General features: G+C 74.5%; 44 protein-coding genes and 1 pseudogene. 15 read left to right on the forward strand and 30 right to left on the reverse strand.

Annotation, left to right across the window (positions count from 1 at the left end):
• Window positions 1-157: 157 nt before the first annotated feature.
• Together DT057_RS00395 and DT057_RS37415 are read right to left on the reverse strand one after the other, a co-directional pair.
• Window positions 158-1,624 carry a carbohydrate porin gene (locus DT057_RS00395; RefSeq protein WP_238313832.1) on the reverse strand — a complete coding sequence of 489 codons (1,467 nt, stop codon included), beginning with the start codon at window positions 1,622-1,624 and terminating at the stop codon, window positions 158-160.
• A 207-nt stretch (window positions 1,625-1,831) separates the two neighbouring features.
• Window positions 1,832-2,814 (reverse strand): annotated as a pseudogene (locus DT057_RS37415) (SGNH/GDSL hydrolase family protein); the annotation flags it as partial.
• A gap of 199 nt (window positions 2,815-3,013) precedes the next feature.
• Between DT057_RS37415 and DT057_RS00405 the strand changes: the two are divergent.
• Complete coding sequence (locus DT057_RS00405; RefSeq protein WP_128560152.1) at window positions 3,014-3,502, forward strand: cupredoxin domain-containing protein; 489 nt, start codon at window positions 3,014-3,016, stop codon at window positions 3,500-3,502.
• Between the two features lie 196 nt (window positions 3,503-3,698).
• On the opposite strand, the gene DT057_RS00410 is transcribed toward DT057_RS00405, so the two are convergent.
• Complete coding sequence (locus DT057_RS00410; RefSeq protein ID WP_128560153.1) at window positions 3,699-4,232, reverse strand: hypothetical protein; 534 nt, start codon at window positions 4,230-4,232, stop codon at window positions 3,699-3,701.
• 992 nt (window positions 4,233-5,224) lie between these two features.
• Here DT057_RS00410 and DT057_RS37420 point away from each other — a divergent pair.
• The 4 genes from DT057_RS37420 (at window position 5,225) to DT057_RS00425 (ending at window position 7,898) form a co-directional block, all read left to right on the forward strand.
• The gene (locus tag DT057_RS37420) at window positions 5,225-5,806 is read left to right on the forward strand and encodes a hypothetical protein (RefSeq protein WP_407068123.1); all 582 of its coding nucleotides are present in this window, start codon (window positions 5,225-5,227) and stop codon (window positions 5,804-5,806) included.
• A gap of 150 nt (window positions 5,807-5,956) precedes the next feature.
• On the forward strand, window positions 5,957-6,124 hold the full coding sequence (locus DT057_RS35920) for a hypothetical protein (protein WP_203236145.1): 168 nt from the start codon (window positions 5,957-5,959) through the stop codon (window positions 6,122-6,124).
• A 962-nt stretch (window positions 6,125-7,086) separates the two neighbouring features.
• Window positions 7,087-7,377: a hypothetical protein gene (locus DT057_RS00420; protein ID WP_238313836.1), complete on the forward strand. Its 291-nt coding sequence runs from the start codon at window positions 7,087-7,089 to the stop codon at window positions 7,375-7,377.
• Between the two features lie 110 nt (window positions 7,378-7,487).
• Complete coding sequence (locus DT057_RS00425; RefSeq protein ID WP_128560154.1) at window positions 7,488-7,898, forward strand: hypothetical protein; 411 nt, start codon at window positions 7,488-7,490, stop codon at window positions 7,896-7,898.
• Between the two features lie 20 nt (window positions 7,899-7,918).
• Here the strand turns inward: DT057_RS00425 and DT057_RS37150 are convergent, their stop codons facing one another.
• Together DT057_RS37150 and DT057_RS00435 are read right to left on the reverse strand one after the other, a co-directional pair.
• Window positions 7,919-9,640 carry a sensor histidine kinase gene (locus DT057_RS37150; protein ID WP_128560155.1) on the reverse strand — a complete coding sequence of 574 codons (1,722 nt, stop codon included), beginning with the start codon at window positions 9,638-9,640 and terminating at the stop codon, window positions 7,919-7,921.
• Between the two features lie 101 nt (window positions 9,641-9,741).
• Entirely contained in the window at window positions 9,742-12,324 is a 2,583-nt protein-coding gene (locus tag DT057_RS00435) for a PAS domain-containing protein (RefSeq protein ID WP_128560156.1), read from the reverse strand.
• Between the two features lie 372 nt (window positions 12,325-12,696).
• Here DT057_RS00435 and DT057_RS00440 point away from each other — a divergent pair, with 372 nt between their 5' ends.
• Window positions 12,697-12,951 carry a (2Fe-2S)-binding protein gene (locus DT057_RS00440; protein ID WP_128560157.1) on the forward strand — a complete coding sequence of 85 codons (255 nt, stop codon included), beginning with the start codon at window positions 12,697-12,699 and terminating at the stop codon, window positions 12,949-12,951.
• 149 nt (window positions 12,952-13,100) lie between these two features.
• On the opposite strand, the gene bfr is transcribed toward DT057_RS00440, so the two are convergent.
• The 5 genes from bfr to DT057_RS00465 all read right to left on the reverse strand — a co-directional run bounded on the left by bfr (window position 13,101) and on the right by DT057_RS00465 (window position 19,657).
• On the reverse strand, window positions 13,101-13,598 hold the full coding sequence (bfr, locus tag DT057_RS00445; protein WP_128560158.1) for a bacterioferritin: 498 nt from the start codon (window positions 13,596-13,598) through the stop codon (window positions 13,101-13,103).
• A gap of 120 nt (window positions 13,599-13,718) precedes the next feature.
• Window positions 13,719-16,832 carry an efflux RND transporter permease subunit gene (locus DT057_RS00450; RefSeq protein WP_128560159.1) on the reverse strand — a complete coding sequence of 1,038 codons (3,114 nt, stop codon included), beginning with the start codon at window positions 16,830-16,832 and terminating at the stop codon, window positions 13,719-13,721.
• Between the two features lie 148 nt (window positions 16,833-16,980).
• Window positions 16,981-18,057, reverse strand: a complete 1,077-nt coding sequence (locus tag DT057_RS00455) for an efflux RND transporter periplasmic adaptor subunit (protein WP_128560160.1) — start codon at window positions 18,055-18,057, stop codon at window positions 16,981-16,983.
• A complete protein-coding gene (locus DT057_RS00460) occupies window positions 18,054-19,100 on the reverse strand; it encodes an efflux RND transporter periplasmic adaptor subunit (protein ID WP_238313852.1) in 1,047 nt (348 codons plus the stop codon). Before DT057_RS00460 ends, DT057_RS00455 begins: the two co-directional genes overlap by 4 nt.
• Window positions 19,101-19,393: 293 nt before the next feature.
• Entirely contained in the window at window positions 19,394-19,657 is a 264-nt protein-coding gene (locus tag DT057_RS00465) for a hypothetical protein (protein WP_128560162.1), read from the reverse strand.
• Window positions 19,658-19,742: 85 nt separating this feature from the next.
• On the opposite strand from DT057_RS00465, the gene DT057_RS00470 reads away from it, so the two are divergent.
• On the forward strand, window positions 19,743-20,378 hold the full coding sequence (locus DT057_RS00470; protein ID WP_244937324.1) for a TetR/AcrR family transcriptional regulator: 636 nt from the start codon (window positions 19,743-19,745) through the stop codon (window positions 20,376-20,378).
• 36 nt (window positions 20,379-20,414) lie between these two features.
• On the opposite strand, the gene DT057_RS00475 is transcribed toward DT057_RS00470, so the two are convergent.
• Complete coding sequence (locus tag DT057_RS00475; RefSeq protein WP_128560164.1) at window positions 20,415-21,641, reverse strand: AI-2E family transporter; 1,227 nt, start codon at window positions 21,639-21,641, stop codon at window positions 20,415-20,417.
• Window positions 21,642-21,770: 129 nt separating this feature from the next.
• Window positions 21,771-22,226, reverse strand: coding sequence for a molybdenum cofactor biosynthesis protein MoaE (locus DT057_RS00480; protein ID WP_128560165.1), 456 nt, complete (start codon window positions 22,224-22,226; stop codon window positions 21,771-21,773).
• 164 nt (window positions 22,227-22,390) lie between these two features.
• Between DT057_RS00480 and DT057_RS00485 the strand changes: the two genes are divergently transcribed.
• Window positions 22,391-23,401: a gamma carbonic anhydrase family protein gene (locus DT057_RS00485; RefSeq protein WP_128560166.1), complete on the forward strand. Its 1,011-nt coding sequence runs from the start codon at window positions 22,391-22,393 to the stop codon at window positions 23,399-23,401.
• A gap of 61 nt (window positions 23,402-23,462) precedes the next feature.
• Here DT057_RS00485 and DT057_RS00490 read toward each other — a convergent pair whose 3' ends face one another.
• Window positions 23,463-24,044, reverse strand: a complete 582-nt coding sequence (locus DT057_RS00490; protein WP_128560167.1) for an NAD(P)H-dependent oxidoreductase — start codon at window positions 24,042-24,044, stop codon at window positions 23,463-23,465.
• Between the two features lie 190 nt (window positions 24,045-24,234).
• Entirely contained in the window at window positions 24,235-24,921 is a 687-nt protein-coding gene (locus tag DT057_RS00495; RefSeq protein WP_128560168.1) for an HAD family hydrolase, read from the reverse strand.
• A gap of 188 nt (window positions 24,922-25,109) precedes the next feature.
• Here DT057_RS00495 and DT057_RS00500 point away from each other — a divergent pair, with 188 nt between their 5' ends.
• On the forward strand, window positions 25,110-25,430 hold the full coding sequence (locus tag DT057_RS00500; RefSeq protein ID WP_128560169.1) for a PetM family of cytochrome b6f complex subunit 7: 321 nt from the start codon (window positions 25,110-25,112) through the stop codon (window positions 25,428-25,430).
• 121 nt (window positions 25,431-25,551) lie between these two features.
• Here the strand turns inward: DT057_RS00500 and mepA are convergent, their stop codons facing one another.
• Window positions 25,552-26,475 carry a penicillin-insensitive murein endopeptidase gene (gene mepA / locus DT057_RS00505; RefSeq protein WP_128560170.1) on the reverse strand — a complete coding sequence of 308 codons (924 nt, stop codon included), beginning with the start codon at window positions 26,473-26,475 and terminating at the stop codon, window positions 25,552-25,554.
• A 198-nt stretch (window positions 26,476-26,673) separates the two neighbouring features.
• Here mepA and DT057_RS00510 point away from each other — a divergent pair, with 198 nt between their 5' ends.
• Entirely contained in the window at window positions 26,674-27,048 is a 375-nt protein-coding gene (locus tag DT057_RS00510; protein WP_238313853.1) for a PRC-barrel domain-containing protein, read from the forward strand.
• Window positions 27,049-27,114: 66 nt separating this feature from the next.
• On the opposite strand, the gene DT057_RS00515 is transcribed toward DT057_RS00510, so the two are convergent.
• Window positions 27,115-27,501: a hypothetical protein gene (locus tag DT057_RS00515; protein ID WP_128560172.1), complete on the reverse strand. Its 387-nt coding sequence runs from the start codon at window positions 27,499-27,501 to the stop codon at window positions 27,115-27,117.
• On the reverse strand, window positions 27,498-27,911 hold the full coding sequence (locus tag DT057_RS00520) for an EVE domain-containing protein (protein WP_128560173.1): 414 nt from the start codon (window positions 27,909-27,911) through the stop codon (window positions 27,498-27,500). Before DT057_RS00520 ends, DT057_RS00515 begins: the two co-directional genes overlap by 4 nt.
• Before the next feature lie 382 nt (window positions 27,912-28,293).
• On the opposite strand from DT057_RS00520, the gene DT057_RS35320 reads away from it, so the two are divergent.
• From DT057_RS35320 to DT057_RS00530, 3 genes are all read left to right on the forward strand, one after another.
• Window positions 28,294-28,458, forward strand: a complete 165-nt coding sequence (locus tag DT057_RS35320; RefSeq protein ID WP_162501281.1) for a hypothetical protein — start codon at window positions 28,294-28,296, stop codon at window positions 28,456-28,458.
• A gap of 136 nt (window positions 28,459-28,594) precedes the next feature.
• Window positions 28,595-29,338 carry a carbonic anhydrase gene (locus DT057_RS00525; RefSeq protein WP_128560174.1) on the forward strand — a complete coding sequence of 248 codons (744 nt, stop codon included), beginning with the start codon at window positions 28,595-28,597 and terminating at the stop codon, window positions 29,336-29,338.
• 171 nt (window positions 29,339-29,509) lie between these two features.
• Window positions 29,510-30,925, forward strand: coding sequence for a DHA2 family efflux MFS transporter permease subunit (locus DT057_RS00530; RefSeq protein ID WP_128560175.1), 1,416 nt, complete (start codon window positions 29,510-29,512; stop codon window positions 30,923-30,925).
• Window positions 30,926-30,952: 27 nt separating this feature from the next.
• On the opposite strand, the gene DT057_RS00535 is transcribed toward DT057_RS00530, so the two are convergent.
• The 10 genes from DT057_RS00535 to DT057_RS00580 all read right to left on the reverse strand — a co-directional run bounded on the left by DT057_RS00535 (window position 30,953) and on the right by DT057_RS00580 (window position 43,912).
• Window positions 30,953-32,527, reverse strand: coding sequence for a gamma-glutamyltransferase family protein (locus DT057_RS00535; RefSeq protein ID WP_128560176.1), 1,575 nt, complete (start codon window positions 32,525-32,527; stop codon window positions 30,953-30,955).
• On the reverse strand, window positions 32,524-33,456 hold the full coding sequence (locus tag DT057_RS00540) for an ATP-binding cassette domain-containing protein (protein ID WP_128560177.1): 933 nt from the start codon (window positions 33,454-33,456) through the stop codon (window positions 32,524-32,526). The genes DT057_RS00535 and DT057_RS00540 overlap by 4 nt, the downstream gene beginning before the upstream one ends.
• Window positions 33,456-34,496 carry an ABC transporter ATP-binding protein gene (locus tag DT057_RS00545; RefSeq protein WP_128560178.1) on the reverse strand — a complete coding sequence of 347 codons (1,041 nt, stop codon included), beginning with the start codon at window positions 34,494-34,496 and terminating at the stop codon, window positions 33,456-33,458. Before DT057_RS00545 ends, DT057_RS00540 begins: the two co-directional genes overlap by 1 nt.
• A complete protein-coding gene (locus tag DT057_RS00550) occupies window positions 34,493-35,401 on the reverse strand; it encodes an ABC transporter permease (RefSeq protein WP_128560179.1) in 909 nt (302 codons plus the stop codon). Before DT057_RS00550 ends, DT057_RS00545 begins: the two co-directional genes overlap by 4 nt.
• Entirely contained in the window at window positions 35,398-36,342 is a 945-nt protein-coding gene (locus DT057_RS00555) for an ABC transporter permease (protein WP_128560180.1), read from the reverse strand. The genes DT057_RS00550 and DT057_RS00555 overlap by 4 nt, the downstream gene beginning before the upstream one ends.
• Before the next feature lie 213 nt (window positions 36,343-36,555).
• Window positions 36,556-38,058: an ABC transporter substrate-binding protein gene (locus DT057_RS00560; protein WP_128560181.1), complete on the reverse strand. Its 1,503-nt coding sequence runs from the start codon at window positions 38,056-38,058 to the stop codon at window positions 36,556-36,558.
• Between the two features lie 165 nt (window positions 38,059-38,223).
• Window positions 38,224-39,324, reverse strand: coding sequence for a microcin C ABC transporter permease YejB (locus tag DT057_RS00565; RefSeq protein WP_128560182.1), 1,101 nt, complete (start codon window positions 39,322-39,324; stop codon window positions 38,224-38,226).
• A 2-nt stretch (window positions 39,325-39,326) separates the two neighbouring features.
• Window positions 39,327-41,189 carry an extracellular solute-binding protein gene (locus DT057_RS00570; RefSeq protein WP_128560183.1) on the reverse strand — a complete coding sequence of 621 codons (1,863 nt, stop codon included), beginning with the start codon at window positions 41,187-41,189 and terminating at the stop codon, window positions 39,327-39,329.
• Window positions 41,186-43,039: an extracellular solute-binding protein gene (locus DT057_RS00575; RefSeq protein WP_128560184.1), complete on the reverse strand. Its 1,854-nt coding sequence runs from the start codon at window positions 43,037-43,039 to the stop codon at window positions 41,186-41,188. The genes DT057_RS00570 and DT057_RS00575 overlap by 4 nt, the downstream gene beginning before the upstream one ends.
• A gap of 330 nt (window positions 43,040-43,369) precedes the next feature.
• Window positions 43,370-43,912: a c-type cytochrome gene (locus DT057_RS00580; protein ID WP_128560185.1), complete on the reverse strand. Its 543-nt coding sequence runs from the start codon at window positions 43,910-43,912 to the stop codon at window positions 43,370-43,372.
• A 320-nt stretch (window positions 43,913-44,232) separates the two neighbouring features.
• On the opposite strand from DT057_RS00580, the gene DT057_RS00585 reads away from it, so the two are divergent.
• Together DT057_RS00585 and DT057_RS00590 are read left to right on the forward strand one after the other, a co-directional pair.
• Window positions 44,233-44,976, forward strand: coding sequence for a 3-deoxy-manno-octulosonate cytidylyltransferase (locus DT057_RS00585; RefSeq protein ID WP_128560186.1), 744 nt, complete (start codon window positions 44,233-44,235; stop codon window positions 44,974-44,976).
• Window positions 44,977-45,001: 25 nt separating this feature from the next.
• The gene (locus tag DT057_RS00590; RefSeq protein ID WP_128560187.1) at window positions 45,002-45,856 is read left to right on the forward strand and encodes a prephenate dehydratase; all 855 of its coding nucleotides are present in this window, start codon (window positions 45,002-45,004) and stop codon (window positions 45,854-45,856) included.
• 54 nt (window positions 45,857-45,910) lie between these two features.
• Here the strand turns inward: DT057_RS00590 and DT057_RS00595 are convergent, their stop codons facing one another.
• The 3 genes from DT057_RS00595 to bla form a co-directional block, all read right to left on the reverse strand.
• On the reverse strand, window positions 45,911-46,234 hold the full coding sequence (locus DT057_RS00595; RefSeq protein WP_128560188.1) for a hypothetical protein: 324 nt from the start codon (window positions 46,232-46,234) through the stop codon (window positions 45,911-45,913).
• 88 nt (window positions 46,235-46,322) lie between these two features.
• Window positions 46,323-46,793, reverse strand: coding sequence for a Cys-tRNA(Pro) deacylase (ybaK, locus tag DT057_RS00600; protein WP_128560189.1), 471 nt, complete (start codon window positions 46,791-46,793; stop codon window positions 46,323-46,325).
• Between the two features lie 15 nt (window positions 46,794-46,808).
• On the reverse strand, window positions 46,809-47,699 hold the full coding sequence (gene bla, locus DT057_RS00605; RefSeq protein ID WP_128560190.1) for a class A beta-lactamase: 891 nt from the start codon (window positions 47,697-47,699) through the stop codon (window positions 46,809-46,811).
• Between the last annotated feature and the right edge of the window lie 261 nt (window positions 47,700-47,960).

Consider the following 47,960-nt stretch of genomic DNA (forward strand, 5'->3'; position numbering starts at 1 on the left):
GCGCGGCCGGCCGGGGGCGGGACGAGGGGAGGGAGGGGCGCGGGGCGGTCGATCATGCGCGCCATCACGGGCCGCCGCGGCCTCGCCGTCAAGCGGGCGCCTCGCTTGCGCGGGCGCGCGAGTGGGCCGCCCCCGCGGCGCCGGGGCGTCCCGGCGCTCAGTACTGGATGGTGGCCCGGGCGCCGAACACCGCGGCGTTCCGGATCCGGCGGCCGCCCGCGTCGCGCGGGTTGGCGACGCCGCCGCCCGGGTGGAGCACGTACTGGATGTCCGGCTGCACGGTGAAGCCCGGCACGACGAGGGCCTGGTAGGTCGCCTCGATGACCGTCTCGGCGCTGCGGACCGGCGTGGCGACCCCGCCGTACAGGATTGCCTCCCGGTCGGCGCGGCGAGCCCGGCCGGCGATGCGCGCGTGGGCGACGCCGAGGCCCACCGTGTCGTCGGGGCGGCTCCCGAACAGGCCCTTGTAGGCGAGGCCGCCGTCGGCGTAGAGGTCGACGAGGCTGCTGCGGCTCGGCGACATGGCCAGGCGCGCGAAGGCGCTCAGGCCCTCGTCGTCCTGGCCTGGCTCGCGGTAGAGCGTCTGGTCGACGATGCCGTAGACGCCCGCATTGCCGCGCAGGCGGCGCGCGACGCCGTTCGACGAGGGATCGGCCAGGGACAGGCCCGCCGTGTCGCGCAGGGTGTCGTCGAAGCGGCCGAAATGCTGCCAGCCGCCGAGCGTGACGGTCCCGGGCAGCCCCCGGGAGCCCGGCTCGGTGTTGTAGGTGTAGGCGGCCTCCGCCACGACGAGGGCGGGGTCGCGGGTGCGGAAGTTCGTGCCGGTCCGGTCGAGCCGCTGCGGATCGACGGCGTTGCCGGGCCGCGCGGCGCCGGCCGGGTCCCCGTCGAAGAGGCCGATCTGGAGCGAGACATCCTTGTCCGGCACGTACTTCGCCCGCACCGCCGGGGTCGCGAGCGGGTAGGCCGGGCCGCCGCTCGGCAGGTCGAGGCCCGTGATGGCCGGCCAGCCGAAGGTCGAGTTCACGAACAGCGTCGCGGTCTGGCTCACGATGAACTCGGTGTCGGCGGCGAGCTGCCCGGCCCGGAGCGCCAGCGTGCCGTCGAGGAGCTTCTGGTCGAACCAGAGCACGTAGAGCCGGGTCGAGGGCAGCGCCTCGATGACGCTCGTCGCCAGGAGGTTGCCGACCGCGTAGCGCGACAGGCCGGTGCCGTGGATGAAGTAGGCGTTGGCGTGGAGCGTCGCGCCCTGCCAGCCGGCGATCGTCGCGAGGTCGAGGTTGAGCCTGAGGTTCAGGCGGTCCTCGACGATCGCGGTCCGGCGGAGGCCGCCCACCGGGTTGCCGAGCACGTCGGCAATGTAGGTCAGGCTGTACTCGACGCCGCGGGGCTTCAGGGCGGCGCGCAGGCCGAACGGGTCGGCCAGCGGCCCGAGAGAGGGCTCGACGGAGCGGACGTAGCCGCCGGAGGCCTGGCTCGTGGTCTCGGGCTGGGCGACGGCGGTGCGGATGTCGCCGCCGGCTCCCTCCAGCACGGGGACCCGGGCCTGCTGGGCCGGCGCGGGCGTCCCGAGCACGCCGAGGACGACGAGGACGAGCCCCGGCAGGTTACGCAACCCCTTCACGCCATCCCCTTGCAGCCGCGCGACGCACCGGGGCGCGATTATCACGCCGCGGCGCGGGCGGGGTAAGCCCCAGGCCGTCGGCCCGGGGCGGGGGACCGGCGCAACGCCGCGCGAGCGTGGCCTCGCGGCCACAACCCGGTCCGCCGGGCGGGCTCCCGCGGACCGGGCCCCGGGGGCCCGGGGCCGCCGCCGGGCCCCGCTCACCCNGGGGCGCCGGGCTCCGCCTGGGGCCGCGCCCGCGCCACGGCGCCGGCCGCGCCCGGGGCCGGCGCCGCGGCCCGGACGATGCCCTGGCCGAGGGCCTGCGCCAGGCAGTCGTAGCCGCGGTCGCCCATGTGGAAGCCGTCCTGCGCCAGCATCCCGGACAGGACCGTCGGGTCCTGCCGCCCCCATTCCCGCATCAGCGCGTAGCGCGAGAAGACCGGGACCCGGGCCGCCGCCGCCACGCTCGCCACGAGCCCGACGTAGCGCTCGTAGCGGGCGCGGTCCGGGATCGCCGGGTAGAACTGCTGATCGAGCAGGATGAGATCGATCCCGGCCCCGCGGACGAGCGCGACGCCGTGCTCCAGGAGGCCCCGGAACCGCGCCTCGTCGCCGCCCGTGACCGCGTCGTTGGTGCCGACCTGCCAGATGACGAGGTCGGGCTTGTCCGCCTGCCGGAGCGCCGCCTCCAGGCGCAGCAGGGTCTGGTCGGCGGTCTCGCCGCCGATGCCCGCGTTGACGACGCTCACCGGCGCGTCGCGCCAGGCCCGGGCGAGGGTGCCTTCGAGCTGGCGCGGATAGGCCCGGGCCGGGGAGGAGGCGCCAACACCCTCGGTGGAGGACGAGCCGATGGCCAGCACGCGCACCGGCCGGCCCCGCGCGACGTGCTGGCCGACGACGGGCAGGAGCATCCCGTCCGGGAGGGGCGCGGCGGCGGCGCATTCGGGGCCCGCGCCCGCGGGACCCGCGGGCGCCCGGCCGGCGCTCAGGAGAAATGCCGCGGCGAGGAGCGCGGCACCGCAGGGCCCGAGGCGGCCCGGGCGACGGGCCGCCCGGCCGGGACCAAACCGGAACATCATCGGAAGTACCGCACGAAGAGAGAGCGGGCAGGTCGCCCATGTCCGTTGGGTAACATGGCGATTTGTGCTGATCCAGCGGAAGTCGCCGCGGGCCGTCTGCCTGGCCCGACGCGTTGCGACTGTGGTCATCAGAAGCCTGCGGCCTCCGTCGCATTGTCTCGCGCGGACTCAGACTCGCTTAGGCTTGATCGTTTCTGCACGGAGGCGGCCGCTCCGGCGCGCGCCCGGACTGCCCCGGGGCGCCCGGCGGTCATGAGGTCGCGCCGGGCAACGATGGGACCGACCTCGCGTTCTCGCCTCACCCGCCCTGCCCGAGAGGCCGAACACCATGCCGTACCCGCCCAAGGCCGTTCCGTCGCGTCGCTCCGGCCTCGCGGCCTGCGCGGTCCTGCTGGCCGCGCTCCTGCCGAGCCTGCCCGCGTCCGCCGCCAACGACCTCCCGCCGCCCAAGGCGGGCGGCGAGGCCATGCCGCCCGTGGAGGTCACGATCACGGCGCAGAACGAGACGCCGCAATGCGCGCCCGCCGAGCTCCGGCTGCCGGCGCAGAGCAACGTCGACCTGCACGTGATCAACCAGTCCAACCTCCAGGTCTCGATCACGGCGCCGCAGATTTTTCAGAACAAGAACGTGCTGCACCACGACGGCGACGTCGTGCACGTGGCGAGCAACGACGCCTACCTGATCAAGGCGAACGGCAAGGGCGAGATTCGCCTGCGCACCATCGCGGCCGGTGAGTACACCTACGGCTGCACGAGCACGAACAGGCGGGATGCGACCTTCACGGGCAAGCTCACCCTGGTCGACCCGACGCGGTAGGGCCCGCGAGGCGCGTTCCGCGGCCCCCGGACGGGCGCGGGGCGCGGGGCGCGGGCCGGACCGCCGGGCCGCGGGCATGACCGGGCCGGCCGCGCCCGCGACGTCCCGGCCGCCGGCCCGGGAGTCCCCGGCCACCAGGACGGCCGTGGGCGGCGCATCGAGCGCGCTGTCGCGCCCGTTGGAACATCCCCGGCGGTCAGCAGCCGCAGCCGTACCCGTAGCCGTAGGTGGCCGCCGGCACGTAGGCCCCGCCGTACTCCACGCCGTAGGCGGCCGGCGCGTAGCCGCCGCTCGCCGGCGCGTACCCGCCATAACCGTCGATTGCCGGGGCGTAGCCGTAGGCGGCCGGCGCGTACCCGCCGCCATAGGCACCGTAGAGGCTGCCGGCCGCCACCCCGAGCCCGAGGCCGAGGCCGGCTGCGGCGAGCCCGTAGCCGCGGCGATGGCCGTAACCCCGCCCAGCGTAGACCCCGCCCCGGCCGCCGTAGCCGCCGGCGTGATACGCGCGCCCGTAACCGCCGTACCCACCCCGGATGCCGACGCCGCGATACCCGCCTGCGCCGCCCCGGTAGCCGCCGGCGCCGCCGTGGAAGCCGCCGCCATGGATCCCGCCTCCATGGATCCCGCCTCCATGGAATCCGCTGCCGCGGAAGCCGCCCGCCTCGGCCGCCCCGGGGGCGAAGGCGAGGGCGGCGAGGCAGGTGATTGACGTAAGGATGATGCGCTTCATGGAGTCCCCCGGGTTCCGGCCACCAAGTGATACTGAGATGAACCTTGGTTGATCCGGACCGCGGCCGAAACGAGTCAAAGTACGTACGGTCCCGCGTCCCGACGCTCGCCCGGGATCGATTCGGCCCGCCGCTCCCCACGACCGAGACGACGCGGAGCCGGAAGCGGCGGGCCGATCGCCGCCGCGTGACGCGGCAGCGCGGCCCGCCGCGGGAGGCCTGCCGGCAGGCCGGGGTGCGGTGGCGCGCGCTCCGGGGGGCTCAGGCCCGGACATCCCCCGTGCGGCGGGAGAGCGGGCCGACGGCGCGGCGCCTCGGGCCCGGCAGGGTGCCGACGGGTCGCGGCTGGTGTGCGCGGGAACCTTCGGTCCGGCAGCCGTCGGGCGCCGGCGATCATTGGCGGAGCCCCGGCGAGGCCCGCGGCCCGGCCTTCGCCGGGGCCGGCGCGACGGACGTCGCGCCGCTCAGGGCAGGGGGCGGGGGCGCTGGCGGTCCGGGCTCGACGCCTGGCGCCATGCACCCTCGAAGCCCTTGAGTTCACGCAGGGCGTGTGTTGCCAAGTACGGCTCTCCCAAGCGGACCGCCATCCTGAAGCACAGCTGTGCCAGCTTGATCCGGAAACTCGTGAACATCCTCCCGCCCCTTCATCGATCAGACGTGGAGTACGTTGATGCCTGACCTGTTCATCACCTCGATGCGCCTACTACGCTGAAGCGGCCCGGCACACAATCTGTCATCCTGACGTTACATCTCGACTGTAACCTCGCCCGGCCCGGGCACGCGGCCCGCGGGTCGCCCCCGGCCGATCGCGGGGCGGGCAGGGCCGCGGCATCGGGCCGACCCGCGCTTGCCGGGACGGGACGAACCGCTACATCCGGGGCGACAGGCCCCCAATGCCGCTCGGGCCGCCCGCCGGCCTGACGGGCGATCGGCCGCACCTGAGCCGCGGCCGTCCGGGCGGCCCGCGCCGACGGGCGCCACGAGGTGTTCGACCATGCCATCGACCTCCGCGCCGAGCGCCCGCGATCCGGGTCCGCGGCCCGCCCCGGGACGCCGTGCCGACCCGCACGCAGGCCCCGCCGCCCCGCCCCGCCGTCCCGCCGCCTCCCCGGTCCCGGAGGAGGGCCGGCCGCCGCGCCCGCGCGGCACCCGCGGAGGACTGGGCGTCCTGACGCTCGGGCGGAACCTGGTCGCGGCGGCCCTGCTCGCCGCCTCGGTCGGCCCCGCGCCGGCGCAGTCGCCGGCCCCCGCCGCGGAGAGCGAGACCATGCTGATGACCGTGTTCCTCAAGCACGATCAGGCCAAGAACCTCAAGGAGATCAACGCACAGCTCCAGAAGAACGGCTACTACGACCAGTTCCCGCCGCCCGGGACCGAGGTGGTGTCGTGGTACGTGGTGATGAACATCGGGCAGGTGGTCACGCTGAGGTTCCCGCCCTCGAAGCTGCGGGAGATCAACGTGGTGCTGGAGAACACCGCGTGGGGGCCCTACCGGACCGAGTTCTTCCCGACCTACGACTACAAGGCCCTGGCCGAGCAGCAGAAGCGCACGATGCAGAGCCCCCCGAGGCCGTGAGGCCGCGCCCCGGCGCCCCCGGCGCCCCCGGCGCGGCGGCCGGGAGCCCGCACCCCGCGCGGGCCGGGGGCCGGTGCCGTCAGAACCCGCGGGCACGCCCGCGGGTTGTACACCCGGCGGGCGGCCGACGCCCCGCATCGGGAGAGCGCCATGACGAGTACCGGCCCCGACAAACCGGGGGACAAGGCCGCGCCGGGAACCCCCGGGACCGGCGAGAACCTCTGCCCGCGCTGCCGCGGCAGCGGCCGGATCGAGTCCGGTCCCTGCCCGGACTGCGCCGGGACCGGCAAGGTGACGGAGCCGATCGGCGGGGCGTGAGGCCGCGGGCCCGCTCCATCTCGTCCATCACGATGGCGGCGAGGTCCGGCAGGCACGCGGATCGCTCGCCGCATCGGTGAGCACCCGGGTGCCCGGGCTGAGGATCGCCGAGGCGCGCAAGGCCCGGGCCGCGCGGGACCTCGGTCACGTCCGGGCCGTGGTGCGACTCGAACCAGATCCGGTCGTCGTCGACGATGCCGAGGACGGCGACCGGCACCCCGGACAGGCGCGCCGCGACCCGGGTGACGCGGTCGAACCCCCCGCCCGGCGGCGTGTCGAGGATCGCGTGAGGCGCACCGCGAGGCGCGCCGCCTCCTCGCGGCCCGGCGATGTCTCTCCGTGTCCGCCGTCGGATCCGTTCATGGCCGAGTATTCGCCCTGTGCAGTCGCCGTCCGATCGCGGCCAGACTGCCTCTCCGGCCGGTTGCAGGCCATCCCCGACACCCGCTTGACTGGTGTGTTCGCGCCTGGATTGCGAATACGTCGGGCCTAACACTCGCGGGGCGCCGGCCGCGTCTTGCCGAGCGGCCGGATCGCGCGGTCGCGATCAGTCGAAGACCGCCAAGGTCGGGCAGGAGAGCGCGCCGGACCGGCACGCGGCGCTCCGGCGCGGACCACGGGTTGCGCCGGTGTGGCAAACTGCTAAGCTTCGTTCACGAACGGGTCAGGATGGCACGGCCCGTCGGATGTGACGAGGGCTCTGCGCCCTCCCACGAGCCCGCCGCCGCGGCCGGCGGGCGTCCCGCACCGCGAGCGACGCGGTGCCCGCACCGCGAGCGACGCGGTGCCCGCACCGCGAGCGACGCGGTGCCCGACCCCCGCGCCCCCGGAGGGCGAGGGAGGGCTTGTCTCACCCGGGCGCGTCGTCGGGCCTGCCGGCCCGCCCAGCGCCGTCATCCCTGCCTGGCGGCAGGCTGCGCGGCCCGCGGCCCGGGCTCCCCTGCGCGAGAGGAATTTTGCCGATGATCGACCATGAGCGACGCCTGCTGAGCAAGGCCGCGACGGCCACCGAGGGCATGATCTCGGTCAAGCGCGAGCCGACCCGTGCCTGGCCGGGCGACCACAGCCGGCTCTGCGCCCTCGAGAACGACGGCCACCTGGACTTCCTGGGCGAGCAGGCCGGCCCGCACCTCGGCGGCACCTTCGCGATCTGGCGCATCACCGAGCAGGGCCGGGCCACGCTCACCGCCAAGGATCCGGGCCCCTCGCGCCGCGACGGCGTGCCGTCTGGGTCCCTCGGCGCCCTGCGCTAGAATGGAGGCTGACCCGAGGGCCTGAGCCGAGGTCCCGGTCCTGCCGGCGCCTCGCCGGCGGCCGGGCCCCTCGCCCCGGCCGCGCCCGGTCGGGCGGTCGAGGAGTGGCGATGGAGTACGTCTGCGACGTTCCCGGTGGGAAGACCTGGTTCCGCATCGAGACCGAATCCGAGGCGATCCAGGAATCCGCCCTGATGGGGCATGCCGTCGAGAAGCATTTCCGGCAGGCGCTGGCCCGCGCCGAGGCCGCCTACGTGCCGCCGCCCGGACCCTGGATCGAGCAGCAGATCGGCCTCAAGGCGCACCTGCGCCGGACCATGCCGATGTTCCTGACCCTGCGCGACCCGGAGGGCAACGGGCTCGCCACCGCCATGGTGCCGGCAGGGGCGGGCTGCCCGATCATCGTGGGGGTCGGCAACCGCGATCCCTACGCGGCCCATGCCGAGGCGATCCGCAGGCTCGGCGCGCATCTCGGCCTCTCGCTCGAGCGCGCGCGCTGCTACCCCTACGGGCGCGACTGAGCTCGGGCCGGGGTGCCCCCTCAGGCGGCCTCGCGGGCCGCGAGCGGCACCGCGAGCGTGCAGAGGAGGCCGCCCGGCGCGAAGTCGAGGCCGACGCGGCCGCCGAGCTCGCGCTCGATGCTCGCGTGGATCAGGCGGGTGCCGAAGCCGCGGCGGGCCGGCGGGGCCACCGCCGGGCCGTCGCTCTCCCGCCAGCGCAGGTGCAGGGCGTCGTCCCGGACCTCCCACGCCACCACCACCCGCCCGTCCTCGGCCGAGAGCGCGCCGTACTTCGCCGCGTTGGTGGCAAGCTCGTGCACCGCCATGCCGAGCGGAACCGCGACGTGGGGGCTGAGGGCGACGGCCGGGCCGTCGAGGGTGATGCGGTCGCGCCGCCCGCCCGCGTAGGGCTCGAGCTCCGCCGCCAGGATGCCCCGCAGGCCCGCGCTCTCCCAGTGGTTGGCGGTGAGCACGTTGTGGGTCTGCGACATCGCCAGCAGGCGGGCCTCGAAGCTGTGGGTGAAGCCCTCCAGGGAGGCCGCGTTGCGGGCGGTCTGGCGCGCCATGGACTGGACGGTCGCGAGGGTGTTCTTGACCCTGTGGTTCAGCTCGTGGATCAGGAGCTGCCGGCGCGCATCGGCGGCCTGGCGCTCCGCCGCCTCCTGGCGCAGCATCCGCGCGGCGGCGCCGAGCGCGTGGCCGATCGCGTGCGCCTCCCGCACGGCCGTCGCCGGCACCTGCATCGGCTCGCCCCGGCCGAGGGCCGCGGCGGCGACGGCGAGCCGGCGCAGGGGCCGCGCCAGGAGCCCGGCCGCGAACCAGCCGGCGCCGGCCGCCACCGTGGCCACCACGAGGCCCCAGAGCAGGATCTGGCGCCGCAGCTCGGCGACCGGCGCGAAGGCCTCGGACGCGTCCTGGCGCACCAGCACCGCCCAGCCGAGGCCCGGATAGTCCCGGTGGCCCCGGGTCGCCCGGTAGCCGGTCAGGTAGGTGTGCCCGTCCGGCCAGCGTTCCGCCGCGGTGCTGTCGCGGCCCGCCTGCACCTGCGCGACGCTCGGCAGGTGGCCCGCCAGCGTGCGACCGGCCAGGTCCTCGGGCCCGAGCAGCACCCGTCCGTCCCGCGAGAGCACCAGCGCGGCGACGCCGCGCCGCCCGTGCGAGGCCTCGCGCAGGCTCGCCTCCATGCCCCGGGCCCAGGCCCAGTCGAGGTGGCCCAGGACCACGCCCGCCAGGGTTCCGTCCTCGGCGTGGACGGGTGCCGCGATGTCGAGCACCCGCGGCGGGTCGGCCGGGTCGCGCCCCGGCCGCAGGGTGGCGAGCAGGAGCGCGTCGTGCACGTCGCCGACGTAGGGCCGCCGGCTGCCCTGCACGAAGTAGTCCCGGTGGCCGACGTCGAGTCCCTCGAGCGTGCCGGTGCTGGTCGCCTCGATCCGGCCCGCGGGCCCGACGAGCCCGATGATGGCGTAGTCCGGATAGGTGTCCTGCGCCCGGCGCAGCACCCGGCGCTTGCGGGCGAGGTCCGCGCCCGGGTCCCGGATCGTGTCGTCCTGCGCCAGGATCAGCATGTCGCGCCAGCGCTCGAACATGCTGCGGTCGAGCTGGCCCGCCATGTGGTAGGCGAGGTCGCTGAGCTCGGTCTCGATGCGCTGTTCCAGCCGGTCGCTCGCCACCCGGGAGGCCACGAGGGCGAGCACCAGGGTCGCCACCAGGCCCGCGGCCCCGAGACCGAGGGCCAGGAAGACGCGAAGCGGCGGCTGCGGCACGGCGGTCCTTCCGATGGCGGACCGCAGGGCCGCCCGCGCGGCCGAGGCGCGCGGCGGCCGCGCCGGCCCGGACCGGCGCGCCTCGGGTGCGGCCGGGGGCGTCAGGCCCGTGCCTCGATCATCGACCGCACCTTAGCGGTGAACGCCTCGATGGCGAAGGGCTTGGTGATCATCTGCATGCCCGGGGCGAGGTGGCCGTTGCCGAAGGCGGCGTTCTCGGCGTAGCCGGTGATGAACAGCACCCGCAGGGACGGCCGGGCCGCCAGCGCCTGGTCGACCATCTGGCGGCCGTTCAGCCCGGGCAGCCCGACATCCGTGATCACGAGGTCGACGCGGGCCCGGGCGTCCCCGAGGATGCCCAGGCCCGCCTGGCCGTCGGCCGCCTCCAGCACCTGGTAGCCGAGCTCCCCCAGGGTCTCGCCGATCAGCGCCCGCACGGTGGCGTCGTCCTCCACCACCAGCACCGTCTCGCCGCGCTCCGCCCGCGGCGGCGGCAGGCTCGGGGCCGGGGCGTGCGCGAGGGCCGCCTCGCCCCGGTGGCGCGGAAGGTAGAGCTTCACGCTGGTGCCCTGGCCGACCTCGGAGTAGATCCGGACGTGGCCGTCCGACTGCTTGGCGAAGCCGTAGATCATCGACAGGCCGAGCCCCGTGCCCTCGCCGAGGGGCTTCGTGGTGAAGAACGGGTCGAAGGCCCGGGCGATCACATCCGGGGCCATGCCGGCCCCGGTGTCGCTGACGCTGACGCAGACGTACTGCCCGGCCCTGACCCCGATCTCGCCGGCCACGTAGGCGTCGTCGAGATGCGCGTTGGCGGTCTCGATGGTGAGGTGGCCGCCCCCCGGCATGGCGTCGCGGGCGTTGATGGCGAGGTTGAGGAGCGCGTTCTCGAGCTGGTTGGGATCGCACAGGGTCGGCCAGAGGCCGCCCGCGACCACGAGCTCGAGCCGGACCCGCTCGCCGAGGGTGCGGCGCAGGAGGTCGTCCATCGAGGCGACGAGGCGGTTGGCGTCCACCGCCTGGGCCATCAGCGGCTGGCGCCGGGCGAAGGCGAGCAGCCGGTGGGTCAGGGCGGCGGCGCGCTGGGCCGACGTCGTGGCGAGGCTCGCGTAGCGCTCGAGGTTGTCGTGGCGGCCCTCGGACAGGCGCCGGCGCAGCAGGTCGAGCGCCCCCGTGATGCCGGTGAGGAGGTTGTTGAAGTCGTGCGCGATGCCGCCCGTGAGCTGGCCCACCGCCTCCATCTTCTGGGCCTGGCGGAGCGCCGCCTCGACCCGGGCGCGCTCCTCCATCTCGGCCGTCAGTCGGGCGTTGGCGGCCTCGAGGGCGGCGGTGCGCTCGCGCACCAGCGCCTCCAGCTCCTCGCGGCCGCGGGCCAGGGTCTCGCGCGCCCGCACCTGGTCGTCGATGTCGGTGCAGGTGCCGAACCAGCGCTGGATCGCGCCGGTCTCCGGGTCGCGGATCGGCATCGCCCGGCCGAGCACCCAGCGGTAGACCCCGTCGTGCCGGCGCAGGCGGTACTCGATCTCGTAGAGGTCGCCGGTGGCGAGCGAGTGGCGCCAGCGCCGCCACGCCTCGGGCTGCTCGTCGGCGTGGAAGATCGCGTTCCAGCCCTCCCCGTCGGTCGAGCCCGCCGGCATCCCGGTGAACTCGTACCAGCGGGCATTGTAGTAGTCGTGGTAGCCGTCCGGCCGCGTCGACCAGACCATCTGGGGCATCGACTCGGCGATGGCCCGGAACTTCAGGGCGGTGTCGCCGAGGGCCGATTGCGCGGCCTTCTCGGCCGTGATGTCGACGCCGAGCAGGTGCAGGCCGTGCACCGCCCCGTCCGGGCCGCGCTGGGGCACGTAGCGCACCAGGGCGTGGCGCTCGGCCTCCCCGGAGGCCCTCGCCTCGAAGGTGACGGTCTCGCCCGCGAAGGCCCGCTCGAGGTAGGGCGCCCGCTCGGCGTAGCGCGCCTCGCCCAGCACCGCCCGCATCGGGCACCCGACGATCCCGTCCCGGTCGAGCCCGAACCAGGCCGCGAAGTTCCCGTTGGCGAAGCGGTAGACCCGCCCGGCATCGATGGTCGCGATCAGCGCGGGGGCGGCCTCCGTGATCAGGTGGAGGTCGTCGCGGCTCGCCCGCGCGTCGCTCAGGGCGCGGTCGCGCTCGCGGAGCGCCCGGCGCAGCTCGAGCTGGGCCATCACCTGCCGGGCCAGCCCCGCGAGGGCCGCGGCCTGGCGCGGCGTCACCCCGTCGGGCCGCGGCCGCGTGTCGAGCACGCACAAGGCCCCGAGGGGCAGGCCCTCGGGGGTGAGGAGCGGGTGGCCGGCGTAGAAGCGCAGGGCCGGCGGGCCGGCAACCAGCGGGTTGCGGGCCGTGCGGGGATCCCGCGTCAGGTCGGCGATGACGAGGAGGCCCGGCTCCCGGAAGGTGTGGACGCAGACCGAGGCGTCGCGCCCGGTCTCCCGCAGGCCCAGCCCGGCCTCGGCCTTGAACCATTGCCGCTCCGCGGCGACGAGGCTGACGAGGGCAATCGGGGCGGCGCAGACCTCGCGGGCGAGCTGGGCCACGTCGTCGAACGCGGCCTCGGGCGTGGTGTCGAGGATCGCGTAGCCGTCGAGGGCCTCGAGGCGCTCGGCCTCGGTCCAGCCCGGCCGCGGGGCGTTCCTCGGTCCGGCGGTCCTGCGGTCGCGCGAGCTGCTCATCGAACTGATCCAGGCGGCCCGTTCGCGCGACGGGTTGACGCGGATCACAGCCGATAGACGGGCCGTGACCCATAGGCAACCGGCGAGTCGCGCAAGGGTTCATCCCCGGCCCGAGGGAGCCGGCCCCCGGCCCCCGGGCGGGCCGGCGCCCTCGGGCCGGGCGGGCGCCCGGTCCGGGCCGGGACCGTGCCGCCTGCCCGGCCGGAGGGCGTGCCTGCGTCCTCGTGTCCGCCCCGGGCGCGGCGGCTTGCCGAATCGCCGGGGGCAGGGTAACTTCTTGATTATGTTACAGTTTTCAATCGTTCTAATCTGAGGGAGCCGAGCCGGAGCGGGTCCGGCGGCTCTCCGCGAACCGGGTGTCACAGCCTCAGCATGATCGTCTGTTCCTGCAACGTCGTCTCCGACGGACAAGTGCGCGCGTGCCTCAGCCCCGGGCCCGCCTGCCCGCGCACGCCCGCCCAGGTCTACGCCTGCCTGGGCTGCAGCCCGAAATGCGGGCGCTGCGCACGCACGATCCGTGGCATCCTCGACCGTGCGCTGAGCGAGGCGCACGCCGCCTGCGCGACCACCTGCGGCGCCGCCTGCACGCTCAAGGCGGCGCCGGCGCTGCCCGCCGAGGCCGCCTGAGCCCTCAGGGCGCGTGAGCCCTCAGGGCGCGTGAGCCTTCAGGGCGCCTGAGCCCTCAGGGCGCCGCGCCGGCGCGCGTCGCGGCCGGGCGCGGCTCTCCGCAGGTCGCGGGCTGCCCGCGCGCCGACCCGGTTCGGCGGGGCGCGCCCTCACTCCGTCTCGGGCTCGATCTTCTCCAGGCCGCCGATGTGGCGCTGGGCGTAGAGCGGCAGGCCGACCTGCCGGATCAGCTCGATCTGGGTCTCCAGGAAGTCGATGTGGCCTTCCTCGTCGGCGGCCAGGTCCTCGAACAGCTGCTTGGACACCCGGTCGTTGATCGAGTCGCAGTACTTCGCGGCCTCGAGGTAGAGGCTGCGGGCCTCGTTCTCGGCCGCGAGATCGCACTCGATGATCTCCTGGACGTTCTGGCCGATCCGCAGCGGATCCAGCTCCTGGAGGTTCGGGAAGCCCTCGAGAAACAGGATGCGATCGACGAACCTGTCGGCGTGGTTCATTTCCTCGATGGATTCCTTGCGCCAGAACTTCGCAAGGTCAATGTAGCCCCAATCATTCAGCATCCGAAAATGCAGCCAGTACTGGCTGACCGCGGTGAGCTCGCTGCGCAAGCCGCGGTTCAGATACTCGACGACCTTTGCGTCACCCTTCATGCCCTGTCCTCCAGCGGCGCGCGGACGACCGGCCCGCTCCTTCGGAGTGCCTAGCTAGCAGCGATCCGGCGCCGGTTCCACCGGCATGAGCGATTCCAATCTGCCGGGGCCGCGGCGGCGTCACGCCTCCGCGCCGGCCAGGGGCGCCGGCCGGCGCCCGTCCGGCGCCGGCGCCGCGGCCGGCGCCGCGCTCCCGCCCGGGGGCGCCTTGATCCGGTACCAGCCGACGTAGAGGGCCGGCAGGAAGAACAGCGTCAGGAAGGTCGCCGCGATGATGCCGCCGATCATCGCGTAGGCCATCGGCCCCCAGAAGACCTCGCGGGCGATCGGGACCATGCCCAGGCTGGCGGCGGCGGCGGTGAGCAGGATCGGGCGCATGCGGTGGCAGGTCGCCTCCACGACGGCGTCCCAGGGGGCCATGCCCTCGGCCTCGAACTCCTCGATCTGCGACACCAGGATCACGGCGTTGCGGATGATGATGCCGACGAGGGCCAGCACGCCCAGGATCGCCACGAAGCCCATGGGCGCGCCGAAGGGCAGCAGGGCCGCCACCACGCCGATCAGCCCGAGCGGCGCGACGCTCGCCACCAGGAAGAGCTTCTGGAGGCTCTGGAGCTGGACCATCAGGAAGAACGCCATCACGAGCAGCATCACCGGCACCACGGCGGCGATCGGCCCCTGGCCCTTGGCGCTCTCCTCCACGGCGCCGCCGACCGCGAGGTCGTAGCCGGGCGGCAGTTCGGCCCGGAACCGCGCCATCGCGGGCTCAAGGGCCGCCACCACGGTCGGCGGCTGGGTGGCGTCCGTGATGGCGGCCCGCACCGTGATGGTCGGCATCCGGTCGCGGCGCCAGACGATCGGCTGCTCGAGGTCGTAGTGGAGCTTGGCGAAGGCGACGAGCGGCACCGTGGCGCCGCCCGCGGTCGGCACCTGCAGGCTCTGGAGCGTGTCGACCGAGCGGCGCTCCGGCCCCGAGGCCCGGCCCATCACGTCGACGAGGTAGATCGCGTCCCGCACCTGGGTGATCGAGGTGCCGCCGACGACGCCGTTCAGGATGCCGGCGATGTCCTGCGAGGTCACGCCGAGCTGGCGCGCCTTGTCCTGGAGGATCTCGACCCGCAGCACCTTGCCGGGCTCGTTCCAGTCGAAGGTCGGCAGGCCGATGTGCGGGTTCTGCGCCATCGCGCTGGCGAGCCTGAGCGCCTGGTCGCGCACGACCTGGAGGTCGGGGCCGCTGATCCGGTACTGGATCGGGCGGCCGACCGGGGGGCCGAGGTCGAGGGGATGCACGAACACGTCCGTTCCGACGAAGTCCCGGCGCGCGAGGTCGTCGAGGCGCGCGATGGTGCGCTCGCGCGCCTCGAGGGACACCGTCTCGATCACGATCTGGCCGAAGAACGCGTTGCCGAGCTGCTGGTCGAGCGGCAGGTAGAAGCGGATCGCCCCCTGGCCGACGTAGGAGCTCCAGCGCCGGATCAGGGGATCGTCCCGGAGAGCGGCCTCGAACCGATCCATCTGGACCCTGGTCTCGCCGATGCTGGCGTTCTGCGGCAGGGTCATGTCGACCAGCACCTCGGGCCGGTCGGAGGAGGGGAAGAACTGCTGCTGCACGTGGCCCATGCCGACGATCGCGAGCCCGAGCAGCCCGATGCAGGCCGCGACCGTGATCCAGCGCCAGCGCATCGCCGGCAGCAGCATCGCCCGGAACGCGGCGAGCAGCCGGCTCGGCTTCTCGTGGTGGCCCCGCATGGTCTTCGGCAGGATCTTGACCCCGATGAGCGGCGCGAACAGCACCGCCACCACCCAGGAGACCAGGAGCGCGGCCGCGATCACCACGAACAGCGAGTAGGTGTACTCGCCCGCCGCCGAGCCGTTGAAGCCGATGGGCAGGAAGCCCGCCACGGTGACGAGCGTGCCGGTGAGCATCGGGAAGGCCGTCGAGGTGTACGCGAAGGTCGCGGCCTTGTGCAGGCTGTCGCCGGCCTCCAGGCGCGCCACCATCATCTCGACGGTGATCATGGCGTCGTCGACGAGGAGGCCGAGGGCGATGATCAGGGCGCCGAGGGAGATGCGCTGGAGCGTCACCCCCATCACGTCCATGACCACGAACACGATCGCCAGGACCAGCGGGATCGAGAACGAGACCACGAGGCCCGCGCGCAGGCCGAGGCTCAGGAACGACACCACCAGCACGATCACCACGGCCTCGACCAGGGCCTTGGTGAAGCCGCCGACCGCCTCCTCGACGATGCGGGGCTGGTCCGAGACGAGGTGGATGCCCACCCCCACCGGCAGCTCGGCCTCGACCTGGCGCATGCGCGCCTTCAGGTCCTCGCCGAACTGGAGCAGGTTGCCGCTCTGCTGCATGGCGACGGCGAGCCCGATCGCCGGCTGGCCGTTGTAGCGGAACAGCGCCTGGGGCGGGTCGGTGTAGCCCCGGTGGATCTCCGCCACGTCCGAGAGCCGGAAGAAGCGGTCGTTGATGCGCAGGTTGATGGCCTTGAGGCTGCTCTCGTCGGCGAACTGGCCGCCGACCCGCACCGAGACCCGCTCCGGCCCGGCCTGGATCACGCCCGAGGGGGCCACCGCGTTCTGGGCCTGGAGGGTCTTGATCACCGCCTGCGAGTCGATGCCGAGGCCGGCGAGCTTGCGGGTCGAGAAGTCGAGGTAGATGACCTCGTCCTGGGCCCCGAGCAGCTGGGTCTTGCCGATGTTCTTGACCTTGATGATCCCGGTGCGCACCCGCTCGACGTAGTCGCGCAGCTGGCGCATCGAGAGCCCGTCCGCCGTGAAGGCGTAGACGTTGCCGAAGACGTCGCCGAACTCGTCGTTGAAGAACGGGCCCTGCATGCCCGACGGGAACGTGCCCTTGATGTCGCCGAGCCGCTTGCGGACCTGGTAGAACAGCCACGGGATGGTCTTGGGCGGGGTCGTCTCGCGCAGGTTCACGAACACCGTCGCCTGGCCGGGCGTCGTGTAGCTGCGCGTGTAGTCCACCGCGTTGATCTGCTGGAGCTCCTTCTCGATGCGGTCGGTGACCTGCTCGAGGGTGTCGCCGATGGTGGCGCCGGGCCAGCTCGCCTGCACCACCATGGTCTTGATGGCGAAGGCGGGATCCTCCTCGCGGCCGAGGTTGCGGTACGACATCGCGCCGGCGACGACCGAGACCGCCATCAGGAACCAGATGAAGGAGCGGTGCGCGAGCGCCCATTCGGAGAGGTTGAGGTGCTTCATGGGCTCGATCGCATCGTCTCCCTCCCGGCCGGGAGGGCGCCCCCACGGGCGGGGGGCGGACAGGGGGGACCGGCGCGCGGCCGGGGCGCCGGGTCGGGCGGGGTCTGGGCCCCGCCGGGCGGAACCGGTGGCGGCCCGCCGGGCGGCGTCAGAGCCCGGACGCGGCCAGGCGCACGGCCTGGCCCTCCGCGAGGCTGTGGACGCCCGCCACCGCCACCCGCTCGCCGTCCGCGAGGCCGCTGCCGACCGTCACGGCGTCGCCCTCCCGGGCGACCACCGCGACGTCGCGGCGCGTGACCGACTTGCCGTCGGGCGCGACGACCCAGACGCTGGTGCGGCCGTCCGCCTCCAGGAGGGCCGCCGCCGGCAGGGTGATGCGGGGCGGGGTGCTCTGCGCGAGCGCCACCGTGACGGTGGTGCCCAGGCGGAACGCCTCCGGCGGGTCGACCAGGGTCATGCGCACCCGCCGGGTGCGGGTGGCCGGGTCGGCGAGGGGGCCGACCTCGCGCACGCGCCCCTTCGCGGTGATCGCCGGGGCCGCCTGGAGGGTGACCGTGAACACCGTGCCGGCCTTGGCGTCCGCCATCAGGGCGTCCGGGATGTCGACCACCGCCTCGCGGATGTCGGGCCGGGCCACCGTCACCACCGCCTGCCCGGCGCTCACGACCTGGCCGACCTCGGCGCTCCAGGCCGTGACCACGCCGTCGACGTCGGACCGCAGGGTCGCGTAGCCCAGCTCGTCCTCGACCTTCTGGAGCGCCGCCTTGGCCTGGGCCAGGCGGGCCGCGGTGGTGTCGCGGCTCGCGACCGCGCCGTCGAGCTGGGCCTGGGTGACGTTGCCGCCCTCGAACAGGGTGCGCTGGCGGTCCCGCGTGGCGCTGGCGTTGGCGAGCTGCGCCTCGGCGTCCGCGACGTCGGCCCGGCCGCGGGTCACGGCGAATTGCAGCACGGTCGGGTCGAGGGCGGCGAGCCGGGTGCCCCTGGGCACGAGGTCGCCGACGTAGACGTCGCGGGCGACCATCCGGCCGGCGATGCGGAAGCCCGCCTGCGTCTGGTAGCGCGGCTCCACCGTGCCGGCGAAGGGCCCGAAGGTCTCGACGGTCCGGGGGGTCACCCGGGTGGTGAGGACCGGGCGCACGGGCGGCGGCGCCTCGGCCGTCTCGGGCCCGCAGCCCGCGAGAGCGAGGGCGAGGACCCCGAGGAGGGGGGCGGGCCGGCGCCTCACGGCGTGCCCTCGCCCGCCACCGCCACGGCCTGGCCGGGGCGCAGGAGCTGGATGCCCGCCGTGACCACCTGCTCGCCCGGGGCGACGCCGCCGGAGAGCACGATGGCCGAGCCGGCGTAGCGCGCGATGCCGACGGTCTTGGGCGTCACGGTGCGGCTCTCCGGGTCCAGCACCCAGACGGCCGGGCGGTCGCGCCAGCGGAAGAGGGCGCTCCAGGGCAGGGTCACGGCCTCCTGCGGGCGGAACCGGCCGCGGCCGATCACCACGGCGCCGAGGCTCATCGCGGCCGGGGCCGGGTCGAGCCCGATCTTCACCCGGACGCCGCCCGAGGACGGGTCGACGGCGGGCGAGATCTCCCGCACCGTGCCGACGGCGCGCACCCGCGGGTCGGATTGCAGCAGGATCTCGACCTCCCGGCTCTCGGGCGGTTCGGCGAGCAGGGTCTCGGAGACGATGAACACCGCGTCCCGCGTGCCGTCCTGCGCCAGGGTGAACACGGTCTGGCCCGACTGCACGACCTGCCCGGCCTCGGCGTTGCGGGCCGTGATGATGCCGGCGACCCCGGCCTTGAGGTCCGTGTAGGAGAACTGCTCCCGCGCGGTGGCGAGGGCCGCCTTCGCGGAATCGACGGAGGCCTGGGTGGTGCGCAGGGTCTGCTCGGCCTGATCGTAGGTGGTGCGGGTGGTGTAGCCGCTGCGCATCAGCGATTGCTGGCGCTCGAACGTGACCTTGGCCTGCGTGGCGAGCGCCTCGGCCGAGGCCAGGGCGGCCTGGGCGGTGTCGACGTTCACCTGCTGCTCCTGCTGCTCGAGGCGCGCCAGGACCTGGTCGGCCTCCACGTGCTCGCCGACCTCCACGAGGCGCGCGCGGATCTTGCCGCTGACCCGGAAGGCGACGTTGCTCAGGAACTTGGCCTGGATGTCGCCGGTCAGCACGACCTCGGCCGAGACCGGCGCCCGCGCGGCCGTGACGACCTTGACCTGCGCCAGGGCGCGGTTCCCGGTCCGGGCGGCCTCGTCCGCCGCCGCCCCGGCCGCCGGCATCGCGGCGCCGGCCGAGGGAGCGGCCGGCGCCGTCTCGGCCCGCGCCGGCAGGGCCGCGCAGGCGGCGAGCAGCCCGAACTGGAGGATGGCCCCGTGTCGCATGGTCGGTGTGATCGTCTCTCTCCGGCGTGGCCGGCGGCCGTGCCGCCGCGGGTCGCGGGGGTGCGGGTTCTGGGTGAAGGAGCGGCCGCGAGGGGGCGTCAGCGGCCGCTCCTTCCAGGCGTCCGGTGGGCGTGACCGCCCGCCGGGCGCCTGTTCGGTACGCCCCGGCGCGCCGGGGCGAGGCGGATGGGTCAGAGCCCCTCGGCCGCGCACGCCGCCGGCGCGGCGCAGCCCGGCGCGGCCGGGTCGGTCCGGGTCCAGGCGAGCAGGCCGGTCCAGCCCGCGAGAGCGAGCAGCAGCAGGGCGACCGTGCCGGGCGAGAAGAAGCGCCGGGGCAGGAGCCGCTGTCCCGCCGCGACGGGCGGCGCGTGCAGGTCGAGGCCGTTCGGCAGGCGCGTGATCCCGGCGCCGCGGGATGCGTTGTCGTGGAGGGCGCCGGCCAGCGAACGGGTCATCGCACGAACTCCTTGAGGGCGATGGCGATGATGTACTAATAACTGACTGGTTGGTCAATAAGGGATCGCGATGACATCCGCGCGAGTGAGCCCGCGGCAGCGGCGCAAGGAGGAGCGGCCCGGGGAGATCCTCGAGGCCGCGTTCGAGGAATTCGCCCGCTCGGGCTTCGCCGGCACCAAGCTCGACGACGTGGCGGCCCGGGCCGGGATCACCAAGGGGACGATCTACCTCTACTTCGCGAGCAAGGAGGAGCTGTTCATCGCCACCGTGAAGGAGCTGAACCGCCCGATCCGGGAGAACCTCGCGGCGCTGACGGCCGCCGCGCAGGGGCCCGCGATGACGATCCTGCGCCGCCACTTCGCCTTCGTGTACGACCACATGGTGGAGGACCGCCGCGCCCGCGAGGTGATGCGGATGCTGCTCGCCGAGGTCAGCCGCTTCCCCGACCTCGCGGCGCGCTGGCACGCGGAGGTGATCGGGCCGGCGGTCGAGACCCTGCGGGGCGTGGTGCGCTACGGCATCGCCCGGGGCGAGTTCCGCCCCTCGGCCGCCGAGGAGTTCCCCCACCTGCTGTTCGCCCCGGTGATGATGGCCTGCACCTGGCGCCTGATGTTCGGCGACGCCCACGCCCTCGACGGCGCGGAGTACCGGGAGGCCCATCTCGACCTCATGGAGAAGAGCCTCCTGCGGACCCCCGACCGGGGGGCGGCCGCGGTCTGAGGGCGCTCCCCGCGCCGCGCGCGCCGCCGGCGCCGCTCAGGCGGGCCCGGCCTTCTCCCCCAGCGTGTCCTCGATGTAGAGCCGGTCGAGCAGCACCTTCCCGACCGCCATCAGGGGCAGGGCCAGGGCGATGCCCCAGATGCCGAACAGCACGCCGAGCAGGATCTGGCCGGCGAACAGGGTGGCGGGCGGGATGTCCAGGGCCTTCTTCTGGATGAAGGGCGTGAGCACGTAGCTCTCCAGCGTCTGCACCAGGAGGTAGACCGCGAGCCCGCCGAGGGCGCCCTTCATGCCCGAGGCGAGGCCGGCCAGCACGATCACGATGCCGGCGACGAGCGCCCCGATGGTCGGGATGAAGCAGAGGAGGCCGGCCTGGAGGCCGAGGATCAGGGCCCCGTCGAGGCCGAGCAGGGTCAGGCCGAGCCAGACGCAGACGAAGACCGCCGCCATGATGACGAGCTGGCCGAACAGCCAGTGGCGCAGGGTCGCGGCGATGTCGTCGGCCACCGAGGCCGCGTGGGCCCGGTGGCGCCCCGGCACGAACCGCAGCAGGCCGTCGCGGTAGAGCCGGGGCTGGGCCGCCACGAACAGGCCGAGCACCACCACCACGAACACGTTGCCGATGGCGCCGAACACCGCCAGCACGATGGTCGAGGCCTGCCCGAGCACGCTGCCGGCATCCGACAGGAGCGTGCCCGGGCTCGGCAGGCCGCCCGCGCCCGGGGAAGCGGCCTCGCCCCGCGGGGGGGCCTTCTCCTGCGACGGGGCCTGGCCCGGGGAGGGGGGCTGGTCCTGGGAGGGAGCTTGGCCCTGGGAGGGGGCCTGGCCCTGCGGCGGGGAGCCCCGCTCGCCGGCCTGCGGGCCGGGCAGCGGGAGCTTGCCGGTGTCGAGGAACCGGGTGTCGACGCCGTGCGCCTCGAGCCAGGACCGCACCGTGCCGGTCTGCTGCTTCAGGGTCTGGCCGAGGCGCTCGGCCTGGCCCGCCAGCGTGGCGCCGCCGAGGCCCACCATCCCGAGCACGAGCGCCGTCAGCAGCACGCTGACGCATGCGAGCCGCAGGCCGTGGCCGAGGGGCAGCACGCGGCCGAGGTAGTGCGTCAGGCCGTCGAGGAAGACCGCGCACAGGATGCCGGCGAAGATCAGCAGCAGCGTGTCGACCGCCCGCCAGGCCAGCATCAGGAGCGCCGTGAACAGCACCACCCCGATCCCGGCGAGGAAGAGCGACCGGGCGCCGGCCCGTGGTGCGTGCGTGGTGTCCTGCATGGGCCTGGTGCCTCCGCCGCGCGAGCGCGCGTCCCGGCCAGGGCAGATAGCCGGATTCGCGCCCCGGGGCGATGGCTGCGCCGCGCGCAACGCCCGAAATCCCGGGCCCGGGCGCCGGCGCCCGCCCTCTCACCAGCGCGCCGCGGCGGCCGCGTCGTGCTCCATCGCCTCGACCCAGCCGCCCACCGTGCCGTCCGCCCGGTGCTCGCGCTTCCAGAACGGGGCGCGGGTCTTGAGGTAGTCCATCAGGAAGCTCGCGGCCTCGAAGGCGGCGACGCGGTGGGACGAGGCGGTGAGCACCAGGACGATGCCCTCCCCGGGACGGATCAGGCCGTGGCGGTGGATCGCCACCGCGGCCTGGAGCGGCCAGCGCGCGGCCGCCTCGGCCAGCACCCGCCCGACCTCGGCCTCGGCCATGCCGGGGTAGTGCTCCAGCTCGAGGGCGGCGAGCCGGCCGTCCTCGTCGCGGCAGAGGCCCGTGAAGCTCACCACGGCGCCGGCCCGCCCGCCGAGATCCGCCGTCAGGGCGGCGATCTCGGCCGCGACGTCGAAGGGCTCGGGCTGGATCGAGAGGCGCGGGGTCATGGCGGGTCCGGGGCGGGTCCGTGGCGGGGCGGGTCCCGCCTCCCTACCACGACGGCGGGCCGCGCGCCGATTCGGCGGCGGGGCTGGCGGATGACCGGCCAACCGGTGCATGAACGAACGGAGCGACCGGGCGCCCCGCGGCCGGCCAGCCGGAGGGCCGACCCGTGACGCCAGACCTGCTCCTCCCCTTCGCCGAGACCGAGCCGGCCTTCGCGGCCCGGCCGGTCTGGTGCGGGCGCGGCAGCGCCGTGATCGGGCGCGCCAGCCTCGGCGCGCAGGCCTGGCTCGGCGACGACAGCGTGATCCGCGCCGACGGGCACGACGTCGTGGTGGGCGACCGGTTCTGGCTCGGCGCCCGCTCGACCCTGCACATCGCGGCGGACGTCTATCCCTGCATCGTCGGCGACCGGGTCACGGTCGGGCGCAACGCCGTGGTGCACGCCTGCACGGTCGGGGACGACGGCGTGATCGAGGACGAGTGCGTGGTGCTCGACGGCTCGGTGATCGAGGACGGGGTGCTGCTCGAGGCCGGCAGCACGGTGTTCCCGCGCTCGACCCTGCCGTCGGGCTTCGCCTACGCGGGCAGCCCCGCCCGGCCCCTGCGCCGGCTGGCGCCCGGCGAGCTCGCCGAGCGGGCCGAGCGCCTGCGCGAGGCCGCCGCCGAGGACGCTGCCACGCCCCCCGGCGACGCCCTCGCCCTCGACCCCACGGTGTTCGTGGCCCGTACCGCGCGCCTGCGCGGCCGGGTCGGGCTCGCGCCGGGGGCGAGCGTGTTCTTCTCCAGCACCCTCGAGGCGGAGGTCGGCCCCATCGTGATCGGGCCGAACGTGAACGTGCAGGACAATTGCGTGCTCCACACCCGGGCCGAGGGCCTCGTGATCGAGCGCGACACGACGCTCGGCCACAACGTGCGCGCCTCGGACGGGCGCATCGGCCCGCGCTGCCTGATCGGCATGGGCGCCACCCTCAGCCCCGGCACGATCGTGGCCGAGGACGTGCTGCTGGCGGCCGGCGCCGCCACCGATCCGGGGCAGGTGCTGGACGCGGGCTGGCTCTGGGGCGGCCGCCCGGCCCGGGCGATCGCCCGGCTCGACGAGGACAAGCGCGCGATGATGCGCCGCACGGTGGCGAGCTACGGCGCCTACGCCCGCGCCTACCGCAGGCTCCAGCCCTGAGGCGCGGGACGGCCGCCGCCGGCGGGGCCGGGGATCGTTCCCGCTCCGGCCCGGGCTCCGCTCAGAGCGCGGCGGCGGCCGGCGGGGCCGCCCGGGCCAGGCGGGCGGCCTCGGCGACGTCGATGAGGTGGGCCAGCTCGCCCGCGGCGGCCGCGACCCGGGCGGCGACGCCCGCGTCGATCACCACGCCGTCCCGGATCTCGGATTCCCCGGCGTAGATCGCCGTCGGAGCGATGTGGGCGGTGAAGAAGCCGAACAGGGGCCGCATCTGGTGCTCGACCATCAGGGCGTGGCGGGGCCCGCCGCCCGTGGCCGTGATCGCCACCGGCTTGCCGGCGAGCGCCGCGGGCGCCAGGAAGTCGATGACGTGCTTGAACAGGCCCGAGTAGGAGCCGTTGTGCACCGGCGAGCCGACGATGAGCGCGTCGGCCCCCTCCATCGCCTCGATCAGGTGGGCGACCGGCAGCGGCAGGGCGTCGCGGGTGGTGACGCCGAGGCCCGCCCCCGCCTCGGCGAGGTCGTGGACCCTGAGGTCGATCCGGCGCTGGCGGGCGAGCTCAGCCCCGACGGCCTCCACCAGGGCGCGGGTGCGCGAGGGGCGGCTCGTGTTGCCGGAGAAGGCGACGATGCGGGCAGGTCTCACGGCAGGCTCCGGTGAGCGGAGGAGGGACGCAGGCACGCGGCGAAGCCCGGTCGCCGGCTGAACCGGCGCCGCCGCGGAGGAGTCCCGGGTCCGACGGCGACGGGTCTCGATGCGAGATGTTGTCCGACCCGGGCTAAGTCAATCCGACGGGGGGCCGGGGATGTTCCGCGCGCCCCGGGGTCGGGCGGCCTCACGCGCCGAGGAGGTGCGGCAGGCGGTGGAAATCGTCGAAGACCAGGGCGGCGCCGGCGGCCAGGAGGGCGGCCGCGGCCCGGTCGTGCCCCCAGTGGCCGCCGCCGGAGAAGCCCAGGACCGGGATGCCGGCCGACCGCGCCGCCGTCACGCCCGGCACGCTGTCCTCGATGACGACGCAGCGCTCGGGCGCCGCGCCCATCCGCTCGGCGGCGTACAGGAAGAGGTCCGGGAACGGCTTGCCCCGCGCCACCATGGTGGCGCTGAAGACGTGGTCGCCGAACAGCCGCAGGAGGCCCGTCAGGGAGAGGGCGTGGCGCAGGCGCGCCGGATCGCTGCTCGATGCGACGCAGCGCCGCTGCGGCAGGCGCTCCAGCACCTCGGCGACGCCCGCGACGGCCCGCAGCTCGGCGTCGAACGCCGCCAGGGTGTCGGCCCGGACCGCGTCGGTGAAGCCCGCGGGCTCGGCGATGCCGTAGTCGCGGGCGATGTGCCCCATGATCGACGCCATGCTGGTGCCGGTGAAGCGCTCCGCCACCGTGGCGAGGTCGATCGGCACGCCGATGCGGTTGAGGTTCCGCGTCAGGCGCGCGAGGCTGATCGGCTCGCTGTCGACCAGCACCCCGTCGCAGTCGAAGATCACCAGCTCCGGCCGCAAGCCGGTGCCCCCCGCAACCCCGTCCATCCCGGCTCCCTCGTCGCCCCGAGGCCCTGGCACGCCCCGACGCCCTGGCACACCCCAAGGCCCTGACACACGCCAAGGCCCTGGCACGCCCCGGCGGCCCGGATCAACCGGGCACGAGGCCGCGCTTGCACCCCCCGGGCCGGCTCTCTACTCAGGGGCGTTCCGCCACGCGCGGTCCGGAGCCCTGGATGATCCGCTTCCTGAGCCGCTTCGCCGGCCTCCTGCTGCTCGCCGCCGGCTTCGTCGGGGTCGTCTACGACGGCGCCCGCTCGATCGCGAACAACGCCGTTCTGGTCACCTCGGTCAGCGACGTCGCGGTGGCGCTGCTGAAGGACCGCGCCGCGAGCCTCCAGGCCATGGCCGAGGGCGGCCAGCCGGTCCTGTGGAAGCTCCTCGGCCTGCCCTTCACGCTCTCGCCCGCCGCCCCGGTCGCCCTGGCGCTCGGCCTCGTCCTGCTCTGGCTCGGCCAGCCGCCCCGGGCGGGCATCGGGACGCTGGTGCGCCCCTGAGCCGCAACGCCGGACCGGCGCCAGGCGGCCGTCCCTTCGGGGGCCGGCAGGCCCCCGCGGGCCGTAAAGGCCCCCGCGGGCGGAACGGCCCTCGCGGAAGGCCCGCCGCCGGGGTGGGCGCTCAGCGCGCCTTGAGCACCGTGCGGCAGGCGTCCGGCAGCCCGGCCAGCGTCATCGGCGGGCGGGGCTTGCCGGGCGGGCGGGGCTTGGGGTTCAGGATCGCGTCCGAGAACCAGTGATCGAGCTCGGCGCCGCAGCCGTCGCCCCCGGGCGGCGGCTCCTGGTCCTTGCAGGCCTGGTCGCCGGCCGGGCAGTCGAGCCGGATGTGGAAGTGGTAGTTGTGGCCGTACATCGGCCGCACCTTGGTGAGCCAGCCCCGGTCGCCGCCGGCCTCGCGGCAGAGCGCCAGCTTGATCGCCGGGTTGACGAAGATCCGGGCGACGTCGGGCTCCTTGGCCACCATCCGGATCAGCCGCAGGTGCTCCGGCCGCCAGACCTGCGGGTCGATGTCGCGCCGGTCGGGCCGCACCACGTTGGTGGCCGACATCTCCTCGCGCTCCGCCCGGGTCAGGCGCCGGTCCGGCATCGGCGTCAGCCAGACGTCGGCGTCGAGGCCGAGCTGGTGCGAGGCGTGGCCGGTGAGCATCGGCCCGCCCCGGGGCTGCGACATGTCGCCGACGAGGAGCCCGGGCCAGCCCGCCTTGCGGGGGGCCTCGCCGGCGACCTTCTCGAGGAAGTCCACGAGGCGCGGATGGCCCCAGTTCCGGTTGCGGGACAGGCGCATCACCTGCCAGGTGTCGCCGTCGATCGGCAGGGCCTTCGCGCCCGCGATGCAGCCGCGGGCGTAGAAGCCGATCGCCTGAGCGGGCAGCGCCGCCGCCGTTATGGCGCGCCCGAACAGCGCCTTGGCGGGCGTCGCGGGGTCGTCCGGGTTGGCGAGGGGCGGCAGGGGCTTCGGGTCGAGGGTGCCGCGGTCCTGAGCGGAGGCGGGGGCGGCCAGGGCGAGGAGGGCCGTCAGCGCGACGGCGGCGGTGCGAATCGGCATGGGGGTGACGCTAGCCGCACCGGCGGCGGCGCGAAACCACTTTGCGCGCGCCCGCCCGGGGGCGCTCCGCCTGGACGCCCCGGGGCGCTCCGCCCGGAACAGGCTTCGCGGGAGCGGCGTTGCCCGGGCATAGCGCGTGTTCGTTCCTGGAGGAATCTGATGACCACCGTCGCTCCGACCGTCGGCGACCGTTCCGACATGGGCAGCACCACCACCAGCCAGACCGCCGCGCTGATCGCCAGCGACCGCGTCGAGGGAACCGCCGTGCGCCGCCCGAACGGCGACAGCATCGGGCGGATCGAGCGCCTGATGATCGAGAAGACCACCGGGAAGGTCGTCTACGCGGTGATGAGCTTCGGCGGCTTCCTGGGCATCGGCGAGGGCTACCACACGATCCCGTGGCAGACGCTGCGCTTCGACCCGCAGATGGACGCCTACGTGCTCGACCTCACCGAGGACCAGCTCCGCGCCGCCCCGGCCGCCACGCCCGACGGCAACGACCCCTCCTACGACCGCACCTGGGAGGAGCACGTCCACCGCTACTTCAACGCAACGCCGTACTGGAGCATCTGAGGCGGCTCGCGACGCGGCGGCGGCTCCGCGGCCGCGTCGGAGCGGGACGCGCGGCCCGGGGACGCCTCAGCGCGCCTCGGCCGGGGCCGCCGACAGGGCCCAGCGGCACAGGCTCGACTCCCGGACCTTCAGGCAGTCGTAGGCGGTGCCGCCCACGACGGCGTGCTCGGCTGGACCCTCGACCTTGTCGCGGTCGGTCCGCGCGCAGCCGAGGTGGTCCGCCTTCGGGTCGGCGAGCCGGGCCGCGACGGCGCCCGGGTCCCCGCCGGTCTCGGTGAGCAGGATGCGCAGGTTCGCGAGCGCCCCGCAGGTCACGATCCGGCCGGCCGCCTTGGCGGAGCCGGCGCCCGTCTGCGGCGCCGGGGAGGGCGCCGGCCGCGCCTTCTGTCCCTGCGCCGGCGTCGCGAGCCAGAGGGCGAGCAGCCATAGGGTCCCGGCGAGGCGGCCCCTCACAGGCCGCCCATCCGGCGCACGAGCGCCCACTCGGCATCGGTGACCGGCTGGACCGAGAGGCGGGAATTGGCGACCAGCACCATGGCCCTCAGCGCGGGCTCCGCCTTGATCGCCTCGAGGCTGACGGGGGCCGGCAGGGGCGCCACCGCCCGGATGTCGACCATGCCGAAGCGGCCGCTCGCGTCGGTGTGGTCCGGGTAGTAGGTGCGGATCACCTCGACGACGCCCACCACCGCCCTGCCGTCGTTCGAGTGGTAGAAGAACCCCTGCTCGCCGAGCCGCATCGCCTCCAGGTTCTTCTTGGCGACGTGGTTGCGCACCCCGCTCCAGAACGTGCCGGCCTCGCCGGCGGCGACCTGATCGTCCCAGGACCACACCGAGGGCTCGGACTTGTAGAGCCAGTACGCCATCGCGCCTCGTTCCTCCCCTCGCCCCGCCGCCCGGGGCGGGCCTCGTCCCGGAGGAGCGCGCGCTCGCCCCCTCCCGCCACGCGGGCTAGCGGATTCCCCGACCGGCGACAGTGGGACGCGTGGTCACGGCGGCCCTCAGTGCCGCCGCCCGGCGGGATCAGCCCTGCCGGCCGGCACGATGCCGCGGGGGTTTCTCGGCCGCATGACGCAGCATTCCGAGCGAGAAACGCGCATTCATGGTCGCATCGGGGATTAAATCGAAAGTATAACGTGTGTGCGCGAGCGCACATCGGGGCCGGAAAATCTTCGCGCATGGTCCCTTCGTCCGATCGGGACGCTCTGTCCCGCGACATCAAGATGTCGACGACGAGGGGATGATTTCATGAGAATGATCGTGACCACGACCGTGCTGGCCGCCGCCCTCGTCCTGCCGGTGGCCGCCCAGGCCGGCACCGGAGAGGGCGGCCGGCAGGCGGCGGGGCGCGCGCTCAACAGCTCCTCCGTCCCGGATCCCGACCACGACACCCGCCGGACCACGACCCGCTGAGGCCGGCTCGCCCCCGGCGCGCTCCGCCGACCGCCCCCCGGACCACCCCATCCCGGCGCCGCGGCGCTCGGCCGGCCGGGACGACCGGCCGGGCCAGCGCGGGCCCGGCACGCCTTCCCCTCCCGAAAGGACTCCCGTGGACAGCATCATCCAGGGCATCTCCACCTTCCGCGACACCGTCTTCCCCGGGCAGCGGCGGATGTACGAGCGCCTCGTGCGCGACGGCCAGCACCCGAAGGCGCTGATCATCGCCTGCGCGGATTCCCGCGTCGCGCCCGAGCACATCACCCAGGCCGGCCCCGGCGAGCTCTTCGTGTGCCGGAACGCCGGCAACATCGTGCCGCCCTCCTCGCAGGTCACCGGCGGCGTCTCCTCGGCGATCGAGTACGCGGTGATGGCCCTCGGCGTGCGCGACATCGTGGTCTGCGGCCACTCGGATTGCGGGGCCATGAAGGGGTTGACGAACCCCGAGGCCCTGGAGGCGATGCCGAACGTCGCCGCCTGGCTGCGCCACAGCCACGCGGCCGACCGCATCGTCCACGAGGCCTACCCGCACGACATCGACCCCGCGAGCCGCCTGCGGGCCCTCGCCCTCGAGAACGTCGTGGTGCAGCTCGCGAACCTGCGCACCCACCCGAGCGTGGCGGCCGGCCTCGCCCGGGGGCGGCTGCGCCTGCACGGCTGGTTCTTCGAGATCGGGACCGGGGACCTCCTGGCCTACGACGGGGACCAGCGCCGGTTCGCGCCCTTCGCGGAGGAGGGCGGGATGCCGGTGGCCGAGGCGCCGGCCCCGCGCGTCGCCGCCCCGGACCTCGCCGGGACGCCGCCCCGGGGCGCGGGGGCGGCCTCGGAGGGCGCCCGGGCCCTCGCGGCGGAGTAGACGGATGGCCGGGCCGCGCTCCCGCGCGGCCCTGGTTCCGGCGCCCCGGCGCGGCGCGCCGGAACCAGGGCCGCGGGGAAACGATCCGCGTTCCCGGCGCCCCGATCAAACCTCCGGCACCGCCACAGATTTCCGCTGCCCGGAGGCGGCCGCGCTGCTAGAGAGCGCGCCATGCGCAGCACCCGGATCGTCCCCCTGGTCGTCGCCACGGCCCTGTTCATGGAGAACACGGACTCGACCGTGATCGCGACCTCCCTGCCGGCGATCGCGGCCGATCTCGGCGAGGACCCGATCGCCCTGAAGCTCGCGCTCACCGCCTACCTCGTCAGCCTGGCGATCTTCATCCCCATCAGCGGCTGGATGGCCGACCGCCACGGGTCGCGCACGGTGTTCCGCTGGGCGCTCGCGGTGTTCATGGCGGGCTCGCTCGCCTGCGCGGCGGCCGATTCCCTCGGCTGGTTCGTGGCCGCGCGCTTCCTGCAGGGCATGGGCGGCGCCATGATGGTGCCGGTCGGGCGCCTCGTCCTCCTGCGCAGCGTGCCGAAGAGCGAGCTCGTGCAGGCCCTCGCCACCCTGACGATCCCGGCCCTGGTCGGCCCGGTGATCGGCCCGCCGCTCGGCGGCCTCATCACCACGACGCTGCACTGGCGCTGGATCTTCTTCATCAACCTGCCGATCGGGTTCGCCGGCATCCTGCTCGCCACGCGCTACTTCCAGGACCTGCGCGAGTCCGAGCGGCCGCCCCTCGACGTCCTCGGCTTCGTGCTCTCGGGCGGGGGCCTCGCCAGCCTGATGCTCGGGCTCGCCTCGGGGGGGCGCCACCTCCTGCCCGAGGCCGTGTCCTGGACCTGCGCCGGGGCGGGCGCGGTCCTCATCGGGCTCTACCTCCTGCACGCCCGGCGCGTCCCCCACCCGGTGATCCGCCTCGACCTCCTGCGCTACCCGACCTTCCGGACGGCGGTCGGCGGCGGCAGCCTGTTTCGCATCGGCACCGGGGCGATCCCGTTCCTGCTGCCGCTGATGCTCCAGATCGGCTTCGGGCTCGATCCGCTGCACTCGGGCCTGCTCACCTTCGCGGCGGCGGCCGGCGCCCTGTTCATGAAGACGGTCGCGGCCCGCATCCTGCGGGCCTACGGCTTCCGGGCCGTGATGACGGCGAACGCGGTCGTGGCCTCCGGCCTGCTGGCGGCCATCGGGCTGTTCACCCCGCAGACGCCCCACGCGGCGATCCTGTGCGTGCTGCTGATCGGCGGCTGCTTCCGCTCGCTCCAGTTCACCGCCGTCAACGCCATCGCGTACGCGGACGTCGACCCGCGCGACATGAGCGCGGCGACGAGCCTCGCCAGCGTGGCCCAGCAGCTCTCGCTCAGCATCGGGGTGGCGTTCGGGGCCTTCGCGCTGGAGAGCGCGGCGGCCTGGCACGGCCGCACGGCGATCCGGGCGGAGGATTTCTGGCCCGCCTTCCTGGCGGTGGCCGTGGTCTCGGGCCTCTCGGCCCTGTCGTTCCGCCGCCTCGCGCCCGAGGCCGGCGCCGAGGTCTCGGGCCACCGCCTGATCAGGGTCAAGCCGGCCGCCGACGCGACCTGAGCGGCCGGCGGGCGCCCGGGGCCCGGCTCAGTACCCGAGCGCGCTGCCGTCCTTGCGCGGGTCGGAGCCCGCCGCGAGCACGCCCGCCCGCCGGTCGATCCAGATGATCTGGCCCCCGCCCAGGGGGGCCGCCGGCCGGGTGACGTGGCCCCGGGCCCTGAGGCCGGCCTCGGTCCCGGGCGAGAACCCGCTCTCCAGCTCGATCCCGCCGCCATACGCGAAGCTGCGGGGGGCATCGAGGGCCTCCTGCACGTCGAGGCCGCGGTCGATGATCCCGGTGAGGAGCTCGACGTGTCCCATGGCCTGGTAGTGCCCGCCCATGACGCCGAAGGGCGCCACCGCCGCGCCGTCGCGCATCAGCATGCCCGGGATGATGGTGTGCATCGGGCGCTTCCTCGGCCCGATCGTGTTCGGGTGGCCGGGCTCGATCCGGAACGACAGGCCGCGGTTGTGCAGCAGCACCCCGCTCTCCGGCGCCAGGATGCCGCTGCCGAAGCCCTGGAAGATCGAGTTGATGAGCGAGAGCGCGTTGCCGTCCCGGTCGACCACGCTGAGGTAGACCGTGTCCTTGTGGGCGAGCTCCGGCCAGATCACCGGCGCCTGGGCCCGCGCCATGTCGATGGCGCCCCGGGCGCTCGCCCGCCAGGCCTCCGAGAGCAGGTGCTCCACCGGCACCCGGTTCAGCCCCGGGTCGGCGAAGAGCGCGTCGCGGTGGTGGTAGGCCTGCTTGCAGGCCTCGGCGAAGAGGTGGACGCGGTCCACCTCGTCCAGGGCCGCGATGTCGGCGTGCGACACCACGTTGAGCATCATCAGCGCCGCCAGGCCCTGGCCGCTCGGGGGGCACTCGTAGACGTCGTAGCCGCGGTAGCGGGTGGTGATCGGGGCGACGACCTCGGGCGCGGCGTCCGCGAAGTCCTCGAGGGTGTGCAGGCCGCCGAGGGCGCGCAGGCGCGCCACCATGTCCCGCGCCACCGGGCCCTCGTAGAAGCCGCGCGGGCCCGCGTCGGCGATGCGCCGGAGCGTGGCGGCGAGCGCCGGGTGGCGCATCACCGTGCCGACCCCGGGCGCGCGCCCGTCGACGAGGTAGGCGGCGGCCGCCGCGGGATCGCCCGCCACCCTGTCGACGTTGCGGGCCCAGTCGTGGGCGACCCGGGGCTGCACCGGGTAGCCGTCCTCGGCGAAGCGGATCGCCGGCTGCAGCAATTCGCCGAGGCTGCGGCTGCCGTACTCGTCGAGGAGCCGCGCCCAGGCGGCGACCGCCCCCGGCACCGTGACGGCGTGGGGCGAGGTCGGGGTGAGCGCGATGCCGCGCTCCAGGTACCAGGCGTCGTGCGCCGCGGCCGGGCTGCGGCCGGAGCCGTTGAGGGCGACCGGCACCGCGGCGCCCCGGGGCGCGTAGAGGGCGAAGCAATCCCCCCCGATGCCGGTCATCAGGGGATCGACCACGCACTGCACCGCCACCGCGGCGATGCCCGCATCCACCGCGTTGCCGCCCGCCCGCAGCACCTCGATGGCGCTGAGCGTCGAGAGCGGGTGCGAGGTCGCGACCGCCGCGTTGGCGGCGTAGACGGGCGAGCGCCCCGGCTTGGAAAAGTCCCTCACGGGTGGTGGTCCTCCGGCTTTGAGGCCGCCACCCAGTGCCCGGGGGCGACTTCGGTCAGGACGCCGCCCTCCGGGATCGCGGGCGCCGGCGCGGCGCTCGCGGCCCTGAGGCGGGCCCGCTCGGCGGCCGGGTCGGGAACCGGCACGGCGCCGAGCAGGGCCCGGGTGTAGGGGTGGACGGGGTTCCCGTACAGAGCATCGCTGGAGGCGAGCTCGACGATGCGCCCGCGCCGCAGCACCGCGACCCGGTGGCAGAGGTAGCGCACCATGCGCAGGTCGTGGGAGATGAACAGGTAGGACAGCCCGAGCTCCTCCTGGAGGTCCTGGAGCAGGTTCACGACCTGGGCCTGGATCGAGACGTCGAGGGCCGCGATCGGCTCGTCCGCCACGATGAAGCTCGGCTTCAGCGCGACCGCGCGGGCGATGCAGATGCGCTGGCGCTGGCCGCCGGAGAACTGGTGGGGGAAGCGCCCGGCGAGGCGCGGGTCGAGGCCGACCCGCCGGAACAGGGCCGCCACCTCGTCGCGCCGCTCCGCCCGGCCCATCTCGGGCCGGTGCAGCCGGAACGCCTCCGCCACGTAGGCGCCCGCGCTCATGCGGGGGTTGAGGGCCGCGTAGGGGTCCTGGAACACCATCTGGATGCGCCGGCGCATCCGGCGCATCGCCCGGGGGCTGAGCGTGGCGAGGTCCGTGCCCTCGAACGCGACGGTGCCGGCGGTCGGCGGGTTCAGCATGGTGACGGCCCGGCCGATCGTCGACTTGCCGGACCCCGACTCGCCGACGAGGCCGAGGGTCTCGCCCGGGAAGACGTCGAAGCTCACGTCCTCGACGGCGCGGAACACCGATCCCCTGCCGCCCCACCAGTGCCGCAGGGGATAGTGCTTGCTCAGGGCCCGCACGCAGACGAGCGGGGAGGGGGCCGCCCGCATCACGCCCGGTCCTCGCGGGCGATGAGCGCCGGCAGGTCGTACCAGGCCGCGACGAGGTGGCCGGGGGCCGCGCCCGGCGCCTGCCGGAGCGGCGGGGCCTCGGTGCGGCAGCGCGCCGTCGCGTAGGGGTTGCGGGGCGCGAAGGGATCGCCCGGCGGGGGATGGCGCATGTCGGGCGGGCTGCCCTCGATCTGGCGCAGGCGCCGCCGGCCGGCCCGCCCCCGGCTCAGGTCGGGCAGGGAGCGGATGAGGCCCAGCGTGTAGGCGTTGCGCGGGTCGGAGAAGACCGCGTCGACGGGGCCGCGCTCGAGGATGCGCCCGGCATACATCACCTGCACGGTGTCGGCGAGGCCCGCCACCACGCCGAGGTCGTGGGTGATCCAGATGATCGCCATGCCGATCTCGCGCTTGAGCTCCCGCACCAGGGCGACGATCTCGGCCTGCACGGTGACGTCGAGGGCGGTGGTGGCCTCGTCGGCGATGAGGAGCTTCGGCCGGCAGGCGAGCCCGATCGCGATCATCACCCGCTGGCGCTGGCCGCCGGAGAACTCGTGCGGGTAGAGGTCGAGGCGGCGGCCCGCCTCCGGGATGCGCACGAGGTCGAGGAGGTCGCGCGCCCGCGCCCGGGCGCTGCGCGCGTCGAGGCCGAGATGGATGCGCAGGGGCTCGGCGATCTGGGCCGCCACCGTCATGGCGGGGTTGAGCGAGCTCATCGGGTCCTGGAACACCATGCCGATCTCGGCTCCGCGCACCCGCTGCAGGGCGCGCTCCGGCAGGGCGAGGAGGTCGCGGCCGCAGAACAGCACCCGGCCGCCGCTGACGCGCCCGGGCGGCCGCGGGATCAGGCCCAGCATGGCGAGCACGTGGACGCTCTTGCCCGAGCCCGACTCGCCGACGATGCCGAGGGTCTCGCCCTCGCCGAGCCCGTACGAGACGCCGTCGACGGCCCGGAGCGTGCCGCCGTCGCCGTCGAAGGCGACCGCCAGGTCGCGCACCTCGAGGAGGGGCGGCGCGGCCGGGGATGCGGGCGGCGCCGTCACGGGCGCTCCCGGGGGTCGAGGGCGTCCCGCAGGCCGTCGCCCAGGAGGTTGAAGGCGAGCACGGCGAGGAAGATCGACAGCCCGGGCCAGATCGCCATCCAGGGCGCCTGGTCGAGGAAGTTCTTGGCGGTGTTGAGCATCGAGCCCCAGGACGGGTCGGGCGGCTGCTGGCCGAGCCCGAGGAAGGACAGGCTCGCCTCCGCGATGATCGCGGCCGCGATGGTGAGCGTCGCCTGGACCAGGATCGCCGGCACGATGTTCGGCAGGATGTGGTGGAGCGCGATGCGCCAGGGCGGGTTGCCGACCGCGCGGGCGGCCTCGACGTACTCCTCGGCGGCGATCGCCTGGACCTGGGCGCGGGTCAGGCGCACGAAGATCGAGGTGGCCGAGAGCCCGATCGCCACCATGGCGTTGGTCAGGCTCGGGCCGAGGAACGCCGCGAGGGCGATCGCCAGGATCAGGAACGGGATGGCGAGGAGCGCGTCCGTGAGGCGCATGATCGCCCCGTCGACCACCCCGCCCGCGTAGCCGGCCAGCATGCCGAGCGGCAGCCCGAGCGCCACCGCGAGCGCCACCGAGGTCAGGCCCGCGCCGAGGGACGCGCGGGCGCCGTAGACGATGCGCGCGAGCACGTCGCGCCCGACCTCGTCGGTGCCGAACGGGTGGGCGAGCGTCGGCGCGGCGCGCACCGCCCCCCAGTCGGTCGCGGTCGGGTCGTAGGGGGCGATCCAGGCGGCGCCGAGCGCCAGGACCGCGAACGCCGCCACGATGGCGAGGCCGAGGAGCGCGCCGCGGCGCCCGCGCAGGCGGCGCCAGAACGCCCCGGCCCCGCCGGGCTCGCGCCGCGGGGCGGCCTCCGGCGGAGCCGCCGCCCGGCCCGTCGTGCCGATCTCCGCCCCGCTCATGCCCGCCGCAGCTTCGGGTTGACGAGCGCCGAGAGCAGGTCGGCGCCGAGGTTGAGGAGGATGTAGGTCGCGGCGGTGCAGATCACGACGCCCTGCACGGTCGCGAAGTCGCGGTTGAACACGGCGTCCACCATCAGCTTGCCGAAGCCCGGCACGGAGAAGACCTGCTCCGTCAGCACGGCGCCGGACAGGAGCTGGCCGAACTCGAGGGCCGCCAGGGTGATGATCGGGATCGCGGCGTTGGGCAGGGCGTGGCGCAGGACCACCCGGGCGGCCGGCACGCCCTTGGCCCGCGCGGTGCGGACGTAGTCGCTCCCGAGCACGCCGAGCATCGCCGCCCGGGTGTGGCGCATCATCACGGCCGCGATGGCGTTGCCGAGCACGAAGGCCGGCATCGCCATCCCCCTCAGGTTGTCGGCCAGGCTCTCGCCCGGCGGCACGTAGCCGGAGGCCGGCAGCCAGCCGAGCTGGACCGAGAACAGCAGGATCATCAGGATGCCGAGCCAGAAGTTCGGCACCGACAGGCCCCAGAGCGCGATCCCGTTGGCGAGCCCGTCGATCCAGGTGCCGGGCCGCACCGCCGAGACGATGCCCATCGGGACCCCGATCGCGAGGGCCACCAGCATCGCCAAGCAGGCGAGCTCGAGGGTCACCGGCAGCTTCTCGCGCACGAGCTCGATCACCGGCTTCTGGAGCCGGATCGACTCGCCGAGGTCGCCCCGCAGCACCCCGTCGGCCCAGTAGGCGTAGCGGACCGGGAGCGGCCGGTCGAGGTGGTACTTCGCCCGGATGAAGGCGATCACCTGCGGGTCGCGCTCCTCGCCAGAGAGCGCGGTCGCGGTGTCGCCCGGCAGGAGCTGCTGGAGCGCGAAGATGATCATCGAGGCGATGACCAGCGTGGGCAGCGCCAGGGCGAGGCGCCGGGCGAGGAAGCGCAGCATCAGGCCGTCCTCCGATCCAGTCCCCGGGACGCGCCGGCGCCGGACCGGCCCGCGCCTGTCGGGCGTTGCCCCGGACGGCGCCGATGCGGCGGGCACCCGGGCCGGCGCCCTGGGCACCCGGGCCGCTGCCCCGGGCATCCGGGCGCGCGGAGCGCCGCGGGGGCCGGAGCGATCGCGGCGGGCATTCCGGCGGCCCCGCGCCGGTCCGCCCGCTCAGTCGAGCCGCAGGCCCGTGAAGCGCACGAGCCCGTCCGGGTACTCGCCGAAGCCGGTGAGCTTCGGGGTGTAGGCCCAGAGCAGCTTGCGGTGGGTGAGGTAGACGAGCGGCTTGTCGGTGAGCACCCGGTCGGCGAGGCGCTTCCAGGCCGCCTTGCGCTGGCCCGCGTCGGTGGTCAGGCGCTCGGCGTTCATCGCCGAATCGGCCTCGGCGTCGCAGTAGCGCGCGTAGTTCAGCGGCATCTTGCAAGCGAGGAAGCTGTAGGTGTTGCCGTCCGGGTCGGGCCGGCCGCTCCAGTTGTAGAGGTAGGCCTCGAAGCTGCCCTTGTCGGCGAGGTCGAGGGAGGTGGTGAAGTCGGTGGCCTGGATGCGGATGTCGAAGCCCGCCTCCTTGGTCATGGCCTGGATCACCTGGCCCACCTGCGGGGCGTCGCTGTTGGCGTAGACCATCAGGGTGATGGCCGGCTTCTCGATCCCGGCCTCCTTGAGGAGCGCCTTCGCCTTGGCGACGTCGCGCTTGGGGATCGGGTGCTCGGCGACGTAGTTCGGGTTCCGGGGCGAGACCCACTGGTTCCCGGCCAGGAACTCGCCGTTGTAGACGACCTGCGTGATGGCGTTGCGGTCGATGGCGGCGTCGAAGGCGGCCCGCACCCGCGGGTCGGCGACGGCCGAGCCCTCCCGGGCCGTGTTGAACACCACGCCCTGGAAGCCGAGCTCGTAGGCCGAGCCGACCTTGAGCTTGGCGTCCCGCGTGACCTGGGGCAGGTCGGTGGGCGCGAGGCGCTCGATCAGGTCGAGCTGCCCGGCCCGCAGGTTGGTGAGCCGCACCGTCGCGTCGGGAATCGGCCGGAACTCGATGCGCCTGATCTGGACCGCGTCCCTGTTCCAGTAATCGTCGAAGCGCTCGACCACGATGCGGTCCTGGGGCACCCGCTCGACGAACCGGTAGGGCCCGGCGCAGACCGGCGCGGTGGCGAACCTGTCGCCGAGCCTCTCCGCGGCCTTGGGCGACACCATCATGCCGGCGCGATCGGTGAACTGCGCGAGCAGGGGGGCGAACGGCGTCTTCAGGTTGATCCGGATGGTCAGGTCGTCCACGGCCTCGACGCCGTCGACGGGCGAGATCTCGCCCCGGCGCTGCGAGCCCGGCATCTTCAGGTGCCGCTCGATCGAGTACTTGGCCGCCGCGGCGTTCAGGAGCTCGCCGTCGTGGAAGCGCACGCCCGGCCGCAGCCGCATGGTGAGCGCCTTGCCGTCCTCCGAGAGCGTCCAGGACGTGGCGAGCTGCGGCACGGGCTTCAGGTCGGGCCCGATCTCCACGAGCTTGTCGCAGAGCGCCGCGAACACCATGCGGCCCGTGAAGGTGCGCGACAGGGTGGGGTCGAGGGCGTCCGGATCCTCCATCAGGCCGAAGCGCAGGGTCTGGGCCGCGGCCGGGATCGACGCCAGGGGTGAGGACAGGACGAGGCCCGCGAGCAGGCAGGCGAACAGACGCGGCATCGCGCTTCCTTGAGTGCGGGGCGCCCGGAGACCCGCGGGCCCGGGCCACCGGGGTGGTCCACGCGGGGTGGAACGCGCACGAGAGCACGCAGTATCCATGCCAGGGCCCCGATCCGGGCCGGAGAGCGCGGCGCCGCGCCCCCCGGCAGACCCGGCGCGTTGGCCTCACACCGCCCGCGTCTCGAAATCGATCCGCGGGTCGATCCAGCTGTAGGTCAGGTCGGAGAGAAGGTTCACCACGAGCCCGAGCAGCGAGAAGATGTAGAGGTTGGCGAACACCACCGGGTAGTCGCGGTTGACGATCGACTCGAAGGACAGGAGGCCGAGGCCGTCGAGGGAGAAGATGGTCTCGATGAGGAGCGAGCCGGCGAAGAACGCCGAGATGAAGGCGCCGGGGAAGCCCGCCACCACGATCAGCATGGCGTTGCGGAAGACGTGGCCGTAGAGCACCTGGCGCTCGGACAGGCCCTTCATGCGGGCGGTGATCACGTACTGCTTGCGGATCTCGTCCAGGAACGAGTTCTTGGTGAGCAGCGTCGCGGTCGCGAAGGCGCCGATCGCCATGGCGGTGATCGGCAGCGTGATGTGCCAGACGTAGTCCGTGACCTTGTGGATCGGCGAGAACTGCGCCCAGCCCTCGCTCGTCAGGCCGCGCAGGGGGAAGATCTGGAAGAACGAGCCCCCGGAGAGGAGCACGATCAGCAGGATCGCGAACAGGAAGCCCGGGATCGCGTAGCCGACGATGACCACGCCGGAGGTCCAGATGTCGAAGGGCGAGCCGTCCCGCACCGCCTTGCGGATGCCGAGGGGGATCGAGATCGCGTAGGAGATCAGCGTCATCCAGAGGCCGAGCGTGACCGAGACCGGCAGCTTCTCGCGGATGAGCTGGATCACCGAGACGTCGCGGAAGTAGCTCTTGCCGAAATCGAAGCGGGCGTAGTCCCACAGCATCTTGGCGAAGCGCTCGGGCGCCGGCTTGTCGAAGCCGTACTGCTCCTCGAGGCGCCGGATGAAGGCGGGGTCGAGCCCCTGCGCGCCGCGGTAGCGGGAGCTCGACTCGCCGCCGGACGGCGCCGCCGCCCGCCCGCCGAGGTCTCCGCCCCCGCCCGTCACCCGCGACATCGCGGTGTTCTGGCCCTGGAGCTGGGCGAGCACCCGCTCCACCGGCCCGCCGGGGGCGAACTGCACGATCACGAACGAGACCAGCATGATGCCGAGGATCGTCGGGATCATCAGGAGCAGGCGGCGCAGGATGTAGGCGGCCATGCTCAGCTCCGTCCGATCCGCCGCGCCTTCCCGGCATCGTGCCACCAGATCGCGGGCGCGCCGAGCCCGTAGCGCGGCAGCGCGGGCGGGCGGCCGTACACGTCCCAGACCGCCAGGCGGTGGGAGGCGCCGTACCACATCGGCACCCAGTAGCGGCCGGCGCGCAGCACCCGGTCGAGGGCCCGGCAGGCGGTGGTGAGCTCGGCCCGCGTGCCCGCGTCGGCGATGCGGTCGAGCATCGCGTCGGCGGCCGGGTCGCCGATGCCGGCGAGGTTCTGGGAGCCCGGCGTCCCGGCGCTGCGGCCGCCGTAGACCTCCCGCAGGGAGGCGCCGGGCGTCACCGAGCCGCCGAAGCGGGAGGACACCACGTCGAAGTCGAAATCCTTGAGCCGGGATTGGTACTGGGCGGCGTCGACGAGGCGCGAGCTCGCCCGGATGCCGAGCAGGCCGAGGTTCTTGATGAAGGGCTGCACCAGCGGCTGGAAGACCGGGCTCGAGTCGAGGAACTCGAAGGCGAGCGGCTGGCCGTCCGGCAGCTTCATCTGGCCGCCCTCGCGGGTGCAGCCGGCCTGCCGCAGCAGCGTGTCGGCCCGGCGCAGCAGCGCCCGGTCCTGGCCCGAGCCGTCCGAGCGCGGCGGCGCCCACGGCTCGCCGAAGACCTCGTCCGGCACCCGCCCCCGCCAGGGCTCGAGCAGGGCCGCCTCCTCGGGCGAGGGCAGGCCCTGCGCCTTCAGGTCCGAGTTCTCGAAGAACGAGGCCGTGCGCGCGTAGGCGCCGTACATCAGGTTCTGGTTGCTCCACTCGAAGTCGAAGGCGAGCCCGATCGCCTCGCGGATGCGGGGATCGCGGAACACGGGCCGGCGCGTGTTGAACCACCAGCCCTGGGTGCCCGAGGGCGTGGCGTCCGGCACGGTCTCGCGCTTGACGCGGCCCTCCTGCGCCGCCGGGAAGTCGTACCCGGTGGCCCAGACCCGGGCGGTGAACTCCTCCCGCCAGGTGAAGGTGCCGGCCTTGAAGGCCTCGAACGCGACGTCGCGGTCGCGAAAATACTCGTACCGGATCTCGTCGAAGTTGTTCTGGCCGACGTTCACCGGAAGCTCGGCGCCCCAGTAGTCGCGCACGCGCTCGAAGGCGATGAAGCGGCCGACCTCGAAGCGCGCGACCTGGTAGGGGCCGGACCCGAGGGGCGCCTCGAGGGTCGAGGCCTCGAAGTCGCGGCCGGCGTAGTAGGCCGCCGAGAAGATCGGCAGCTCGGCGACGATCAGCGGCAGGTCGCGGCTGCGGCCCGGCGCGAACGTGACCACGACCGTGCCCTCGCCGTCGGCGCGCGCCCCCGCCACGTCGCGCAGCACCTGGGCGATGCGCGGGTGCCCCTTGTGCTTGAGGGTCTCGATCGAGAAGGCGACGTCCCGGGCGGTCAGGCGCGCGCCGTCGTGGAAGCGGGCCTGGGGGCGCAGGGCGAAGCGGTAGGTGAGGCCGTCCTCGCTCGCCGCGACGGAGCGGGCGACGAGGCCGTAGAGGCTGTCGGGCTCGTCGAGCGCCCGGACCATCAGGCTGTCGAAGGTCAGGTCCATGCCGGCGGCGCCGTCGCCCCTCAGCACGTAGATGTTGAGGGTGTTGAAGGTCTCGAAGGCCTGGTTGCCGGCCGTCGAGGTGATCTGCGTCGAGAAGGTGCCGCCCCGGGGCGCCAGCGGCTCGACGTAGTCGAAGCGGGGGAATCCCGCCGGGTACTTGAGGTCGCCGAAGCTCGAGAGGCCGTGGCGCTCCGCCTCCGCGGCCCGGGCCGGCCGGCTGCCGGCCGGGACGGCAGCCCCGGCCAGGAGGGCGGCCCCGCCGCCGGCGAGCAGGCCCCGGCGGTCGATCATCGCGCCACCCCGGTCCTGGCCGCGAGCGCGGCGTCGTACCACCACGTCGTCGGGAAGCCCGAGCCGCCGTAGCGCGGCAGCGTGGCCGGGTGGGCGAAGCGGTTCCAGCGCAGGGTGCGGGTCACGTCGGAGGCCCATTGCGGCACGACGTAGTCGTGGGCGAGGAGGACCCGGTCGAGCGCCCGGGTCGCCGCCACGAGCCCGGGCCGGTCGGTGGCGAAGATCACCCGGTCGATCAGCGCGTCGATCCCCGCGTCCTTGATGCCCGCGATGTTGCGCGAGCCCGGCCGGTCGGCGGCGGCCGAGCCCCAGAAGTCGCGCTGCTCGTTGCCCGGGGAGAGCGACTCGGCCCAGGAGTTCAGCGCGAGCGCGTCGAAGTCGAAGCTGCGCACCAGGTTCTGGTACTGGGCCGGGTCGACGAGGCGCAGGGAGACCTTGATGCCGACGCGCTCGAGCTGGGCGCGGTAGGGCAGCACCACCCGCTCGGCGGAGTTGTCGTAGCCGAGGAACTCCACCGTGAGGGGCTGGCCCGTGGCCTTCTCGACCATCTGGCCGCCGCGGATCTCGTAGCCCGCCTCCTGGAGCAGGCGCACCGCCTCCCGCAGGTTGGCGCGCAGGGCCTCGGCGCTGCCGTTGACGGGGTTCCGGTAGGGCGTGGTGAACACGCTCGCCGGCACCTTGTCGCGCACGCTCTCCAGGATCTCCCGCTCCGGCCCCTCGGGCAGGCCCGAGGAGGCGAGCTCGGTGCCGAAGAAGTAGGAATCGACCCGCCGGTAGAGGCCGTAGAACAGGGTGCGGTTCATCTCCTCGAAGTCGAAGGCGAGGTTGAAGGCCCGGCGCACCCGCTCGTCGGCGAATTTCGGCCGGCGCAGGTTGAAGGTGAAGGCCTGCATGAGGCCGAGCCCGCGCTGCGGGAACTCCTCCTTGACGATCCGGCCCTCCCGGACCGCCGGGAAGCCGTCGTAGGCGGTGGCCCAGTTGCGGGCGATGTTCTCCGAGCGCCAGTCGAACTGGTCGGCCTTGAAGGCCTCGATCAGCACCGTGGCATCGCGAAAATACTCGTCCCGGACGGTGTCGAAGTTGTAGCGCCCCTTGTTCACCGGGATGTCGCGGCCCCAGTAGTCGGGCACCCGCTCGTAGGCGACGGAGCGGCCGGCCTCGAAGCGGGCGAGGCGGTAGGGGCCGGAGCCGAGCGGGATCTCGAGGGTCGTCTCGGTCGGGTTGCGGGGGCGGCCCTGCGCGTCGCGGCCCTGCCACCAGTGCCGGGGCAGCACCGGCAGCTGGCCGACGATCTGGGGCAGCTCGCGGTTGCCGGTCTCCGAGAAGGTGAAGCGCACCTCGCGCGGGCCGGTCGCCTCGGCCTTGCTCACGTTCTGGTAGTAGAAGGCGTATTGCGGGCTGTTCGCCTTCAGCAGCGCGAAGGAGAACACCACGTCGTCCGCCGTGAGGGGCTCGCCGTCGTGCCAGCGCGCCTGCGGGCGCAGCCGGTAGGTGACGCTGCCGAGGTCGTCGGCGAGCTGCACCCCCTCGGCGAGGAGGCCGTAGGAGGTGAAGGGCTCGTCGCCCGCCTCCGTCATCAGCGTGTCGTAGATCAGCGGGATCTGGCCCTCGAGGTCGCCCTTCACCCCGGACACCACGAGGTTGAAGTTGTCGTAGGACCCCTGCGTGCCGATCCGCAGCAGGCCGCCCTTCGGGGCGCCCGGGTCGGCGTAGTCGAAGTGGGTGAAGTCCGCCGGGTATTTGGGCGTGCCGAGGAGCGAGAGGCCGTGGCGCCAGGCGCCGTCCTGCGCCCAGGCGGGCACGGCGGCGAGGCACAGGAGGGCGAGGGCGGCGGCGTTGCGTGCGATCACGCGGGGGGTGTCCTCCGGAAGGGCCGGCGCGGGCCGGGCGTGGGCGCGTCGCTCCCGTTGTAGGTCGCAAGCCGCCGCAGCGCCAACCGGGGCGCGTCCGCGCAGGGCGCAAGGCCCCCCGCGCGCGACCGGCGCCCGCGGTCGGATGCCCCCGAACGGGAGAGGCCGGCGCGCCGAACGCTCCGGGTCCGCACTTCGATTCTTCTCGCGCCGCGATCCCTGCCGCACGGCGATCGCCGCCGCGCCGCGGGTCGAGCGGTGGACCGTCCGGGGCCGGCCCCTCGGGGCGCGGTCCTCAGGACCCGGGTCTCGGGACCTGGGCCCCGGGCCTCAGGGCTTGGGGAAGTCGACCGGCTTGTCCGAGAGGCCCTTGAGGTAGGCCAGGATGTCGGCCCGCTCCTGGCCGGAGGGCACGCCCGCGAAGGCCATGATGGTGCCCGCCACGAAGGCCTTGGGGCCGTGGATGAAGTGGTCGAGGTCCTCGTAGCTCCACTCGCCGCCCTTCGCCTTCATGGCGGCGGAGTAGTTGAAGCCCTCGTGGCTGCCCTTCGCCCGCCCGACGACGCCCCAGAGGTCCGGGCCGACCTTGTTCGGGCCGCCCTTCTCGAAGCTGTGGCAGGCCTGGCACTTCTTGGCCGCCGACTGGCCCTTGGCGGCGTCGGCGCTGGCGAGCCGCACCGGCAGGGGCTCGTCCTTGGCGGCCTCGGGCGCGCCGCCGCCCGCGGCCGCCTCCTGGGCGGCCGGCAGCGCGTAGCCGCGGTCACCCGCCGGCTTCGGCTTGTAGATCAGCTCGGCCAGGAACCCCGTGCCCATCGCGAACAGCAATGCGCCGAGCACCGCGCCGGCGACCTTGTTAAGCTCGAAGGAATCCATACTCGGCAGCTCCGGTGCTCCGATGAGCAGGGCCTCTGGGGCGGGTGGCGACAGGACGCGGCGCGTCGGGGACGCCGCGCCGCTCAGGAACGTCGGGGGGTGCTTAGCCGTTCTGCAACGCCGTTGACAATGGCTCTAAACGCTGTCCGTTGGTCGCAGCACGCCGACCGGGAACGGCCCGGGGTCCCCGCGTCTCCCCCGCGGGCCGCGGCCCGGCGCGCCACGACGGAGGCCGAGACGGCCGCCACGACGGCCGCGCCATGACAAGCGCCACGGCCGCTGGTAAGAGCCCCGGCTTCGCCGGCCCCCAACGATCCGCCATGTCCGATCCGCTCGTCCTGATTCCCGCCCGCCTCGCCGCCACGCGGCTGCCCGAGAAGCCGCTGGCCGACATCGCCGGCGAGCCGATGATCGTGCACGTCTGGCGCCGGGCGATCGAGGCCGGCATCGGGCCGGTGGTGGTCTGCACCGACACGCCCGCCATCGTGGCTGCGGTCGAGGCCGTAGGCGGGCTCGCGGTGATGACCCGGCCCGACCACCCCTCGGGGTCCGACCGCCTGGCGGAGGCCTTGGCGGTGATCGACCCGGAGGGGCGTCACGACGTGGTGGTCAACGTCCAGGGCGACCTGCCGACCATCGACCCCGCGGCCATCGCCGCGGCGGTGACGCCGCTCGCCGACCGGGCGGTGGACATCGCGACGCTCTGCGCCGTCATCACCCGGGAGGACGAGCGCACGGCGCCGAGCGTCGTCAAGCTCGTCGGCACGGCGGTGGGCCCGCGGCGCCTGCGCGCGCTCTACTTCACCCGGGCGACCGCGCCCTGGGGCGAGGGGCCGCTCCACCACCACATCGGCCTCTACGCGTATCGCCGGCGCGCGCTCGCCCGCTTCGTCGCCCTGCCCCAGAGCCCCCTGGAGCAGCGCGAGAGGCTGGAGCAGCTCCGCGCCCTCGAGGCCGGGATGCGCATCGACGCCGTGGTGGTGGACGACGTGCCGCTGGGCGTCGACACGCCCCACGACCTCGCGCGCGCCCGCGCCATCCTGGCGGCCCGGCGCCTGAACTGACCCGTCTCGGAAGCCTGTCGATCCCATGAGCCAGATCATCTCCTACCAGGGCGAGCCCGGGGCCAACTCGCACATCATGTGCGCGGAGGCCTATCCCGACGCGACGCCGCTGCCCTGCGCCACCTTCGAGGACGCCCTGACGGCGGTCTCCGACGGCAGCGCCGACCTCGGCATGATCCCGATCGAGAACTCCATCGCGGGCCGCGTCGCCGACATCCACCACCTGCTGCCGGCCTCGGGCCTCCACATCGTGGGCGAGCAGTTCCTGCCGATCCACTTCCAGCTCATGGCGCTGCCCGGCACGCCCCTCGCGGCGATCCGCAGCGTGCACAGCCACATCCACGCCCTGGGCCAGTGCCGCAAGGTCATCCGGCGCCTCGGCCTCAAGGCCGTGGTGGCGTCCGACACCGCGGGCGCCGCCCGCCAGGTGGCGGAGGCGGGCGACCCGACCCGCGCCTCGCTGTCGCCGCGCCTGGCGGGCGAGATCTACGGCCTCGAGATCCTGGAGGCGGACGTCGAGGACGAGGCCCACAACACCACCCGGTTCGTGGTGCTGGCCCGCCGGCCCGCCCCGCCGCCGCCCGAGGCGGGGCCGGCCGTGACGAGCTTCGTGTTCCGGGTGCGCAACATCCCGGCCGCGCTCTACAAGGCCCTCGGCGGCTTCGCCACCAACGGCGTCAACATGACGAAGCTCGAGAGCTACATGGTCGAGGGCCAGTTCACCGCGACCCAGTTCTACGCCGAGGTCGACGGCCACCCCGACGAGCCGTCCCTGCGCCGGGCCCTCGACGAGCTGACCTACTTCTCGAGCGCGTTCCGGATCATCGGCACCTACCCGGCCCACCCGTTCCGCGAGAGCGCCCGGCCTCCGGCCGAGTGACCCGGCGCCGCGCCGGTCCCGGACGCGGCTCCCGGGCGCCGTCGGGGGGCCGGTTCAGGGGCAGGCGCGCAGCCGCCGGCCGTAGGGGTCGTCGACGCCGAGGGGCGGCGGGAAGCCGTAGTAGCTCGGCTTGCCGAGGCCGTAGGGCGAGCCGACGTAGGTCGGGTCCAGGGGGCCGTTCGTCGGCACGAGGGGCCGGCCCGGCGGGCAGGCCGCGCCGCCCCAGGGCGGGGCTCCGCGGCGCGCGACGTCGCCGTCCCCGCGGGGGAAGTAGCGGATGCCGGATTCGTGGCCCGGGCCGGGCAGGTCGGCGGCGAGCGCCGTGCCCGCGAGGGCGAGCCCCACCAGGCTCCCGACGAGCCTCCCGCCGTGCCGCATCGCTCCGTCACTCCCGTGCGCCGGCCGCATTCCGGGTGCGCCGCCCCGGGAGCCTTGCGGGGTCGTGGTTAACGGAGCGTTGCGGGGCTCAGGTCACGGACTCGGTGCGGGCGCCGAGCAGGGCCACGAGGTCGCCGGGCGCGAGCTGCACCTGGAGGCCCCGCTGGCCGCCGTTGACGAAGACGCGGGCGTGCCCGAGGGCGGCGGCGTCGACGAGGGTCGGCACGGCCCGCTTCTGCCCGAGCGGGCTGATGCCGCCGACGTGGTACCCGGTCAGCCGCTCGGCCTCGGCCGGGCGCATCATCGCGGCGGATTTCGCCCCGAAGGCCGCCGCGAGCTTCTTGAGCGACACCTCCCGGTCCGAGGGCACCAGCACGCAGACCGGTCTCGCGTCCGCCTGGGCCATCAGGGTCTTGAGCACCCGCTCCGGCGGCACCCCGAGGGCCTCGGCGGCCTGCAGCCCGATGCGGGCGGCGTCCGGGTCGTACGCGTAGGCGTGGACGCTGTGGGGCACGCCGGCGCGGCTCAGCGCGAGGGTGGCGCGGGTGGTCTTCGACATGGCGGGCCGCGGCGCTCAGGCGCCCGGAAACGTCCGGGCGATCAGCCGGCCGACCTCGGCGTGCAGGGCGTTGCGCGCGTCGGGCTCGGCCGGCGACCCGGTGAGATACACGCTCGCCAGCAGCGGCGCACCGCCCGGGCGGCGCACCAGGGCCACCACGTTGGCGGTGCCGTTCTCGCCCGTGCCGGTCTTGTCGGCGACCTGCCAGTCCGCCGGGACGCCGGCGCGCAGGCGCTTGGCGCCGGTCGGGCTCTCGGTCATCCAGCCGGCGAGGCGGGCGCGCGAGGCGGGCGACAGGGCCTCGCCGAGGAGGACCGCCTCGAGGAGGCCCAGCATGGCGGCCGGGGTGGTGGTGTCGCGCGGGTCGCCCGGGATCGCCGTGTTGAGGGTGGGCTCGGTGCGGTCGAGGCGCGTGAGGGTGTCGCCGTGGGCCCGCGCGAAGGCGGTGACGCCCTCCGGCCCGCCGAGGGCCCGCAGCATCAGGTTGCCGGCGGTGTTGTCGCTCCACACCACGGCGGCGGCGCAGATGTCGGCGAGCGTCATGCCGTCCGCGACGTGCCGGCCCGTCACGGGCGCGTAGGCGTCGAGGTCGGCCTGGGCGTAGGTCATCCGGCGCTCCAGGCTCTCCTCGGCCCGGTCGACCCGGGCCAGGATGGCGGCCGCCGCCAGGGCCTTGAAGGTGCTGCAGAGCGGGAAGCGCTCGTCGGCCCGGTGGCCGAAGCGGCGGCCCGTGCCGGTGTCCCGCACCTCGACGCCGAGCCTGCCGCCGTCGCGGCGCTCGAGCTGCGCGAGGCGCGCGGCGGCGTCCTCGGCCGCCCACGCGGTCCGGACCGTGCCGGCGAGGAAGGGGCCGCCCGCGAGGGCGGTGCCGCCGATGAGGGCGGCGCGGCGGGTGAGACTGGGCATCGCGGGGTCCCCGGGCGCGAATCGTCGATCCTCGCTGTCTCGGCCGGAACCTTGGCAATATCGCGCTGCCACCGTGACGAGACCGCGGCGGTTTCGCCACCACGGGACCGCCATCACGGGATCCTGGCGGTCCCGCCGGCGGGGAGCGCGGGGCTGCGCCTCACCGGGGGCCGTCGAGGTCCGCGAGCGGACCCGGCGCCGCGGGCCGGGCCGGGGCGGGCCGCGCGCGGGCGAGGTCGCGGGCGAGCCCCGCGAGGTCCG

The organism is Methylobacterium crusticola (assembly GCF_003574465.1).
Taxonomy (GTDB): Bacteria; Pseudomonadota; Alphaproteobacteria; order Rhizobiales; family Beijerinckiaceae; genus Methylobacterium; species Methylobacterium crusticola.

Excerpts from the sequence above, each read along its gene's own strand:
- DT057_RS00405 (WP_128560152.1), top strand. The coding sequence starts at position 3,014 with ATGCCGTACCCGCCCAAGGCCGTTCCGTCGCGTCGCTCCGGCCTCGCG.
- DT057_RS00410 (WP_128560153.1), bottom strand. The coding sequence starts at position 4,232 with ATGAAGCGCATCATCCTTACGTCAATCACCTGCCTCGCCGCCCTCGCC.
- DT057_RS37420 (WP_407068123.1), top strand. The coding sequence starts at position 5,225 with ATGCCATCGACCTCCGCGCCGAGCGCCCGCGATCCGGGTCCGCGGCCC.
- DT057_RS35920 (WP_203236145.1), top strand. The coding sequence starts at position 5,957 with ATGACGAGTACCGGCCCCGACAAACCGGGGGACAAGGCCGCGCCGGGA.
- DT057_RS00420 (WP_238313836.1), top strand. The coding sequence starts at position 7,087 with ATGATCGACCATGAGCGACGCCTGCTGAGCAAGGCCGCGACGGCCACC.
- DT057_RS00425 (WP_128560154.1), top strand. The coding sequence starts at position 7,488 with ATGGAGTACGTCTGCGACGTTCCCGGTGGGAAGACCTGGTTCCGCATC.
- DT057_RS00435 (WP_128560156.1), bottom strand. The coding sequence starts at position 12,324 with ATGAGCAGCTCGCGCGACCGCAGGACCGCCGGACCGAGGAACGCCCCG.
- DT057_RS00440 (WP_128560157.1), top strand. The coding sequence starts at position 12,697 with ATGATCGTCTGTTCCTGCAACGTCGTCTCCGACGGACAAGTGCGCGCG.
- bfr (WP_128560158.1), bottom strand. The coding sequence starts at position 13,598 with ATGAAGGGTGACGCAAAGGTCGTCGAGTATCTGAACCGCGGCTTGCGC.
- DT057_RS00450 (WP_128560159.1), bottom strand. The coding sequence starts at position 16,832 with ATGAAGCACCTCAACCTCTCCGAATGGGCGCTCGCGCACCGCTCCTTC.
- DT057_RS00460 (WP_238313852.1), bottom strand. The coding sequence starts at position 19,100 with ATGCCGGCGGCCGGGGCGGCGGCGGACGAGGCCGCCCGGACCGGGAAC.
- DT057_RS00465 (WP_128560162.1), bottom strand. The coding sequence starts at position 19,657 with ATGACCCGTTCGCTGGCCGGCGCCCTCCACGACAACGCATCCCGCGGC.
- DT057_RS00475 (WP_128560164.1), bottom strand. The coding sequence starts at position 21,641 with ATGCAGGACACCACGCACGCACCACGGGCCGGCGCCCGGTCGCTCTTC.
- DT057_RS00480 (WP_128560165.1), bottom strand. The coding sequence starts at position 22,226 with ATGACCCCGCGCCTCTCGATCCAGCCCGAGCCCTTCGACGTCGCGGCC.
- DT057_RS00495 (WP_128560168.1), bottom strand. The coding sequence starts at position 24,921 with ATGGACGGGGTTGCGGGGGGCACCGGCTTGCGGCCGGAGCTGGTGATC.
- DT057_RS00500 (WP_128560169.1), top strand. The coding sequence starts at position 25,110 with ATGATCCGCTTCCTGAGCCGCTTCGCCGGCCTCCTGCTGCTCGCCGCC.
- mepA (WP_128560170.1), bottom strand. The coding sequence starts at position 26,475 with ATGCCGATTCGCACCGCCGCCGTCGCGCTGACGGCCCTCCTCGCCCTG.
- DT057_RS00510 (WP_238313853.1), top strand. The coding sequence starts at position 26,674 with ATGGGCAGCACCACCACCAGCCAGACCGCCGCGCTGATCGCCAGCGAC.
- DT057_RS00520 (WP_128560173.1), bottom strand. The coding sequence starts at position 27,911 with ATGGCGTACTGGCTCTACAAGTCCGAGCCCTCGGTGTGGTCCTGGGAC.
- DT057_RS35320 (WP_162501281.1), top strand. The coding sequence starts at position 28,294 with ATGAGAATGATCGTGACCACGACCGTGCTGGCCGCCGCCCTCGTCCTG.
- DT057_RS00530 (WP_128560175.1), top strand. The coding sequence starts at position 29,510 with ATGCGCAGCACCCGGATCGTCCCCCTGGTCGTCGCCACGGCCCTGTTC.
- DT057_RS00540 (WP_128560177.1), bottom strand. The coding sequence starts at position 33,456 with ATGCGGGCGGCCCCCTCCCCGCTCGTCTGCGTGCGGGCCCTGAGCAAG.
- DT057_RS00550 (WP_128560179.1), bottom strand. The coding sequence starts at position 35,401 with ATGAGCGGGGCGGAGATCGGCACGACGGGCCGGGCGGCGGCTCCGCCG.
- DT057_RS00555 (WP_128560180.1), bottom strand. The coding sequence starts at position 36,342 with ATGCTGCGCTTCCTCGCCCGGCGCCTCGCCCTGGCGCTGCCCACGCTG.
- DT057_RS00560 (WP_128560181.1), bottom strand. The coding sequence starts at position 38,058 with ATGCCGCGTCTGTTCGCCTGCCTGCTCGCGGGCCTCGTCCTGTCCTCA.
- DT057_RS00565 (WP_128560182.1), bottom strand. The coding sequence starts at position 39,324 with ATGGCCGCCTACATCCTGCGCCGCCTGCTCCTGATGATCCCGACGATC.
- DT057_RS00570 (WP_128560183.1), bottom strand. The coding sequence starts at position 41,189 with ATGATCGACCGCCGGGGCCTGCTCGCCGGCGGCGGGGCCGCCCTCCTG.
- DT057_RS00580 (WP_128560185.1), bottom strand. The coding sequence starts at position 43,912 with ATGGATTCCTTCGAGCTTAACAAGGTCGCCGGCGCGGTGCTCGGCGCA.
- DT057_RS00585 (WP_128560186.1), top strand. The coding sequence starts at position 44,233 with ATGTCCGATCCGCTCGTCCTGATTCCCGCCCGCCTCGCCGCCACGCGG.
- DT057_RS00590 (WP_128560187.1), top strand. The coding sequence starts at position 45,002 with ATGAGCCAGATCATCTCCTACCAGGGCGAGCCCGGGGCCAACTCGCAC.
- DT057_RS00595 (WP_128560188.1), bottom strand. The coding sequence starts at position 46,234 with ATGCGGCACGGCGGGAGGCTCGTCGGGAGCCTGGTGGGGCTCGCCCTC.
- ybaK (WP_128560189.1), bottom strand. The coding sequence starts at position 46,793 with ATGTCGAAGACCACCCGCGCCACCCTCGCGCTGAGCCGCGCCGGCGTG.
- bla (WP_128560190.1), bottom strand. The coding sequence starts at position 47,699 with ATGCCCAGTCTCACCCGCCGCGCCGCCCTCATCGGCGGCACCGCCCTC.